Source organism: Colwellia sp. BRX10-1 (assembly GCF_014077545.1).
Classification (GTDB): domain Bacteria; phylum Pseudomonadota; class Gammaproteobacteria; order Enterobacterales; family Alteromonadaceae; genus Colwellia_A.
Genome location: NZ_JACGWC010000014.1, coordinates 1 through 57,671, shown reverse-complemented (window position 1 = coordinate 57,671; position 57,671 = coordinate 1). Strand labels below are relative to the sequence as shown.

The following is a 57,671-nucleotide window of genomic DNA, read 5'->3' as shown; positions in this document are numbered from 1 at the left end:
TAAAGGCCACTTAAGGGCTATTTTTAAATATTCAAAGGTTATCTGTGCTTTCTATTCACTATCATAGCTATGTCTAAACCTAAACCTAATAACCAAATAGTGGCAGGCTCAGGTACGTCAACTGCTCCGCAACCTTGATGTCCAATGATACTGATTGTTGCAGCAAATGTGACGGTACTGCTTACTGAAAAAACACCACCAAAACGGTCATTTATCTGTGCTTTCTATTCACTATCATAGCTATGTCTAAACCTAAACCTAATAACCAAATAGTGGCAGGCTCAGGTATGTCAACTGCTCCGCAACCTTGGTGTCCAATGATACTGATTTTTGCAGCAAATGTGACGGTACTGGTTGCTGAAAAAACACCACCAAAACTCTCATTTATCTGTGCTTTCTATTCACTATCATAAATATACCTAAACCTAATAACCAAATAGTGGCAGGCTCAGGTACGTCAACTGCTCCGCAACCTTGATGTCCAATGATACTATCTGCGGCAAATGTGACGGTACTGGTTGCTGAAAAAACACCACCACAACTGTCACCTATACCTGTTACTAAAGAAATAGCCCCGCCATCAATGGCTCCCTTAGAAAGAATATGACCTCTAACTTCTGCACCTGCCCCAAGTGATGTTAAGCCTGCTGTGCTTTCTCCCAGTACATTCCAAAGAATACTGCTGTTATCGGTGACGTTTAACAATACGACCTTGGAGTCAATGCCAAAGCTTAGATTATTGGCAATATTGAAAACCCAAGAGCCATCCATACCATTACCATCTAAGGTCAGTGTTTTTCCTGCGGCAATAGTGAGATAATTAACAGAATTATAAACGCCAGCGACGAGTGACTCATCGTTGTCGCCAAAATCATCCCAATCTAGTTCTTGATCGGTTACCAATGCTTTTAGCTCGGCTTGCACCGTGGTAATTTGATTTTCTTTACTGGTAACAACAGGAGCAGGAGGTGGGGCTTTTGATGAGTCGCTGGTAGCTGGTCCACCATCAATAATAACATTAGCAGCAATGGTTGCCGTAGTTCCGGCATCAACATTTTGATGAATATGTGACCCCGCAGCTATGGTCACTGTGGTTCCTGCTACAACATTCCCCATAACCTCTGCATTTTGCTCTAATGTTACTGTGCTTCCTGCTTCAATATTTCCCTCAACATACACACCGGCGCCGAAGGTTGCTGTGGTACCCGTTTGAACCTTACCGATAACGTTTACATTGGCGCCTAGCGTTGCGGTAGTGCTCGCTTCTATATAGCCATTGACAATAACATTATCGCTTAGGGTTGCTGTAGAGCCAGCCTCAATATTGCCACCAACTTGGCCATTGGCCGCTAATGTTATTGTGGTGAGGGCCTGCATATTACCATGAGTAATCACACCATCAGCCATTGTTATCGTACCGTTAGCATAGACTGATAGATCATTGAGGTCTGAATCTAACAGAGGGTGAAAACTTGCGTTTGCACTAGAAACTAAGATTATCGTTAAGATAAATAAGAGGTGTGTGAGGCGCTGCATAGTAGACTCCATGTCATATATCTCAAAATTACAGACGAAAAAACTTAATCCATAAGTTGTATACTTTACACAATATATAATAGGAGGGAGCAGGGTATTTGTACAATAAATGCACGCTTAATTGTAAATATAGTTACCTTTAGTTGTTAGGTTACTGTAAATTTTGTTTATTTTTTTTCTAATTTATCAAATAATTGTTGAGCCAATTGATGTTCTTCAAAATCATCGGGTAAAGCTATTAATTTAATTAATACTTTTTTTGCCTCATGGATACGTTGCAACTTTGCTAGGGCATAAGCAATATGGTATTGAATATCTGGGCTAGTGGAAGATAAGCTGAATGCCTGCCTTAAGTAAGATAGACCCAAATCTAACTCTTCAGATAAAACCAATGCCCAGCCAATAGTATCTATAATGGAAGGCATTCTAGGGTCAAGGTTCAAAGCTTGTTTAGCGGTTTCTATTGCCATAGTAAAGTTCTTATCTCTAATATAAATAGTCGCTAAATTATTCAGTGCTAACGCTCTTTTTGTTGGTGGTATATTATTTTTAAGCAGTATTTGATATTGTTTTTTTGCTTTTTCAAAGTGTTTATTTTCTAGCAAATGATCCGCCAACAAATGACGATGCAATAACAATTGAGGATATTCAGTGATAAGGTTATTTAATTCGGCAATAAATTTTTCTGACAAAGAGGCTGTTTTACTGATTTGATATAACTTACTTAAAGCCGTTAAATTAGTATGATCTTGACTAACCGCCTTTAAGTATGAATTAAAAGCTTGAGGCTTATTATTGCCAGCATTATAAATATCGCCTTGTAAAATAGTAAGCTCGACATTGTCTTTAGGTATTCTTTGTTGAGTTTGTGCAAGTAACTCAATGGCTTCGTTAATTTTATTTAATTGAATTTTAATCTTAATAAGTTCAATAACAATGGGTAATGAATTAGGCGCAAATTTAAAGGCTTTTTCCCGACTATACTCTGCGCCAGCAAAGTCTTCTACTTTTAGTTGTAGTCGACTTAGTTTCATTAATAGTGGCACATTTTCATCAACCAATCCCGCCAATATATCTAATTTACGTTGAGACTTTTTCGGTTGATCTAATGATAATAATACTTCAGCTTTTTTAAATAAAGCCTGAATGTTTAGTCTGTTATCCCGCAACATTTGGTCAATAACTAACAGTGCATCTTGCCATTGTTGTTCAGCAATATAAATATTCGTTAACTCAGTCAGTGCAACTGTCTTTACTGATGGTATTTTAGCTTGCTGCTCAAGCCCAGCAATAGCCGCCTCTTTATTACCAAGACGATATTCAACTTTGGCAAGTAATAATGCACTTTGATTATTATTTTTATTTTTATTTAGCACATCGCTCAATATCTTTCTTGCTAAGTCTAGTTTGCCAAGATTAAGTTGTAATAATGCATAACTGGTACTGATTTCACTATTTTGTGGCTGCTTTAAATACAATCTTTCTATAATTTTTTGGGCTTGGCTAAATTGTTGTAATTCAATCAATATTTGTGCAGTTATCAAATGATAGCTGACATTCTCTGGATAAGTATCGATTAATGGTGTTATATAATTTAAGCTTTTTTGGAAAGCTCCTACCCTTAATGACAACAGTGACAACGCGTATTGATAACTTTCACCCCCTTTGATATTTGCATCTTCTAATAAAGCAAGCGCTTGCTCAATACGGCCAGAGCCTTCTAGTACATTGGCTGAGAGAATCAACACCGCTTCATCTGTAGGGTAATCAACGCGCAGTTTTGATAAAACAAAATCAGCTTTATAATTTTGGTCAAATTTAAGATATAAACCAGCTAATATCAAGGCGTACTGTTTATTGAAGATCAGATCTTTCTCATTCTTTTCGAGTAATAATAAGGCATGTTTTGGTTCTTGCTGTTGCTGGTAAACATCAGCAAGCAGCATAATCTCACTCATTTCAGTTTGAGTAGAGCTTTGACTTAGATATCTTTTGAATTTACTTTCAGCTTGTATCCAATTTTCTTGAGCATAACTGCTCATGGCATCAAGCAATAATAATTGCGGCTGAGAAAGGAGATATGACTCATCAAGCTTAGATAATTGATTACTGAGTTCAACAAGCACTTTTTTTGATAATTCTACTTGGTTAAGCTCTTTTAAAATGAGAGCTTTCATAAATGTTGTTTGAGGGTCATTTTCTGCGGTCTCAAGTACTTTATCTGCAACCTGATTAGCCATGTTAAAGTTTTGAATATCGACATAACAGCCGATTAAAATTCGCAACGTTTCAATATTCTTCGGATTCAGTTCATTCGCTTTAGTTAGGTAGTTAATAGCATCATTAAATTGACCATCACTACGAGCAAGATGACCTTTTAATTGCCAGAGTATTTCGTTATTAGGCGCAATTTTGTTCGCTTTAGTAAGCAGTACCTTAGCGTTGATATTATTTTTTTGATAAATATAAACTGTTGCTAACCCTAATAATGCGTCAATATTATTGGCATACAGAGTAAGGATACTTTGGTAGGTTATTTTGGCGTTTTTTAGGTCATCTAAGCTAATATAAGCTCGTGCTTTTATTTGGTTATACGCTAACTCTCCTTCTTTTTTAAGCGTCATCTTACTGGCAAATGTTAAGGCTTGATCAAACTTACCTTGATTTAAAATGCTCTCACCAAGTGGAAAAACAATCAAATTATTATCAACACCTTGAGCAAGTAGATCATTGAGTTCTTGCTCAGCAGCAGGGTAAGAATTTTTATCTATTAAAACCTTAGCGAGTAATAATTTGGCCGGTAAATTACGTTCACTTTGCTGCAAAGCATTTTTTAAATGAATATAAGCTGTTTCAATCTTTCCTTGGTTATAAGCTTGAAGTGCGGCTTCATAATGGTTTTTTTCGCTGTTTGCTGCCATTGCCGCATTTACCATTAACACAGCAGCTATTTGAATAAAGGAGATAATTAATTTCCGTATTTTTTTCATCATGACTTATGGCCTTTATTTTCTTCTAACAACATCTCAAACAACAATGTATTAAAAATAGAAATTTGAATTTTATGACTATTTAAGTCATCAGAAAAACATTAAGTGTTGGCTTTGAAAAATGAACCCGTATTAATTTGCTACGTGCTAATCTAACAATTAGCACGTCAACAGCTAAATTATAACCTTGCTGATTAAAGCTCTGTGGTGAAATAAACGATTACGGAGATTATGAACAATATCCTGTCGTTCATCTTTGTAAAAAGCTGGGCCTGATCACTAGGCCTAAAATTTGATAAACTATGTCTAAGTAATAAACTGCCATTCATTGAGGCTTGATTTCAAGGACCTCATGGTTACTAGAGCAGAAATGGATTGGTTGAATAGCATTTATGCTACTTATAAACCCCATTTATCCATAATATTTTTATAGGTGCCATCGGCTTTTATTTGTTGTAATGCAGCAGATAAAATAGTCACTGTTTTATCTGCTGTTTTAAGTCCAGTCGCGATGAAAAGATCGCCAGGAAAATCATGTAGTTCAATAAAAGGTTTAATGTCATCTTTGTTAAACCCAATACTCTTCATTTCTCTATCTACTGCAATAAAGTTTGTTAAAATAAAGTCTATTCGTTGTTCAAAGAGCATGCGCCACATATGTTTATAACTAACGGATAAATGTAAATTTTTTTGCTCTAGAAAGCCTGTGTTTTTTAAATATTGCTCCGAGTGATAGCCACGGATTGTACCCACGACAAACGACTTTGCCTCTTCAATATTACTAATATTGATATCTTCGCGGTTGCGAAGACCCACCAAAAAAGCTTTGCTCTTAAATATTTGACCAACCCACTGGAAAAGATCTTTGCGGTCAGAACTCTTCATTAAAGAGAGCATAAAAATATTTTTATTATTTATGGCTAAATCATAACTACGTGCAAAAGGTATAAACTCGATTTGAGCAGAAAACTGAGTTTTAATCATTAAAGCTTCAATAACTTCAACTAAAGCTCCAGCAGGTTTGTTATCTGCGCCCATAAAATGAAAGGGGGGTAAATCTTCTGTAACAAATCTCAGTTGCTGAGCATAACTTGCCCATGAGAATACAAACAATAATAGAGCAACAATCGCTTGCTTAACTATATTATTCATATCGGCTTTCTAGCCAATTTTGATTGAGGGAAAATTAAGATATTGATACTTACTCTATTGCACAGTGTTTACCTATTAGTATTGTATTAATAATAAAACGAGTGTTATTGCAAGGGAAGATTACGATTTTTTAGTAAATAAGGCAGCAGGTATCTGTCCAAACTTGGTGTTTTTGTATCATTAGGGGGCACTACCCTGTTGACCTGCTATTGAGCTTTGTATTGCTTAGCAGGGTGAATGTGTTGACACATTTACATTTATTATCAGGTAATTGTTGGCTAAATAAATAAGCGACTGTCTATTTTCTATAGCCGATATTATCGAAAGGCTAACTGGTTGCTAGATGTTTATATAGTTGTACATAATTGACTTCTAAACTTGAGGTTGTACGCCAAGTTTTGGTTAGGAGACTGTAGGACATGCCTATTTCTGTCACCAAGTGCATATGTGCTAGCGTCGCCATAGTGTTTAATTCAAGTGGTGTTACAAAGGCACGCCAGCTGTGTGTACCTATAGGTAAATAACGCATAATATATTCAGCGCCAAGAATGCCTACTAGGTAGGATTTAATCGTGCGATTTAGCGTTGCCATTACCACACAGCCACCCACTTTGCATAATTGGCTACACTGTTTTACCAAGTCTTTTTGGTTGGGAACATGCTCGATGACTTCCGCATTAATCACCACATCGTAGCGATTTCTATCGCTTATACTGGTATGTTGCGCATGTTCGTGGCGATACTCAATATCAAGTTGAGATTTCACCGCATGGCGTTTTGCTACTTCAATACTTATCTCACTCACGTCTATACCGACCACTGTGGCTCCGGCTTTTGCTAAAGGTTCGCAAACCAGACCTGCGCCGCAGCCAACATCTAAAATTTTTAATCCTTGCAGCGGTGCTATATGATTAGGGTCGCGACCATAGAAGGCGCAAATTTCTGCAATAAAATACGCTACGCGTACTCGATTGAATTCGAGTGCCGTTTTGTATTGACCGTTTGGATCCCACCAACTTTCAGCGAACTTATTAAATTTAGCGATTTCTGCTGGACTAAAATTACCAGCTGGCGTGTGTTTAATGGTATTATTTTTCACTGGACTAAGCTTACTTTTGTCTAACATGGTAGGTATATCCATTTTATTTTTGTTAATTAACACAAGGCACCTTTATGGACAATCAACTGAATGTATTAGGTACAGATTTAGAGTTATGTTGTAGTAATACGGGCTATACCCGAAAAGGGTTTTGTTTTGTGCCCGAAGTTGACTTTGGTAACCACAGTGTCTGCGCAATTATGACCGACGATTTTCTACAGTTCTCAAAATTACAAGGCAATGATCTGATCAGCCCTAATTCTCAATATAATTTTCCTGGCTTAAAAGCGGGTGATAAATGGTGTTTATGCGCTGTTCGTTGGTATCACGCTATTGCAGCCAATGTTGCTCCACCTATTGTGCTTGAGGCAACCAACCAAAAAGCACTAACAGTGGTCTCATTAGATGTTTTAAAGGCCCATGAATATCAGCGTTAAGGCGTTACTCTTGTTGATAAAATAACGAACAACACCGATACCACTGTTTAGGTCGAGTTAGCGACTTAATAATCAAGGTCGTATAGCAGAGATATTAATAACATCATTATAATTTTTTTATCTCTTGGCGAAGTGTGGTGTTGCTATCGGTGACGATTTTCTCCAGTACGATCACTCTTTCAACCAGTATAGCTAATTTCTCTTGTGTTGCTCTGGCGGTATGACTATTAGTTTCTTTTTGTAACGCTAATAATTGTTGATTGGCTGCTGATTTGTAACGAAAGTAATGGCGAACCAAGATAATAATTAATACCGGTGATGTCAGTGTTATCATGACTAAAAATAATTCAAACATAGCTAATTCCCTTTAAATACTTTGAGTGGTTAATGTCGCTTTTGTACTTGTGGTCGACTGATTTTTCCACAAGTTTAAAAAGGTTATTTCACGCTTTTTACCACGGCAAACAAGCAGATGAATGTAAAGCAAAGTTAAAATAATTGAGCTTGCTTTAAATATATTGCCCGCTAAGTCTCCCGCTGCACCACCTGACATGCCAAATATTCCGTAAGCTGCATTCATGAAAATATGCATCCACAAAGGGAACCAAATTCGATAACCAGATTCACAAAATAACCATGCAAACCAAGTACCGGCTACCGAAGTTATTGCGAAAGCTGCAAAGGCTGACATTAGGTCATGCCCTTGATATATATGCCCAAAACCAAAGATAACAGAACTAAATAAGGCGGCAGGTATAAATCCTAAGTGGCAATATCGAAATAAAACGCCAAACAATACCGCTCTAAAAAGAATTTCTTCGAACACCCCCGCGTATACCGAGCCAACCATTATCCCTGATAGGGCAAGGTTCAACTCGCTACTTAAATAGGCGTAACCGATTGTCATCGGCAAGCAACAGGCAACCGCCGCTAAAAAATAATGTTGAAATCCTGCTATTTTTAGACCTAAAATCTCAGTTAAATCAACGTCCTTAAATAGTAAGCTTGCCACTAACACTAAGGGACTATATATAAAGAGGTAGCTCGCGGGTGTTAATAAAAGGTGGGATTGATTATCTAGTGCCAGTAAAGCTTCACTCCAAGTATCTCCCCAAAAGTATTTCATTATATAGCGACAGAATATAAAGGTAGTGATCATTATTAGTGTTTTAATTTTGTTATTCATATTTACCTGCTTAACTAAAGTTTAAATTTCAAATTAAGCATGACTAACACTCAATTGAATATCCATAAATTAGGGGTAAGCTAATAAAAAAGGTATTACTAACAATATATTGGGATGATTAACAAGCTTTTGGGACTAATGACAAGGCTTGTTTTATTGTCTCTACATAAGAACGAGATACGGGGATAGTAACATCAAGGGGTTTCATCATTAATTTCAAACCGCCAGCATTGCCGGTGCTAAGTTCTACTAAGGCTAGGTTTACAGCATAAGATCGATGGCAGCGCATCACCGTTGAGTCAACAGGAAGTTGTTTTAAGATACTGATCAGTGAACTGCGTAATAATTGATAGCTAACGTTGTTATCTTTAATAATGACTAACTCACAGTAATTGTCAGCGGATTTTATAAATAACAGCTGTGATAAAGCTACTTGTAATTTGTCGCCTTTATTATCACCGGTTAAGGTTAATGGCTGAGTTGATATTCGCTCGCTATTAACAACATTTTCATTTTGTTGATTCGTTGCATTGTCAGTTTCGATAACTTGTCTTGGTAAAGCCGTTTTCTGCGCATGGCGATTGACAAGATACATAAAAATGATTGGAAACAGTCCAATAGCAAAAGTATATAAAATAAACAGTAATTGGTTTTGCCAATGCCAGGAGCCAAGAATAGCCACGACAAAGTAGCTGTGATTAAAGGCCGAAACTATAGCAATGTATAAACAAGGTATGATGATCAAACGTAATATGTTGTTAATCTTCAGGCGAGTTGAAGCTATTTCTAATGCTCCAGAGAGTAATAGCGCGCAAAAGGTTACCAAGCCATACCCGGAAAGTCGTAAGAATTTGAAGGGAATAGTATGGTTGTTGGTGCCAAAAGGCTGGAATACAAATAAAACGAATAAGGTAACTGTGGAGAAAAGTACCGCACGCTGTAAAACTACTTTTCTGGATGCAAAATCATCCTTCAACCACAGGCTCATTATTTAAAATCTTTTGAATATACAATGGATAAGAAAAGTAACATATATTAACCGTTAGTTGCTGATATTTTTAAAATTAATAGCACTAAAATTATCAATGAAGCCTTTGTAGTTAATTAACTCTTATAACGGGATATTGCCACTCACTGATTATTTTATCAATCTTTCCCGTTATCTTCAGTTGATTAATTGCATAGCGTAACTGTTCAATTATATAGGGTGATGTTTTTATATTACAGGCAAAATAATAGTCTAAGGGCTTTGTATTTAGTTGGTAAACATTTTCAAATAAATTAGGGTTTAAATTATTAAATTGAGCGCGATACCTAATGGTATATCCATCGGCTAAAATCAAATCGATACTTTTACGCTTAACTAACAGCATTAATAATGAATGAGTATTATTAACGACAGTTAAATTGAGACCTTCTGTAAAGCCTTCTTTCACTAAACGTTGGTGGGTAACATCATCACGGATCACGGCAATCATATGTTTCTTTGCATCTTCTAATGAAGTAATACTTAGCTTTCGTGCAGTTAAACCGATAAAAGAAATATTACGCTCGGCGATGGTATTTACCCAAATAAATTGCTCTTCACGTGCTGGGGTTCGGGCAATAGAATAAATACAGGTGTTTTCTTTATTCAAAGCCATATTAAGTGATCTCGCCCACGGATAGACATTGATATTGAATGTGTACGGTGTACTCGACAGCGCCGAAGAGACTATTTCTGTGGCGAATCCCATTACTTTATTGGGTGTATCTATTTGAAAAGGGGGCAGGTGCTCGGTTACGATTTCAATATGAGGCTGAAAAGTAATCTCTTGTGAGCTTGTTGATAGCGTAAAAAAGCAAAGAAACAAGGTTAAGTATTTGATTTTATTGTAGGTGGTCACTATAGGGTTAATCTTCCTTGATTTATAGATAAAAAAGATTAACACTAAAATTGCTGAAAAACCACTCAACAAAGTCGCAGCGAGAACTTACTGAGTGTTTTACATGATGGTCTTTCTCTATACATTACTGCAAGTTTGGTGTGGCTGATTTTAATGCTCAAATGAATGAATTAGAAGATCTGATAAAACTTGCTGATGTGGTTTTATATAAAGCTAAAAACAGTGGGCGAACTATCGCTTGTTAGATGCAAGAAACACCTAAAGAAGATGACAACGAAGCAGTAAATATTATCCATACAGTAAACTAGAATCACCATAACCCCGCTATTTTATTATCTCAGTTAGCCTGACAAACATTATTTATATTAAAACCGACCTTTTAAAGATTTAACGTTAACTTTTTGTTAATATTGTTGTTTAGCGTTATATTACTTTTTTTGTAAAGGGTGATAAAATTTCAATATAACAAATCAATGAACAAAGAAAAGTTACACTTTATTTTTCGTTCATCCCCTTTTTGCTCATTATATATCGCCACTTAAAACGGTTAAACCAGATAGTCGTTTTCGTTAAGGTATTTTAATGACCAAAAAATATATTTATAAAGGAATATATGTGAAAAAGTTAATAACGATTGTTTTATTTATTTTATCTGTTCAAGGATGTGGAGGAGGTTCTAGTAGTGACAGCACTAAAACTAATGGTACGAGCACCAATGTGGCCGTTGTTCCTCTTGATTATAAAAGTATTAAATATAAAAATGAAATATCAAACAAATATAACGCTGTTTTTAGAGGTGGGATCACTTTAAAAATTCCTCTTAGTTGGTATCAAGAACAAAGCCTTGATCCAGAGCCTCTTGTACTTAGTACTTTTTATTCCGAAGGTACTTCTCCTAAAGTTATTACTATCGTAAAAACTGACAGTTTTATTCAAAGTAGGCAAGGACTATCAAACATAAGTGAAGTATCTTCTAAGCCCATTAACTTTTCGAGCTTTGAGGGAACAGAGGTTATATTTACGGCGAATATTGACGATGTTGCGTTAAAATTTATGCAAAGTTATGTGGAAGTGAATTCCGTTTACTATTCTATTTTCTTTTTTTCGGAAGCCCAAGAGTTTGATCGGTATATAGAAGTTTCTCGATATATTGCCCGTACGTCGCACTTGAGTATATTAACGCATGAGACTACCGAGATAAGTGTAACAAAGGCAGATGATGATTTTTTATTGTTGATTTGTGAACCATCAGCACAGAATTCTAATGAATATCAGCTCTATGGCAAAATTATGTCGCAGGAGCTCACTTTTAGTGAACAATTTTTAATTGATGATAAATCTTTAGGTTGTTTAAATGTCAATGCTAAATACAGTCAGGGTTCATATCTCGTTGTATATGGCGCTGATTATAATGATCGACACCTTGTTGCTAAAAGAGTCTCAAAAACGGGAGTGGTTTTAGATGATGTTCGTATTCCAGTATCATTTTATAGTAAATACATAGATTTATATTTAGAACGAGAGTTTTCACTTAGTAATAACAACAAAGAAATAAACATTCTTTTTGATGGTGATAAATATTTAGTTACTTGGCGCTGGAAAACAGGAAATAGCAGTGAACATATCATGGGGCGTTACATTGATACTTCAGGTGTCACTTCAGAGATATTTTCTATTCATGAATATGTAGACGGTCTTATTGATAATACGATTAAAGCGGCTATTAGTAACAATCAAATTTTAGTTTCTTGGTCAATTAAAGAGTCGAATAATGATGATTTCCCTATAGTTACCTATGGAAAATTTATTAATGATATTGATATTGATGTTGTCAGGAAAATTGAACCTTCAATCATAGATGAAAATAATGTAACTACTGCACGATTCCAAGATTTAACACCCATCGATAATGGCTTTGTTTTCTCATGGGTACAAGGGGGATATTGTAGTACATGTGAAGGTTTGAGTGACGAGGCAATTAAAGCCAGAATAATTAACCGTGATGGTTTGCTAACAGATGTAAAGGTATCTTCTAACGTCATAACTGTCGCAGAGCAAACTACTTCTGGAGGTGCTAGCATTGGTGAAGCAGGAGATAGAAGTTATTTTAATATTCAAAACTTAGATAATAAGTTACTTTTCTCTTGGATCACCGGGGGAGCATTTGAAGAAACTATTTATTACATGGTTAGTGATCAAAGCCTAACTGAAATGTCAGATATTACGATCAGAAATAAAAAAATAGGTTACATGCCTAGCTTAGCTGAAATAAAGGTCACTTATTCTGAAGATAGGTTGTTTATCTTTCAGACTGCCTATAAAGGTACGGCTGTTTGGGCTGAAAATAAACCAAGTCAGTAGATTAAATAAAAATAGACAGTTGAATCGTTTCGGTTGCAATATCGGTTGTTTATTGTCAAATAGTTCACTGACAATAGCCTTGAAAACCTGTGGTTATAGTACTTAATCGATACGATATAGCTAGGTTATTTTAAGACGTTGTTGGGGATTGTTGAATTTAAAACTGCCCGATACGGGCAGTTTTATTTAGTTAGTAAAGGTTAAAAACTGATAGTTAATGACTGGGCTATCAGGTAAATATCTATAATTAATGGCTTCAAAGAGTCGGTTTGCTTGCCGACATCTAAGCCATTAGGTTAATACTATTTTTGTTTTATTTTTACTTAACGCCGTAACACCAGAACCAATAACTAAGATCACTGCACCGACAATACTGGTAGTATTGAGTGGTTCGTTTGTAATCGCTCCTGGAGAAATATAATTAATGATCTGCATAAAAATTAAGGTCAATAACGGCGTTATGGCTAATGTTGCGCTAACACGAGACGCTTCCCAATGTTCAAGAGCTTCTGCAAAAGCGCCATAAGCCAAAAGCGTATTTGCCCCACAAAAAATCAACAGTAACCAGCCTATAGTATCTAGTTCAAACACTAAAGACGGGGCCGACAACGGTAAAAACACCAAGGTTCCCGCTACATAAATCAGTATCATAATTTCTTCAGAGGCAAAGTTTTTCAACAGTTGCTTTTGTGCTAAGGCATAAATAGCCCAAAGAATTGCCGCAAGAATAATAAAGAAAAGGCCAAGAGCATAGTTACCCTGAAAACTAAATAATTGTTCAAATCGCTGATTAAAAAATAATACCAGTCCTAAGATAAAGGTTAACAAGCCCACTTTTTGTTTGGTATTAAACGACTCTTTAAAAACACAAACACCACCAATAAGTAATAACATCGGTGCTATTTGAATCATGACCTGTGTGCTTTCTGGTGATGTTAAGGCCAAGCCCATCATATAGAGAATGTAGTTTGCTAATAAACCAAAGACGGTAAGTATCATTAACACCAGGACTCTATTGTTCTTAAGTGATGATAATGAAGGTAAGCGTTTGGTGATAACTAAGTATCCGCCCAAAAATACGGCCGCAATAAGAAAACGAAACCAAGTAATGGTATTTACGTCCATATATTGCAATAGCTCTTTGAGCGCAATCGGTAAAACGCCCCATAATATTGCCGTAGTAAGGGATAAAAATAACCCCAGTTGCCATCGACCACTAATTTCATGCATAGGAAAAGCTCAGCTTAAAATGCCACATTGAGCATTTCTTTAAAAGTGAGATATTATCCATAAACTGCTTGAAAAATACTATCGTTATTAACGCTAGTATTGTGTTTTATCAGAGATAAAAGCGAAAGTTATCTTATAAGCAGCAATTAAAGCCATCAGCTTTAACAAAGAGGGCGTTTGAGTGGAATTACCCATAAATATCATAGATGAATTGAAAATGGTTAAACTGAGCTTAAAAGAATACTGGTCTCACTGTTAAGCACTCCTTCTATCGTTCTAACATCTCGCAGTACGTGGTCGAACTCGAGTAAATTTGATGTTTTAACCTCAGCCACTAAATCCCAAGTACCGTTAGTTGTGTGAATCTTATCAAGTTGGGCAATACCACGCAGTTTATTAATCACTTGTGTGGTCGACCTACCGACAACTTCTATCATCATTATAGCTTTAACGACTTCAGTCTCTAACTCATCATGAGCTCGAATCGTGAATCCCAAAATAGCGCCAGAATTAATCAGTCGATCCATTCTATTTTGTACTGTGCCACGCGAGACGTGGAGTGATTTTGCCAACTTAGAAATAGAGGCCCTAGCATCAAGGCGTAAAATAGCAATGAGCTCTTTATCAATAGCATCGTAAAGAAATACCCGCTTCTTCAGGTTCTTGTTCTCGGTCATACTCGGCTCCAAATTATCATTTTGACAATAAAACTAAACAATATGATAAATATTTACTCAATAATTGCAACATATTGCCATTTTGATTAGCACCTTCAGCAGATAGTATAGGGTTCAGTTAAATAACAGCTTTGTATAGCGCTCTGCTTTATCTGCCAAGAGACTAATTATGATAAAGCATAAAATACAAGGTAATAGAGAGAAATTATGCCAGTATTTCCACAAGCACCAAATGCGGTCGTGATGATCCGCCCACATCACTTTTTTCCTAACGAAGAAACAAAGCAAGACAATAGCTTTCAGTCAACAGAGCTTGTAAACCAAGAGCAAATTAAAGCCCTTGCTTTTGATCAGGTAACTAGCGCAGCAAGCATACTTGCAGCAGAAGGGATTGTTGTTCACCTCTTTGAAGATGAAGGACTTGAAACACCCGATTCAGTATTTCCTAATAATTGGTTTTCAACACATAGTGGTGGTCAAATCGCAATTTACCCTATGTATGCAAAAAATCGCCGCAAGGAACGCCGCACAGATATTATCGCCATGCTTAAACAACAGTATCGTGTGCAAGTCGTTTTTGATTATTCTGGATTAGAGTATGATGATATTTACTTAGAGGGTACTGGTGCTATGGTGCTAGACCATATTGAACGCATTGCTTATGCGGTTAGTTCAAAAAGAACCGATTCACATGTCCTTGAACGCTTTTGCGCTCACTTTAATTTTGAACCTATGGTTTTCGATGCTCAAGACAAAAAGGGCACTCGTGTTTACCATACCAATGTATTAATGTGTATTGGCAGTGATTTTGTCATGGCCGGCTTTGAAATGATGACCAATCCTAAACGCCGAGATGAAATTATTAAGCGCTTTGAAAATGCAGGTAAAAAAATTATTTATTTAACCGAGCAGCAAATCAATCAATTTTGCGGTAATGCACTCGAATTGCAAGGGACTTCAGGGCGCATACTTGCGCTTTCGTTAACTGCCTATAACGCATTAACACCACAGCAAATAACCTTGCTAGAAGAAACAGTGAAATTGGTTCCTCTGAATGTCTCTGCCATTGAAATGGCTGGTGGCTCAGTACGTTGCATGTTGGCAGGGGTTCACTTGTCAAAAAGATAATTTATTGATTAACGCTTGAGTCAAAAAAATTAAGCATATAATTTAAAAAAGTATCGTACTATACTGAAAATTAAAGAGTAAATAAGGCAAGTAAATGGTTAATGAGATTGTAAGCGCTATCAACAATATCCTTTGGGGCCAAGGCCAAATATTAATTTACTTGTTACTTTTTGCCGGATTTTGGTTTTCGTTCAAACTTCGCTGGATACAGATACTGCAATTCAAATATATGTTTACGGTGATGAAAGGCAGTACGCAATCTGACAAGTCAGGCATTAGTTCTTTTCAAGCTCTATGTACGGGGCTTTCGGCGCGAGTTGGTACGGGGAATTTAGCGGGTGTTGCCATGGCTATTTCGCTGGGTGGCAGTGGTGCGGTATTTTGGATGTGGGTCATTGCATTATTGGGTATGGCGACCGGCTTTGCTGAAAGTGTTCTTGGCCAGTTATATAAAGTGCGAGATGAACATAAAGAATTCAGGGGCGGCCCAGCTTATTATATTCGGGCAGGACTCAACAAACCTTGGCTGGCTATTCTTTTTTCGCTTTGTCTCTTTTTAGGCTACGGTCTTACTTTTAGTGCAATGCAAGCCAACACCATCGCAGATGCATTAAATAATACTTTTACCATCCCTCGTGAATATTCAGGCGTAGTTATTGCGGTACTCGCCGGCAGTATCGTTGTAGGTGGCATGCGCAGTATTGCCCGATTTGCCGAACTTATTGTCCCTTTTATGGGGTTAGCCTTTGTCGGGACAGCGGTCGTTATTACCTTGATGAACATTCAACTTTTACCATCAATGTTTGTCGATATATTTTATTCAGCTTTTGGTTTAAATGAAGCGGGTGCCGGCGCTTTAGGTGCAGCTATTAAGAATGGCATTCAACGAGGCTTATATTCAAATGAGGCTGGAGCAGGTAGTGTGCCTCATGCAGCCGCAGGCGCTTCACCTGTTCCTAATCATCCTGTTGCTCAGGGTTATGTACAAATGCTAGGGGTTTTCTTAGATACCATGGTGCTTTGTAGTTGCACAGCAGTAGTTATTTTGTTGTCAGATATTAATATCAGTGGCGAAATGGAAGGTATTCGAATGACACAAGATGCGATGACGAGCCATTTTGGTAGTGGTGGAAACTATTTTGTTGCCGCCGCGATTACCTTATTCGCTTTCACCTCTGTGGTTGCTAATTATGCTTATGCAGAGAGTAATTTACATTTATTTAAACTAGACAATAAAGTAGGGCGACTCTTTTATACCAGCATTTATTTATTTATGGTGTTTTGGGGAGCAACGGCTTCGTTGAAAGAAGTGTGGGGATTAGCAGATATGGCACTAGGATTAATGACGTTGGTGAATATCTACGCCATTATTTTACTGACCCCAACCGTATTGAATTTAACTAAAGACTTTCGCGAGAAACTCAAAGAAAATGGTAAGCCTACTTTTTTACTTGATGATGTCGAAATACAAGGCAAAACAGAGCCCGGTGTCTGGACAGCGAATAAAGCCAAAGAAACGTTATAAGTGCTTTGATATATAAAAAGCCGCTAAAAGATTTTAGGCGCTTGTTTCATGGTGCTATAGGTTATAGGCAATAGGGATTCATTGACGGCTTATTATGAACACCATGAATTTAAACGACGACAAAATATAACATACTGCGAAAAACTATTAGCATAGTTATTTTTTAGCATAGTTATTTTGTGAAATAATATGTAATAAACTATGGGCTCAAAACGTCTATCGTTAAGTGTGCTTTAAATCCCCATAAACAGTAATTCCCGTCATATGTAGACTTTTTCAATAATATTAGTAGTTTTATTCAAGTACTCGATAGGTTTGCGTATAACTTCTGGAAGCATTTATATGTTTGTATCCAATAATTTTCTTAAATTTTTATAATGGATGTCCGAGTTATTCTGTTAACACTCAACATGAACTAGGCAGTAAAATAAACCAAAATTTTGCCTTTACAGTGCTTATATGTAAATGACGGTGTTGACTCGCGCTCATTGTCAATTACAAATATATGAATGTGTGGAGGAGAGTGATTCTCTTTTTATTGGGCGCGTTAAGCGCCACCTTAGGTGCTATATTCCCGAGAGTTCTTTTAGAAATCATAAAACACATATCATACTGCTCCAACTCTGATCTTATTTGCTAACTTATGCATTTATTCTGATAGTACTTAATGTTCTCTTAAGTATTCTTTTACCAAAAATGTACGCAGGAATAAGAGGGAGTGGAACAAGTATTATAGTTGGTGCTAAAAGTGCGCACCAATAAACAGAAACTGTAAAAAATACTAATTCAAAGAACCCAACAAAAAAACAGGATTTAGATACACCTGTGTTTAGATTTTTTACAGCATATGCTTTTAACAAACCTTTTGATAAGTTACCGATGGCTTTGATTTCATCTCCATTTTCTATATGCAAACTGCCTTTAGATCTGTATTCAACGGGTGTGCCATCTATTCTAAATGTATAATCCTTTAGTTGCATATCTGACAGACCAAAAGTTGAGTTAGAGACCCTAATACTACTAACTCTTCCATTTAAAGTGTTAATGAATCCATCTACCTTTTTGTTTTTTTTGTTGGTTACATTTTGGGGTTTGGCTTTGCGTTTATAAGGTAATAATTTTATTGTTATCAATTCAAGATAATAAAAAAATGAATCCATGACTATAATTCCTAGAAGTTATTTATAAATAAAATAAAATAAATATACATTTATATACCTATTTAAGGGCTTTACTGATGTGGGGAATTATTATTTTCCCTTAACAATTTAATCGTAAGTTTTCACTGCCATAGTTTGTTTTTCTCCCATATTGACTGTGATATTCTAGTGACAATTTTTCTCTATCTCCTTGAACAGCTGCTTTTTTGAAATAAGTGTAAGCTTCATCATAGTTGTATTTATTATATGCAGACACGCTTAAATCGTAGCCATGTTTAGCAACTGCTGAAAAATAAAAATTATATAATTGGTGAGAGTAAGCGCAATAACATTTAATCTATCCGTGTTTTATTTAAATGATTTTATTATTGTATCTATTTATCAATAGGATAACTAATATTTTCTTGTTTGTTTTTCTTAGGGATATCTACTTTTTTAGGGGGAATTAATCGTTTTTTCATGATTTTTTATGTAATGATACTTTATCTCACGCTAAAAACTTGGGGCATGACTTAAGTATTTAAGATGAATTTCACACATTAGAGGCATTTATTATATAATGAAAAATTTTTGAAATATTATTATATCAGCACTATAACACTAAAAAAGATAACAGATGATTGTGTTTATAATACTTTAAAAAAGGATGACGTTTCAGTTGAAAATCAAAAAACCACTAAATGCGGTTTTTTGATAAATCACTTTACTTATTCAGTACTTACTGTTTGCATTTCTTCTATATCAACAGTGTTTTTTAGAATATATTGCTCAACATCTTCAATTTTATCCTTACTGAAACCAAGTTGTGCTTCTATCGATACTTTACCGTCAACATGCTCGATTAATAAAAAATCATTAATCCCTAATGTTCGAGAGAATAAAGTATGAACTTTACTGTTTTTAATATCTACAACTTTTAATGTTGTTGATGTTTTATAAAAGGCTAGAGGACCTGATTTAGTGTCAATCCAATCTATAGCCCAAAAATAATGACTACTATTTTTTAATCCTTGTTTGTTATAAAGGGCATCTTTATATGAAACATTCTTACAATCATTGTATAACCCTTTAGATGTACAGTTACTATGTACTGCAACTGTTTTCCCAGATAAGCTCACATCTAATGGAACAATAGTCCCATTATTAATATTAACAAGAATATAGTGGTCCGCTTTATTTAAACCTAACGAATTCCCAATACTACTAATTGAATCGAACATGCTGCCAAAAGAATCTTTTTTAGAGGTAGGGTTTTTTTCTAGAAGAATGTAATTTGTTGAAGCAACATCACCATTTTGATGATCGGCAATGTGATAGTTATCTAAAATTGTTATTGATTTAACTTGGTTTTTACCTATTGTATATTTAAATGCTGAGCCAGCTCTACCAACAATAAAACCATCTGATGTTGGAGTAAGCGAGCTTCCAGGTAAAGACTTTCCCGTTACTGTCGTTACATTAAAGGACTTACCTTTTTTTTCGACGGTAGCAATTTTTATAGGGCCATTTTCAGAGTTTGCTTTGTTATATTTCAATGTAAAAGTGCCATCAAAATTTTTCACAGCATAAGTGAATTGTCCAGTTATACGGTTTCCACCGAAGCTTGCGACACTACCCTCAAAATCATTGAACATTTCGTTGTTAATTAAAATACCATCTTTATGCCTAGCAAATAGTGCGGGCCCACCAGTAGTGTCTACCTCAAGCTTTTGAGCTAATAATTCTTTTTCAGATATGGTAACTATAGGAGTCATCTCTTTTACAGTTTGTTTTTGTTGAGCAGAGCTTGTTGCACCACCAAACATTTTCCCAATCATGGCTTTTTGCATTTCCACAATTTGAGCTCGCTCTTCAGCTGACATTTGTTGCTGTGGAGTTGTAGACATGCAACCAGTATTCAGACCTATTAATAATGCTAATGACGATGCTTTTATTTTTATATTCATTTAATTTAAAATATCCCTTTATTTATACTCCTTGAAACACTATGTAACAAAGGCGTCTAATATTTACAGGAAACCACAAATAAATCAATGTATTAATTAACTTCCCTAGATGCTTATACTAAAAATCGATTAACCAGGACACTCATAGCTAATTTGAAAGATATTAACGATTAAACAGTGAAATTAAACAGATTAAACAGGACACCCATAGTTAATTTGAAAGGTAGCATTCCCTCTACTAGGCTTATTATAAGAGTCAAAGTAAAAGGATTTTCTTTATGACTACTGCTAGAAAAAAACTGATTAGTTTGGTTGATACCCCATATTACCACTGCATTTCTCGCTGTGTTCGCCGAGCTTTTCTTTGCGGTGAAGATAAACTCACAGGTAAGAGTTTTGAGCACCGCAGAGGCTGGATTGAAGATAAGTTACTTAGTTTAAGTCAAGTTTTCGCTATTGATGTATGTGCTTATGCGGTTATGAGTAATCATAGTCACTTAGTGCTGTTTATTGATGAGCTAAGCGCTGAATCATGGTCGACAGAAGAAGTCTTACAGCGTTGGCATAAAATATTTAAAGGCACTTTTTTAACACAACAATATTGCCGTGGTGAATTGATTGCCGAATACTTACTTCCAACATTAAAAAATACGGTAGCCTGCTATCGCAGTCGATTAATGGATATAAGTTGGTTTATGCGTGTTCTTAATGAGCGTATTGCGAGAAAAGCCAATCAAGAAGATAATTGCACCGGCCGGTTTTGGGAAGGGCGCTTTAAGTCACAAGCTTTACTCGATGAATCGGCGATTTTAGCCTGCATGGCCTATGTTGATTTAAACCCAGTTAGAGCAGGTATGGCAGATACGCCAGAGAGTTCACCATACACAAGTGTAAAAAAGCGTGCCATCGAAGCTATAAAGGGTAAGCAACCCAAAAACCTGATGCCTTTTGTTGGTGATCCCAAAGCTAATATGCCTAAAGGCCTACCTTTTGAATTAACGGATTACCTGCAATTAGTCAAGCTAACAGGGCGTTGTATAAAAGAAAGTAAAAAAGATTATATTGTTCAAAGCAAGCCAAAATTATTACGACGTTTACATATCAACACCGACAACTGGTTAACACTCACAAAAGATTTTAGACGCTTGTTTCATGGCGCTATAGGCAATAGGGATTCGTTAACGGCTTATTATGAACACCATGAATTTAAACGACGACAAAATCTGACATGCTGCGAAAAACTATTAGCATAGTTATTTTTTAGCATAGTTATTTTGTGAAATAATATGTAATAAACTATGGGCTCAAAACGTCTATCGTTAAGTGTGCTTTAAATCCCCATAAACAGTAATTCCCGTCATATGTAGACTTTTTCAATAATATTATAAGTTTTATTCAACTACTCGATAGGTTTGCGTATAACTTCTGGCAGCATTTATATGTTTGTATCCAATAATTTTCTTAAATTTTTATAATGGATGTCCAAGTTATGAAAGCTGTATCAAATGATTCTTCTTGAGTTTTTATAATGGGAAGTTATGAAAGCTAAAATCTAGGGGGAGGAGATTTTAGACATAAAAAAACCGCAATTAAGCGGTTTCTTATCATAAACGGTGGTTTGTTTATCGCCAAATCTAAAAGTTACTAGGTATAACTAATGGATTAAAAAGGTCTTTATTTGGTGGAGCGGGGGACGCTTGAACTGGTTCTTTAGTTTCTTGTTATTTAAGTGTTTATTTGTTTTGTTTTTTTATTAGTGTAGTTTTTGGTGTAGCTAAATTTATAGGTGTACGATATGTAATTTAGATATACTTTTTGGGTTTTTAATTGTTATTTAGTATGAATAATAATTAAAAATATTTCTATATCTTGATTTTAGTCTCTGTAGGAAGTTGAATCACTGCCTAAGTCTTGATTCAACAAAAGCTTAATATAATGCAAAGTTAAATAGTAGAATTATAATTGATTACTACTTTGGTAAAGATATTATATATTTTAAATACTGATATATTGTCATTTAACTGACAAGAATAAATGAAATTTAAAATGATTAAAATATTCCTCATGTTATCGTTATTTTCTTTTAGCATCGAAGCACTCACATTCAGTCAAGCAAAAAAGAAATTAAAAAATCATTTACAAAGATCAACCAGAGTCATTCTATTGTTGTTGTAATATTAAATGGCAATCCAATAGTAAACTTGTCCCTTTAATTGAACATTGTGGGTATAAACCTCGCAATGAGTTAATTAAAAAAGGCAATCTTAATAAAAGAGCAAAGAGAATTGAGTGGGATCATTTTGTTCCTGCTTGGGAGTTTGGGCATCAATTACAATGTTGGCAAAAAGGTGGACGAAAATACTGCGCTAAGAAGTCAAAACCATTTAAAAATATGGAAGGGGATTTACATAACCTCGTCCCTGATATTGGTGAAGTGAATGCTGATCGATCAAATTTTAAATTTGGTTTAATTGATAAAGAAGTTAGAGTTTATGGTCAATGTGATGCAGAAGTTAACTTTAAAAGTAGAATATTTGAACCCGCGGCTAATTTAAGAGGGAACATTACCCGTACTTACTTTTACTTTGAACAACGATATGGTTTAAGAATAAGTAAAAAACAGAAACAACTTTACACTGCATGGGATAAGTTAGATCCAGTTGATAAAGCTGAATGTTATATTCATGAAAAAAAGTCTAAAGTTCAAGGTAATAAAAATACATTTGTTGATAGTGAGTGTGGTGATGTAAGATAAAATTCATCAAATATAATTAATATTATATCAATACAAGGAAAGTAAATGTCACTAATTAATTGTCCTCAATGCAATCATCAAGTAAGTTCAAATGCGAAAAAATGTCCTGAATGTGCAGAACCATTAAAAAAGAGCTATTTTATGAAACTATTAACTTTAATTTTAATAGTAATTGTTTTACTTCTTCTCTTTGGATCTTACTATGCCTCATCAGAAAAGGTTTCATTAACAAACGCTTACGGTGACATTAACTTTGATGGAACCTATGACATCTACTATGCTTCAGAGCCATGTCAAAGTTTAGGTTTTTCTTTTAAAAAGAAACATTCAATAGATGGACATAGTGACATTAATAAAATGTATAAAAGTTACTGTAAAGTTAATCAAGAAGGTAATTTTGAGGGATATATCTACCCTAAAGAAAAAAGTTTTCGCCATTTGCGAGTCTTTTGGGTCTCTAATGGTAATAATGTTTATTATAAAAATTAACTAACACTAGAAACAAAAAAGGTACTTCCTAGCCCTATCTTTTATGTCAAGGGTGAGGCGAATGTATTATTCATGTTGAGAGTGGTCAGATATGGATTGAAGAATGTGATACTTGGGAAGCCTTGACTCCATTACGTGCAAATGGTCACCATTCAGCTGCGAGAATACTTGAAGAATGTCATTGGAAAGATTTTGATCTCGATGAATTGAACTCCATAGAGTTGACCATCAATGACTTGGATGAATTGCTAGCAACAGATAAACAAGAGGAGAGTTGCTAATAAGTCTACTGATTAGTAAATGGTCAAATAATTAATGGAAGATTATAGCCATTAATTTATCTGGCTTCATGTTAATGGACATTAACGTTAACTGCATTAGTCTATGTAGCTATAGTGATGGTTAAGCCTATCTCGCAAAGGGGGACTTAGCGAGATAGATTAGTAACTAAAGGCAAAAGAGTACATTAACGTAAGCTAAATCTGCTTACGTTAATTATCAATCTTAGCTAATTCGCTGATCGATATAAATATTAACCTTTTCGCTATTATCCTTACTAGACTGATAGAATTTTTACGATATGAGCCGTTTTAAGTCTTTTAATAGTATCAATTAACACTATAGCCAAGCGTAAATAAATTCAGAAAATAAGATGATGCCAGCCTGGTCTAATGCAGGTAAACCAGTATGTAAAACCAATTGTGTTATTGGTTACTCAGATGCCAACAGGCTTGATGATTTTTTAGTGAAAAACTTCCCAGAATAAGTGATACTTTAGTAAGTAGAATCAATGACAGTTTTCAGGTATTAAAGCATGACTTTTGAAGTGTAATGGTTATAGGGGGGGATTACTCTTAAGAAGTTGATTCCTTCAATTATCCTTGTTCAATTGTTATTCAAATTCTATAATCCCAAAATACTAAATAAAACATTGAGTATGCGGAAAAAGCCACTGTTGTTAGATGGATTTTACATATAATAAAAAGGAATATCCCCATCGATACCGTAAATACAAAAAACGGAATATTTGAATTAATAAGTAAAGTCTTTAGTAAGTCGAATATATGGAGTGTTTTTTCGGTTATAGTATGCTTAGTAATTGCCTACTTCTTCAGCGCTATTAATGATGACCCTTATGCTTCTCCTACAATAATTGTTGCCGACACTCTATTAGTAACTCTGATTTTTACTATTCTTTCAACAGAGTTCTCTAATGGCTTCCACCTTTCTTTCGGAATTGGTAGAAGGCAGGTTAGCATAGCAGTAACCAGCCTGATAATATTCTCAAGTCTTGATAGTTGGTTACTATCCTCCCACTCAGGAATAACGGTCACTCTTTTATCTCTTCTATTATTTGCCTTTATTATCTACCTTGTATCCATAGTGATTAATAAGGAAAGCAATATTCGATTTTTTAAATTTTATAACTTTTTTATATTCGTTGGGTTATACATGATTTTTGCTGTATTTATCTATTTTGCATACACAGATTTTGGTAACGAAGAGTTAAGAATGAAAACTTTTCACGTAGTTAAAGACTTTCATTCAGTAGTAGAGGAACTTTTTTAATGATAAAACATAAGCACTTGATTATTGCTGTATCACTTGCGTTACCTGTCTGCCTGTACGTGAACGCCGGAGCTATAAATAAGGCTGTAGATGTTGGTCTTGAGCTTCTTAAGTATGGGTTTAAAGCTTTTAGCAGTAAAAATGCATTTGATACTGATATCGATAATGGTTTTATCAAAAGTAAAGAAAAATGGACTCCTGGTATACAGGAATTAAAGAAGCAATCTATCGAAACTACTGTTAATGCAGTTAATAATGAAGTTTCATCTGAGGGTAAAGAGAAAACAAAAGCGGTGCTGCAATACTTTTTTGAAAAAGAAGAAGCTAATAATATTGCTTCTATTGTTGCAGATAACAATATTGCTTCTATTGTTACAGATAACAATACTACCTCTACTGTTGCAGATGAAAAGATAACCATCCCGAAGAGAAAGCATAGATTAAAAGCTACTTTCCCTGTGACCATCAAGGCTAATCCGTCTAGTGCTAGAGTGCGAATAATGAATATCACACCTGTTTATCAAGATGAGATTGAATTAAAAAAAGGCCGATATGATGTGGAAGTGACTCTGCGTGGCTATCGGACCCAAAGATTCTGGGTGGATCTCGATCCTAGATTTAATCAGTTAGAGGTAAACTTAAATAAAAAGGGTTCTCTTCCGTGTGAAGGTGTGGAAATAACTAATGGTGGTAGCATGTGGCAAGAATATGGTTCACAGATTAAAATCGTGGATTATTTTGATAATGTTACCGTTGCTGAAATTTATTTTTCCCAGCTCGATATTCTGGCATCAAGAAATTATATCGAATTTTATCATTCAGATATATCCGGAAATTTTGCTTACTTCAATTTTATATACGGCTTTTTAAATAAAGATGAGTTGTATAAAAATAAAAAAGTTAAGACTAAATCGGAAAGACATAACAAGGTAAATATAGGTATAGAGAATGTACCAGGTGAAAATAGAGTAAAAATGATAACCTTTCAGGAAAGCCCCCAATATGTAGCCGCCTATAGCGTTAAAGAAGCTTACTGCAAAAGTTTGGAGGCATTATAATGAACTTTAGATGTTTCTCTATATTACTGATTATTTTTATGGGTGGCTGTGCTTCAAATAAGATAAGCAAAGATAACCTAATGCCGCGTTATGTCAGTCCTCTTCTCTATCTAAACTACAAGTGTGAACAGATGAGATCCGTAAACAGTGAGTTTCAGCAAGCGGAAATTTTCTATAGTGCTCTTCATAATCCCAGATCTGATTTTATATATAATTATGTTCATAAAAACGCTATTCAGTATAATGAAACCACGCTTGATCAGCTTGGTCAATCGGTTCTATTAGGTCATAGAATTGCCTTAGATAGGGCAGCAAACTTGGCTGATTGCCAGTTATAGGTTCACTTTCTAAGTTACAATTATTTGAGAGCTATATCCCCATTATTATCACTGTATTTTCTGCTGTGTTAGATGTGAATTTCTGTATAGCGAAAGTAAACTTACCGGACAAAGCTTCAAACATATTAGGCTAAAGGGTAGCTCTCTCAACAAAAACTGTATATAGGACCGTAAAAATCATATTGTAAAATACGTGAAGTCTATATACTTTTTGAGGGCGAAAGCGAGGTAGAAATAATGTACTTATGTCAATTCACGATGAAAAGTAGACCGCTAGTTAACGTTAACTCGCGTTGCGATGGACAAACTGGTATCACAGACATCTGAGCAGAACGTCAGAGAAATGCTGAGCGATAACAATTGACCTTAATAGAGCTTAACGTCGACTACTTGTATTAATTTAAGTATTACCCCCTAAAAATTTAGTCTTAGTTAAAATGACAACTGAGCAGCAATAATTATGGTTAACACTATCTCGCTATAGGGCCTTTCTAGTGCTGAGGGTAAGTTGATGCTGCAAATGTTTTCAGCCTTAGCTGAGTTCGAGTGAAACCGAATTATAGAGCGAACAAAAGAAGGACTTGAACGAGTTAAGGATCAAGGAAAAAAGCTTGCCCGACCAGAAATCCACGCTACAACAAATTTAGTTCAAACAAAGAAAGCTGAGGGATTATCGCATTCTAAAGCAGCAGAAGTATTAGGTTTGGGGATTGCTACAGTGAAAAGACATTGGAATAAGTAAACCTTCCTTATAATTCGAAGATGGGTTAGTTTATTGTATACTTTTGATCTAATTGTACTTTCTATGGGATAGATACGTGTATAATCGATAGGGTAATATTCTACAACCCTGCTAGGAACACTAATGGCCGTCAATCAGGCAAAGATATTTGAGCAACTCGAACAACTAACCAGTGAGCTTAATCGTGAAGAGTTCATCTATGGCTTTATGACAGCTTTTAATTTCCCTAAAGCAACGATTACTCAAGTTCGACAGGGTGGTGCCCGTAACGTCGCTAAAGAGGATGGTCACGTTGCCTTGAAGAACAAGCTTTACTATCAAAGTGTCCCTAGTAAAGAACTTGATGCCGTATTTGATATGAGAGTTGCAGATTCGGCTACCGCCAAAAATAAAATCCGCTTTGTGATAGTCACAGATTTTATACGTTTTCTGTCATGGGACACCCTGAGTAAAGAACGACTCGACATTGAGCTAGAAGAATTGCATAGCAATTATGGTTTCTTTCTACCCTTGGTCGGTTTAGAAAAGGCTATCATCGGTAGTGAGAATCCTGCTGATGTGAAGGCTGCTGAGAAAATGGGTAAGCTGTTCGATATTATCCGCATTCACAACGACCTCAACCAGCCAGAAGATATCCATACACTAAATGTGTTTCTGACTCGCTTACTGTTTTGTCTGTTTGCAGAAGATACTGGTATCTTTGAAGAAAGTGCCCAATTTACTTCGGCTATTAAGAGCTATACCGAGGAAGATGGTAGTGATCTCGATGCTTTTCTCTATCAGATTTTTTCTGTACTAAACACAGACAGCAGCGATGCTAAACGGCAGCAACTACCCACACACCTTTCAGCTTTCCCTTATGTTAATGGTGGATTATTTGCCTCAGATGAACCGATCCCCGAGCTTGGTAAAAAGGGACGTAGAATCTTGCTTGAGTGTGGCAGTATGGATTGGAGTGAGATCAATCCAGATATATTCGGCAGTATGTTTCAGGCTGTTATCGATGTAGAGCAACGAAGTCGTTTAGGTCAGCATTACACTTCATATAGCAATATCATGAAGGTGATTAAGCCGCTGTTCCTTGATCCATTGCAGGCAGAGTTAGATAAGCTGGTGGGGTTACCAGTTAAGAATAGGGCTAAAGGTTTAAAAGCTTTACTGGTTCGTCTTGGTCGGATAAAAGTATTCGATCCTGCTTGTGGATCAGGTAACTTTCTTATTATTGCGTACAAAGAGCTGCGTAAGCTGGAGATGGACGTTATCAAATCGCTATCTGAGGTTGAACCGCAAGGTTTTGCCATGAGCGGTCTGCATCTTTCACAGTTTTACGGTATAGAGATTGATGATTTTGCCTGTGAAATCGCTCGCTTGTCTCTCTGGCTAGCTGAGCATCAACTGAATAGCCAATGGCAGCAAGAGTTTGGTTTCGCACCACCAGCATTGCCATTGCGTGAGAGCGGTAACGTGTATAGCGGTAATAGCTTGCAGCTTGACTGGCATCAGATTTGTCCCAAAGGCAAAGAGGATGAAGTATATGTTATCGGCAACCCGCCATTCTTAGGGACTTTAGGGCGAACAGCAGAGCAAAGATCAGATATGGAGGCCGTTTTTAGTGGTTTTAAAGCTCTTGGCTACCTTGATTACGTAGCATGTTGGTTTTGGAAAGGCGCACAGTATATTCAAGACTCTCGTGCTGAACTTGCATTGGTATCTACTAACTCCCTTTGTCAAGGAGAGCAGGTTGCTACCCTTTGGCCATCGATTTTTAAACTAGGGCTGAATATTCTTTTCGCATACCCAACCTTTGCATGGAGCAATAATGCTCGCGATAAAGCCGCTGTACATGTAGTCATTGTTGGGCTGTCATCGCAAGTGAAACCAAGAAATTTATACCAAAATATTGAAGGTGAATGGCATTGTAAAGCGGTTCGTAACATTAGCCCCTACCTATTAGAGGGAAGCAATGTTGCTGTAGCAAAGATAAGCAAGCCTTTTGTAAAAGGGATACCAGCGTTACTTTTCGGGAATAAGCCAACGGATGGAGGGAACTTCTTTCTCACAACAAATGAGCGAGATGAGCTTATAAAGTGTGAGCCTTTAGCTGAACGGTGGATTAAGAGAGTGCTAGGGGCAAGTGAATTTTTGAATGGAAAAGATAGATGGTGCTTGTGGTTGGTAACCGCGACTGATACAGAGTTGCAGGCTATGCCAGAAGTAAAAAAAAGAACTGATGCAATTCGAGAATTAAGGTTAAAAGCTGGTCACTCTGCTGCGTTAAAGATGGCGGAAAAGCCGCATATTTTTATACAGGTCAGCCAGCCAAAATCAGGGAGTTATATTCTCGTCCCTAGTGTGTCTTCTGAACGTAGAACTTATGTGCCGATCGGTTTCTTTGACGCTGATGTGATTTCAACCAACCTGAATTACATCATTCCCGATGGGACAATGTATGAGTTCGGTATCCTTACTTCGCTATTGCATAACGACTGGATGCGATTGGTTGCTGGTCGCTTAAAGAGCGATTATCGTTACTCATCATCTGTAGTCTATAACCCGTTCCCTTGGCCTGAAGTTACGGCTATACAACGTGAAGAGATAAAACAGCTGGCTGAAGAGCTGCTCCTCACTCGAGCTGAATTTCCTGGTCGTACTCTGGCTGAGCTCTATGACCCAGATAAGATGCCAGCTGAGTTGTTAGCTGCGCATCAGGTGCTAGATACTGCGGTAGATAAGCTCTACCGTAAGCGTCCCTTTAAAGATTCAGCTGAACGATTAAGTTGCTTGCTGGATCGTTACGAAAAGCTAGTTAGCTAGTAGCGAGCTAGTTGAGTCTAGCAATGAAGTTATAGGTGTTAGAACAGGTACAAACTTACTGAAAGGAATTACAATGAATAACTTGTTACATGTCGAATATGGTCAAACAGGGAAGAGTTCAAATCACAATGATATGGGAATGCGTGAAATGCAGGCTCGTGCGTTCGACGAGCGAGTTAGCCAGTACTTGCTGATTAAAGCGCCTCCTGCTTGTGGTAAGTCCCGCGCCCTTATGTTCCTTGGTTTGGATAAATTAGAGCACCAAGGATTGCGTAAGGTCATTGTGGCTGTGCCTGAAAAGTCTATTGGGGGCTCTTTCCAAGACACGAACCTAACCGAATTTGGATTCTTTGCCGATTGGGTTGTGACCCCTGAAAATAACCTATGCGTGGATGGAAGTGATAAAGGAAAGGTTAATGGATTTCAGCGCTTTATGGCGAGTGATGACAGTATATTAGTTTGTACTCATGCAACCCTACGTTTTGCTTTCGAAAAGATAGACGTTACTGCTTTTGATGATTGCTTAGTTGCGATTGATGAGTTTCACCATGTATCGGCAGATGGTGATAATCGTTTGGGTGGTCTTATCGACACTTTAATGAAGAACTCGACAGCTCATATTGTAGCCATGACTGGCTCCTACTTTCGTGGCGATACTGTACCAATTTTGCTGGCTGAAGATGAAGCCAAGTTTACCAAGGTTACCTACACCTATTATGAGCAGTTGAATGGCTATGAGTACCTTAAGTCATTAGGTATCGGTTATCACTTCTATCAGGGGCGTTATATTGATGCCTTAACAACAGTGCTTGATGCCAGTAAGAAAACTATCATTCATATCCCTAACGTTAATTCAGGTGAATCAACTAAGGATAAACATGGTGAAGTAGATGCCATTCTGGATGAGCTTGGAGAAGTGTCAAAGCGAGATCCTGAAACAGGTATTTTATATATTCAGAGTAAGGATGGGCATGAGCTGAAAGTTGCCAATTTGGTAGATGATAATGCTGCTGAACGACCAAAAGTACAAGCGTATTTGAGAGATATAAAAGCCGCAGATGATATAGACATCATCATTGCATTAGGGATGGCTAAAGAAGGGTTTGATTGGCCTTTCTGTGAGCATGTATTGACCATAGGTTATCGTAGTTCGCTAACTGAGATTGTACAGATTATTGGTCGCGCGACTCGTGATTGTGCTGGTAAGAAACACGCTCAGTTTACCAACTTAATAGCCCAGCCTGACGCACAAGATGTTGATGTTAGAGCATCGGTCAATAACATGCTTAAGGCGATAACCACTTCACTTCTGATGGAACAGATTCTCGCACCTACAATTCAATTCAAGCCCCGTTCACAATGGGACGGTAAGCCGCTTCCTCCTAGTACCGTTATTATCGATGATATTTCTGGTACATCTGTATCTGAAAAAGTATTGGAGATACTAAACGGAGATAAAAACGAGATCTTGGCCACCCTGATGGCTAATGAGCAAGTGGTTAAAGAAGCTATTACAGAGACTTCGCCTCCAGAGAGCATCACTCAAGTTGCACTACCTGCGGTTATTCAAAACCTTTACCCTGACTTGACTGAAGAGGAGATGGAGCAGGTACGCCAAGGCCTTCTTCAAAGTATGTTGATTGGCCAACAAGGGGGCTTGGTCGATGGGAAAGACCTGCCATCGGATGCAGACGTTGATACGGGAGGTGGGGATGAAGGCTCTGATAGCAATGTTGTGGGTAAACAATTCTTAAAAATGGGTGAGAAATTCATCTGCATCGACAATCTGGACATAGATTTGATTTATGCTGTTAACCCGTTTCATGGTGCTTATGAGATCCTGTCTAAACAGGTTAATGCGGCCATGTTGAAAACGATTCAGGAAGCTGTTAGCGCAAGTAAGTCTCAAGTTTCTGAAGAAGAAGCCGTTATTCTCTGGCCGAAGATTAAGCAGTTTAAACGTGAACATCAACGTGATCCATCTTTGAATGCGAGTGACCCTATTGAAGTTAGATATGCTGAAGCACTAGCCTTTATTCGTAAGATGAAGCAACAACAAATGGCGACGCAGGGAGCGTAAGATGATCCGTTTTTCAACAAAACGCTTGGAAAACAAGCCAACACTAGGTGATATTTTTGGTGAAGATGATGAGTTAGAGTTGCTAGATGTTGAGCCTCTAAAGGCCAAGGCAGTTGCTGTTGATCTTACTGGAAAACAGTTTGCTGAAATAGTTACCTTCTACAAGCTGCATGGTAGGTTACCTCAGGAGAGCCTTACTACACCATTTGAGGAGAAACTCCTTGCAAGACGGCTTCGTAGTATTAAAGGTAACCCAGCTCAATGTGAGCATTTACAGGCACAGGATAAGTATGGCCTCTTAACATACAGCGACTTGGAAAGTAGCGAGCCTAGCTTAGTCTCGGAGGCTGCACCAGCTGCTTATATTAGTAAATCTGAGATGGTGACCTCTCTTTCAGATATCTTTGACGATGACGATGATGGTCTATTGGAATTTGAAGAGCCTGATATTTTTACTCTACAGCATGTTTCTGCTGAGAAAAAAGAGCAGCCAGATGAGATAGCCCAGCGTCAACCCTGTGCTGACTATCCGCGCTTTGATCCATTGTTTAATGTCGTACATGATAGGTTAAAGGATGGTACTTTTAGTTTGGAGCGTTTTACCCACAAGCTGAAGATCGCTGAGGCTGACTTCTTCATACTTAATGGCTTGGTTGGGTATGTGGTTAGTGTAGGTGAAGCTCTTGAGCACTATAACGGTTACAACGCCCGACTACATCTGGTGTTTGAGAATGGAACTGAGATGAACATGCTATATCAGTCACTCACTCATGGCTTGGTGAGGGACAAGGAGGGGCGAAAGGTACAGCTTAATGGGCAACTGTTGAGGCCATCAAATGAGGCAATTCCTACGGGAGTGGTTTATGTATTAGCGACCTTAAGCACAAACCCTGCACTGACACCTTACAAAAAGAACCTCTATAAGGTTGGCTTCACCGACACAACGGTTGAGCAGCGAGTTAAGAATGCAGAAAAGGATAGTACCTTTCTTGAAGCTCCTGTGAGGATCGTTTCAACCAGTCAGTGCTTCAACATGAATGCCCAAAAGCTGGAAGCCTTAGCGCATGGCTTTCTCGCATCCCGACGCCTCAACGTCACCCTAAAGAGCCAAAGCGGCAAAGTTTACAACCCTAGAGAGTGGTTCAATGTACCACTGGTAACGGTTCTGGCAGTGATTCAATATATCGTTGATGGCAGCATTTCACATTATCGGCTGGATAACACTACTGGGAAGGTTGTTCCAAAAGCTGGTGGGCACACAGCCCAGTAGCTGAGTTGTCTGCTACCAGCCCATTTCATGGTGTGCCATTTGTATTGTGGCTAAATTATATTGGCCATAAATTTATAGTTTTTAACTCGCTTGGGGGCGAAAGCTAGTTAGAGCTAATGTACTAATGCGTGTTAACAATTAAAGAAAAATGGTCACTTAATGTTAATCATTATTAACGTTAAGTCTGAGCATTTAACACTAATGCTGTGGTATATATTAACTTCACAGTATTAGTCTAAATCGCCATATCAACCACTGTAGCTAGCTGAAAGTCAGCTTTCAACTTGTTATGAGCAGCAATCAGTTTTCCATAGTGCTCTTTAGTACAGATAATACACATCGAAATGTTATTTTTGATAAGGGAGCCATCAGTAAATAATGTTTTATCAACTTCACCTTTTCTCAAGGCATAAAGCCCTCGAAAAAACTCTACCAGTAAGTTTGTTTGTCCAAGTATAGGTTCAATATTTTTGAACAGATACACGCCATCGCTTTGCAACCAGGGCTGCTTTTGATCCGAGTATGTGTTGGTTGCTTCATCTATGCTAACTGTGCCTTTAATAAAACGGCTTCCAAATTGTACTAAACCTTTAGCAAAGTCCACTTTATGTAATGGTAAATCGCGTTGCCTAACACCTTCTTCTAACAATGTTTCAATAGCTTCAAGATCGCTGCCAACAATCAGTTTAATGGTATGCATACCTGATTGTGGATTAACCTCTGGCCAAGCAGATGTTGTCCTGTCATCACCGAAATCTTTGCGGTTATCTTGGTACTTTTGTTTGCGCTCTGCCGTTGATTTTTTACTAAATTTTGAAGGTTTGCTTTTTCGTTTTTCTTCCCAAGCACTGCGAAACTCATCATTATCCATTATTTATTTATCTCACTGCTTTTATGATTTTGTTCTTGAGCAGTAGCGGAGGTCACTGCCTGAGCAGTTTGTTTATCGTGTTGTAACCTATTCTTATCTAGGGTTTCTTGAGTTTTTTTCGATGGTACTTTCATTGCTAGGTTTGCTAACGAATCTTCACCAAATTGTTCTTTAATTTGATTTAAAGCATTTGTTAGTTTTTCTTCTTGTTTGTTTTCCATTGTGCTACAACTCCGTTCTTAAAATAGGTACTGCGGCATATTCAACTTATTCAGAAGAGCCGCACATTTATATCAATATTATTTTTATTCTTTTTTTAGCTCTAAAGATGCAACTAAGGCTTTGTCAGAATCACTCATTCGAATAACCCAAAGAAAGCGTTCAACACCACCGCTTCTTATAAGCATGTCAAAAGTCGCTAGACTTTGTTCTATATCATTAGGCTCTTGCACAAGAAGATCAGATAAACTAATTAAAAAATCATCAATATATAATTCATCTTCTGACTCAAAAACGTCTAAATAAGCGGTACTAATTTCGTCACTGTCTTGCGCCCATTGTCTAAGTAAAGCGGGGTGTTCATGGGCAGGCAAATCATCTTGCCAAAATAGCTGTATATTATTGCCTGATACCGATACTTGATAACCATTTTCTATTTCAAGTAAGTCTTTATCTAGTGCTGCTAACTTATTGACAATAGTAGCTGCATTGATAGGGGTTGGTAACTCAGCTTGATACTTTTCAATAAGTTGTGTGGCTAAAGCGCTTGAAAGTTGCCTTACGTTTTTTATCAAAAATGGGGAGGTTTTTGGTAAAAGATCAGAATATTGATCGTCAGCTAATGCAGTATGTAAATTAATTTTTAAAGCGGATGCGTCAACTGGAGCCATTTTATCGTGTTTTGTATGGCCTTTATATTGAATAGCAGCAACTTTTCCTGAGCCATCAGTAAGTGGTACAAGTTCGTCAACATAAAACCAACGAGGCAATGTTTGTTTATGGGGAAGACCATTAGGTTTTGCTCGCCAAGCTAACAGCAGTTCGCCACATTTAATATTATCATTAGCTTCAAAAACAAGTTGGTAATGAATATCACTTTCGCTGACACTAATGGGTAAAGGTTGCTTTTGGTCGGGAATTAATGGGTAATCGTTGTAGCTTACTATCTGAAAGTTTCCTTGCATGTCTAATCCTTTGAGTTATTAAGATAAACTTATTGTTATAATGTGTAATATTAGATCAGTCTACAGGCAATTTTTAAATATAACATTGATTTTAATTAACTTTTATCTGCTGATAAATAAGGTGTTTGTTGTTTCATACCTCCTTATTATTCAAAGATCTTCTACAGGGAATAGTAGCTTTGTTCAAATTCATAGGGCTGAACGCAATAGATGCAGGTTGTATGCCTGAAGCCTCTATATAGTAATAGGGAGAAATGTACCATTTAAATATAATGGTAATAAGTTATTAATAAGTTGTATTAAAGTGTAGGTTAATTAACAGATAGAAATAAATGATTTTATCTCTTTATATTTTAATGTTTTTTAAGTAAAGTTGTTGTTTACTCGGAAGTAATGATTCATGTCAAAAGGATATTTTCATCATATGTTAACCTTCAGCCTTACTTCTTCATTTTTTAATTAAATATTTTTTTTAAAGTAGAGGCGCTTTCTCGCAGTGGAATTTTTATTAATAATAGGTGGAATTTGGTTTTTATTTATAATTTTTGGTTCATCAAAAAATAAAGATACAAGTGATTACAGACCTTCTTCGCCAAGCCCAAGAAGAAGTACGCCTCCACCTCAGCCTAAAGTTAATACTCAAACATTTAGACCAAAAACAGGCTCTAAGTCGACAGCTAAGATTAACTTTCAAAATACATCTAATGCGGGGACTTCGATACGCCTCCCAAGTGAAAATGATTTAAAAGGTCTTCATGATGCATTTACGGGGGCATCATTAGACAAAGCATTAGGTTTATATCAATGTCAATCTTGTAAGGTTTACTATCACAAAGAGAGTCTTCAGGTTTTAAGAGAGGCTAACAGCTCTCAATGTGTATCTTGTCAGTCGACAAACATTATTGAAATTACTGACTCCGCAAGCACCTCTAGAGGTAAGGATTATTCTCCAAACGTAATAACGTTAAACAACTATAAAGATCATGTTGGTTCAGTAGTTACATTTGAAGGGTTAGTTCAGAGTGTTAAAGAAAGTAGAAGAGGAAGTGATTTTGCAGTTATGTTTGAGAATAAATCATGGGTAAAAGGCTTTAAATTAGTGTTTTTCCAAGGGGCTGTGAGAAAAGTTGGTGGAAAACCATATATTAATAGCTTAAATAGAAAAACTGTCCGTGTAAGGGGATTATTGATTAAGCATGAAAAATTTGGTTATGAGATTATTGTTTCAGAAAAATCTATGATTATGAGTACCAAATAATGAAGTGGACAAATATTGAATTAGGATATGAAAACAAGCTAGACCTACTCAAAAAAAAAAGCTCTTATGAGTTGCTTGGTATTACTCAAGAGGCTAGTTTAAAAGAAATAAAAAAAGCCTACAAAAAAAAAGTTTTACTTTATCATCCTGATAGAACAGATGATTTTATGACAAGTTACAGTGAAGAAGTTATTAAATTATTAAATAAAGCCGTGGATAAAATAAAAGAGAATATTAAAAATGAAAGCTGAACGTTATCAAAGACATTCGCTAATAGACTGGTTCCCAGAAGATAAGATCAAAGCCGCAAAAATAGGTATAGTTGGTTGTGGAGCTGTGGGAAATGAAGTTGCAAAAAACCTTGCTCTTTTAGGTGTGGGAAATTTAGATTTATATGACTTTGACACTATTGAGGTTCACAATTTAACTCGAAGTGTATTATTTCGAGAGTCTGATGTAGGTAAGTCTAAAGCAGAGGTGGCGGCTAGTAAAATCATTGAACTTGATAGCAATGTTAATGTTAATGCGTTTGATGGCGATTTTTGGGATTTAATGACGTTACCTATGGTTGAGTCGTATGATTGTATTATCTGCTGTGTAGATAATTTTGAAGCTAGGATTAGGTTGAATCAATTATGTTTAATCGCTAAGACAAATCTTATAAATACAGGGATTGACAGTAAATTTTGCCAAATTGAATTATTCCCTTTTCAATCAGGAAATCATGTGGCCTGTTTTGAGTGCAATTTGCCTAATAGTGCATACGAAAGAATGCAACAGCGTTATTCGTGTGGATGGCTTAAAAAGATATCTTTTATTGAAAAAAAAATACCTACTACAATTATCACTTCAAGTTTGACTGGGTCTATCGCGGCCTCTAAAGCTTTAAACTTATTGAAAGGTGAATTGCCATCTGATTCTGTTAGAGTTTTGGTTGATTCATTTACTGGAAATTCAACAATTAGCACAATACAGCAAAGTTGTGAATGTCCAGCATGTGCATCATTTAATGATTTTATTCATATAGTTAAAGCATCTCCTGAAGTGAACGGGAGTTTGAATTATAAGTTAGACGTGCTTGATGACCAAGTTACAACAAGCGAACCAATACTGGTTTCTTTAAGGTGCCATAATTGCGATCCGGAATTAAAAGAAGAGGTTATTATATTTAAAAAATCTTCTGACTTTGATTCAACAATAAGTGTTTGCGATAAATGTGGAGAAGATGGTGTTGAAGTTAATATTAATGATACGTTTACACTATCCGAGTTAAAAAACAAATTTAGCGACTATTTTTTTCCTTGTAAATTTGTCCACTATAAATTTGAAAATCAATCAATCATCATCGAAATGGAGCAATAAAAACATGTCAGAAGTAAATGTAATAATTAGAACCGCAGACCAAACTAGAAAGGCAGAAGTTACTCTTGATATAAGTAATACTGGTGCTGATGTCATTCAAGCATCTGTGGATAACTGGGCCTTGCCAACAGATACTGATTATGGACTTGTAAGTACCTCATCAGGTAAAACAATTTTACCTAATGCATCATTATCCGATAGTGATATAAAGGACGGAGATATATTAGAAGTTCAGCCTGTTTTAGTGGCGGGTTGATTCATGACTGCTTTTTCTGAAAGAATTAATCAAGATTTACGTAAAATCAAAGAACTTTCCGACTCTATTGGCGGTCGGATTAATATAAGAAAACAAAGTGGTAATCCTGTAAATAATATTATTCTAGAAATAGATTATCCTACAGCTCCTTCTAAAAGTTATCCTTCACAAGTTCAAAAAACCACTGAAGTTCATATTAAATTACTTAGTCGCTATCCTTTTCAGGAGCCTGAAGCAACAATCACCACACCGATATTTCATCCTAATGTTTATCGCAGTGGCAAAATATGCCTTGGGACTAAATGGTTACCTACACAAGGTCTAGATCTGTTAATAAAACGGATAATTCAAATTATCACTTTTGATGAGACTATTTTAAATGAAGCCTCACCTGCAAATGGGGATGCATTGACATGGTATAGAGGTGCTGTTCTAAAACATCGAAACTCTTTCCCTACAGATAAGTTAGTTACAAAAGAAAAAGTAATTAGCAAGATGTCATGGAATAATGTTGATAATTCAAAAGTTGTCGTTAAATGCACTGATTGTGGTGGCGGTTTAAGTGTTCCGGCAGGTAAAAAAGGGAATTTAACCTGTCCTAAGTGCTCAACTAAATTTTATGTGGAAACGTAATTATGAAGTGGAATAATGTCAAAGCAGATATTAGACCGTTAAGTATAATAGAAGCTTATGGGAGTCAACCTGTTGGAGATCTTCTTAGTTTGATATCCACTACTAAGAAGATCCCTTTTATTTATATTAAATACGAAATTAAAAAACAAATTTTAGAGCATCTAAATACAGGAAGAACTGAGTTGGGAGGGCTTTTGATTGGTAGTGTAGTTGCAATTGGAGGGCTGAATGACAACATAATAGCAATTAACGTAACAGACTCAATAGCTAGTGTTAATTTTGAGTCGACAGCTGTTTCATTAAGTATGAGCTCTGATGTTTGGGAAAGTGCCAGTAAGCTAAGTACTTCTACTTCTTTTGTTGTAGGTTGGTACCATAGTCACCCCAATTTAGGTGCTTTTTTTAGCGGAACAGATAGAAAAACCCAACAAGACTTTTTTAATAGTAAGTATAGTATTGGCTTAGTTATAGACCCTGTCAGGAAAGAAGAATGCTGTTTTTTAGGTGAGTACTCTGATGATATACCTACGGAATTTATTAGGGTGAGAGATGAGTTGGCGCTGGTTTAAAAGTATGCGTTTATTTGGTGGGGCTAGGCTCAATGCGTCATCAAATGGTGTTGGTTGGTCTTGGGGGGTAGGCATTTTCCGCTACGGGGTATCACCTAGCGGTAAACGATGGTTGTCGGTTGGTATTCCTGGTACAGGTTTTAGGTACTTTAAATATTTAAAACAAGCAGAGGGTCAAGATAGAGGCTCTTCTGAACCTTCGGGGAGTGGAAGCTGTGAAAGTAATGCTCAAAATAATTCAAAAATCAAAAAATGGGATAACTTACGTTGATTCATCATTCATTTAAATTCATCTTATTTTCTTTCTTAATATCAACTGCATCGACTTCTTTCGCAGATACAATTAAAAAATCAAATTCAGGTATCTGTCATGATAAATACAGTTCTTATTATGACAGGACAAAAGACTTCCAGTCATTTAGCACTATTAAAGGCTGTCTGGATTCAGGTGGAAGATTACCTAAAAATTACAAAGGTAATGCATCTACAACTAGTAGTTCAAATAAACATTCCACCACAAGTAAAAACTACGTTACATCAACAGAGTATTCTCGAAGTCAGTTTGGTAGTGGGTGGGCTGACTTAAATAGAGACTGTCAAAATTCTAGAATGGAAGCTCTCATCTCTCAATCTGTAGGGCAGCTTCAATATAAAACATCTAAGCAATGCAAAGTTAAGTCAGGTAAGTGGATATCACTGTTTTCAGGCAAAACAATTTATAATGCATCAGACATTGATATTGATCATGTGATACCACTTAAATGGGCTTGGATACATGGCGCTGATAAATGGTCAAAAGATAAAAGAGTTAAGTTTGCCAATGACCCAGCTAATTTACTTAGTGTTGAAGTAAGCTTGAATCGACAAAAAGGTGCTAAAGGGTTAGATGAATGGTTACCGCCTAGTAATAAGTGTCAGTACATATCTCGCTTCTTAAGAGTTTTTAAGACCTACAACTTGCAATTAAATCGTTTGGAATCATCACAATACGCAACTATTAAAAATCGCCACTGCTCAAGTTAACGACAGCTTAGTGAGCTTAAAGCAGTCGTTAGCTTGAATTGGAGCATGGTAATCTTTTAGTCATTTTTACTAGGTGTCAGCAGGATATATATGTTTAAAGTATTTTTATTAGGAATGATATTTTTTAGTTTACCAGCGGCTTCAAAAACACTTACTTTTGAAGGTTTGAAATCTTTCAGTAATAAAATGAATAAGCAATTTATGGGGGCGAAAATTGATGAAATAACGACCATAAAAAATGTTAATTACATTTTGGAAAACTCTATAGTTGGAGCTATTATAACTTTTAACATATCTTTACCAAAAACTTTATTTGATATCAATGAAATGAAAGAATTTGACACTAAAATGGGGGAAGCTTTCTGTAACGATATTCAAGTCTTTCTTGAAAATGGTAATGTTGACAAAATAGAAATCAATACATCTTATATTTTTTCTGACTATGAAACATTTACCAATAAGGTGAAATGTAACTACTAAAATAAATAAATAATAACACAGGGGGCTTAAAGACTTATCGACAGAAGTCACCATCAAAATACCCATGTTTTGATCTATGGAGGAACATCCACTTTCGTATCTTAGTTACTATTAATTGAGGTGATTATTACTTGTGGTTTCAGATTGCTTTGAGCTTGCAGGATACACTGACCTAATCTTTAAATCAGCACCCCTATCGACTGGTGATAAAGCCACTATTTCTGACAGACAAATTTTAATTGTTAACGATCATTTTCTGCGCTTAGTTGACGTAACAGATTGAAAATAATAATATATCCTTAGAGGAGTAATGTCACATAAATAGCATAGTAAAAAGATAAATCTTAGGATTACTTAAAAAAGGGATATAAATGAGAAAGTTGAGTATTGTAATAGTATTAGCAACAATTTTAACTGGTTGTGGTGTACCTGAAGGCGCTGTGTCGTTGGATTTTATGGGTAATAATTATTATTTAAATCTAGATAAATCGAGGGGGTATTCTGGTGACGTAGTGTTCGGTCAAAAGCACTCGGATTGGAGTGAGATTTATTACCATTACGAGTATGTATATGGCAACCCAAAGTTCGATATTATGCCTGCATTAAGAACAAGTTTTTCTATAGCGGGATATGATTGCGAATCAGCAAAACAAGATCCTGTAACAAAGATATTTGAAGCGCCAAAAAGTGTGAATCATCTAGGGGAAGATATCAACTTTGCCACTGCTAACTGCTATAACGGAATTTTATTAATAGATGTATTTTGGAATAAAGGGGTTTCTAAAGAAGAGTATTCAGGTGTTGTTTACGGTATAGATATTGTAGGTGTCGAAGGAAAAGAATTCGAACTAAACTTTCAACCTCATCCAGATGCACTACCTTTAGTCCGAAAAAACGAGAGAGCTAAAGAATAGTAATATCTTCTTTTCGATATAAGTTTTCATAAGGATCAACTAATACCCTATGACCCCAATGGTGGCAAAGTTTCCAGTCAGTCTTAACAGGTTATTGGCAAAAGTTTATCAGAGAATAACTCGTATTTTCATCTACGGGGAACGTCGGCTATCAGGAAGCTGTTAGCGTAATGTGTTTGTTCAGTTATGCCCGATCTAGATCAAAATATACAAAAAATATTAGTCTGAATTTTAAAATGCTTATGTCTTGAAAGTAGCATTAGCCGCCTTAAAAAAGGTACTTCCTAACCATTAACTGTTTCAAGGGTGGGGCGCTGCTCGACATACCGCTATTTTAGAAAAATAAATTACTATTAGAGTTTTGCGTTTATATTGTCAATTAAGTCACAATTATTAAATAGTCTCATCTGATTGCACAATATATTAAAATATTATATTTATTCAATGGGTAGCGAAAATTTTTTGTGTTAAATTATTATTGCCCACTACCCAAATATATTAATGGAATTAAAAGGATATAAAATGGAATACAAATTATCTAGTGGCTCGTTAATCTTGTTGTTTATCTTTTCTTACTTTTTTTCTAGTTTTTCTTATGCTGGAGTTATTACATATGATGAAATTACTGACGGAGATCTATCCGATGGAGACACTTTTTTATTTGAAGAGGGTGTAAACTCCATATCAGGGAGAACTAGTATGTCTCTTGTATCTGTTGATTGGGATGAATTCATGATCTCGGTTGCAGACGGTTTTGCAATTTCATCAATAACATATAGCATCTACGAAGTACCGGTAATTGATAGCACATTGTATTATGTTAATTGGGAAATAATGGATGATATTACATGGCTAAGGTCAAAGACCTTTGATATGAATTCAGAAAACAATAAATTATTTAGTAGTATACTCCCCATTACTGCAGGGGATTATCACTTTGGAATGACTGCGATATCAGCAGGAATAGGCTTGAATGGTCAACCTCCAATAGGAGACTGGAACTTGCAATTTGAAGTGGTTCAATACACAGGCGAAAAACGAAGACTTTCTAGTTCTGTTTCCGTCCCTGAACCATCAACACTAGCCATTTTCGCATTGGGAATGATTGGTTTAGCATCACACCGATTTAAAAAACTATATGAATAATTTGAAAGTGTTTTCTTCAAAAAAACATCAATTGTAATGATTGGTGTAATTTAGCTTATAGGTGGAACGTGTGATGTTCACTAAACATGAGGTAAGAATAAATTATTTAGATCATTATGTAGTACTCATTGGAAAACTAAGAAACTAGAAAACTGATAATCAACACGTATTATTAACCAATGCTTTGTAAGAGTAGTATTCCTGTTTTCTATTAGTTTATTGGTTGATTATTATATATAACCCTTATATATATTGAGTTTCCCAGTTTCTTAGTTTTTTATACACCCATCTATAATATTAATTGGAACAGGTGGTTTAGGTTGTAATGAATGGTAGGTGTTAGTGTTTTTTTCACCAACAGTTACATTCCATTCTTTGCTTTCATTTGATTCCATTATTTCAGTGATTTTAGATTTACTAAATTGTGGTTTAAATTTCGAATGTATCTGATTAATCAGTTCAGTTTTTTTATTAATACCTTCGTGAATATAGTTATGAACTGATGCTATTAATTTAGTATATTTATTCAGTACGGATTTTTTATTGGGGTTCTCAATTTTAGTTACGGAATTTAGTAACTGCTCATAACCAATACCTTCTTCTGTGGAATAAGAAAAGCACACTTCCTTTCTTACATTGCCTCTTGCTTTATTGTTCTCAAAAATTACGCTCTTCGTATCGCCAGAGTTACTTAACTCTTCTATTATAAAAGAGCAATCAAAGTCATCTAAAATATCTGTTGTACCACCATGAACTCTTTTACCATTAGCGTCACTTGCTTTATTCACGTGAGCTAAAGCAATAACTGAACCACCACTAGCAGAGAACCGCCTTAATATTTTACCGAATTCACTCGATCCTTTTTTATCCATTATGTCTGTGAATTTTTTTAAAGTATCAAGAATAATACACATTCCTTTTGCATTATGGTTCTCAATCATATCTTCTATATGAAGGGTAAGTTCTGATGTTTTGAAGCGCTTAATATTTTGATCAACCTTTTGTGCATCATCATAATCAGATTTAACCATATCTGGCACTAACATCTTAATATTATGCTTTTCAAGAATTGATAATTTAGTTACCAGACCATTATAATTATCATCAGCATTTATATAGAAAATATTGTCACGATTGATCTTTGGTGACTCTACCGCCTCCATAAGTAACTTAAGTGTGATAAGAGTTTTACCCGTATTCGGAGCAGCATAAAAAACCGTTAACTGACCTAATATGGCTAAACCATCTAAAAGGTATGTATCCTCTAGCATCTGTTTTTTCATCTTTTGACTAGATCCATTTAAAACAAATTGATCTAATCCACCAATCCCATTTTTAGTAGGTTCTTTTTTTATTTTACGAAGTAGTGCGTTTTCTTCCCAACCTCCCGTAGGTTCAGGGAGTGGGTTTTCAGCACGATACGCACTAAATACACCAACAGCAGTCCGACATCCTACCGCGTTTTTAGCATACTTATAGGCACGTTCTATACAGTCATTGAACCCACGTTGTTCACCTGTTTCACGCCAAGTAGGTATGCAACGGTGATCATAATGTTCCCACATGATTTCTTTACATTCTTCTAGCGGAATGCCTAAGTCTAAGCCCATGCTGGCAACTTTAACTAACGTATAAGTACCGCTACCTTCAACTGCTGGTTCAGCACGACCAAGCCATGAAATCATTTTTTCACGGTTAATAGGATCGTCATTAAAACCTTCGCCAGTTTCAAGGGCATGACTGTTATCAACCCACTGAGTAAGTTTTGCTAATTTATCACCTGTTAATGGGAATGCTTCATCTATTTGAATTGTAGTAAAAGGTTCACGGTCTGACACACTGACAATATTATACATTGCAGGGTTAGCAGGATTTTTCATATTGCATGAACCAGCAAGACGTACAACACGTGTTGTATCGAATACTTGTTCATCACTACCAAGGTACATTGCTAGTTGTTTTTGGTACTTTTTAAACTGGTCATCAGTGACCAACCCATTAACGCGCCAATAGCAATGTGAATGAGTTGCATCACGTTGAGTAATGAAATGTGGCTGTAATGGGAAATCAGGTAAAGCAGTATTATCAAAGTCAGCAAACAAAATACTATAACCGATAATATTTTGTTCTTCACGACCACGACCATCTGTTTTATTTAATGTGACATAAATACCATAATTGTGATCTTGCATAGCATTGAAGTAATCAACACAATCTTCAAGTGGTGCATGGAACGTTTTAGGCTTATTTAAAGTATCAATAGCACCTTTAGTTTTATCATCCCAGAAAACTTGGAAACACACTGGTTTATTAGCATCATCATGTAGGAATTCTATAAAAGTTCGTGCTTGTTTGAGGTCAATCACTTTATAACCTCCTCAATATTAAAAGTTACGTCAAGTCGTAATCCAAAAGATGAAGCGAAAAACGCCTTTAATTCTAAGTTTTGTTTCTGATGGACAGCTTCACAAGTCTTAAATATGGCATCATTTTCATTAACTCCTATCCTTTTTAGTTCTATGTAAAACTTCTTTGTAGTTGGGGTAAATGATTTAATAATAATACTTTGATCAAGTGTTCTTCCTTCCAACTGGTTGAACTTATGTAATTGAATATTGCTCTTAATGCGTAATATTTTTTTTAGAGCTACCATCACAGGAGAGTTGTCAGGGTAGCAATTTATATCATATGTAGATTTCATTTTTATATATCCTACTTATTATTAAGTTTAATTGATAAAGGTGTGATTTATTTAATATTGATAAATAAGAGGGCTTTTCAAAGCCTCTTAATTTGATAAATCATTTTTATAGAGAAACTCTTGAGCGGATAACAATCTTTTTTTTTCAAGTTCAGTAACTAAAGCTTTAATCTGAATGTCACTATACCCTGCGACTCTTGCGATTTTAATGGTTTCGACTTCTGACTTTATATAGCGAACAGTATTCACTGAAATGTTTATGCCACTTGGCTGTAGTTTTGCTTTTACAAATTTGAACCAAGTTGATTCAGCAAAAACTCCAGCGATGTTTTGCGCTTCTATCCGTGTTATTAAATTTATAGACATTGGGGTATCCTCAATATATTAGTAGTTATATCAAGAGCTATTACCTACTCTTGGTAGGTCTCTGCCACTTGATTTTCAAAGAATAAACGAGAATGTTATATTAGGACACACAAATGATACCCTCAGAAAAATGATTCTGAGGATTTTTTAAGTTGTTGTTTTTTATGGGGTTTGTTATTCTGTCTTTTTATCTATAATTAGCTCTATACAGAAGTTATTTTCAGCAGTAATGTCAGTTTTTCTATATTCACTGAGTCGCTTTGTTAAATTGGATAACCTATTATCAGGAGACCCTTTCCAATACACAGGCCACTTCTCACCAATGTTATTTTCTTTTTTGTTATCACCAAAACCTTCTAATATTTTATGGGCAGCCAATTGAGATAGTTGGCGCTCTGGAGTACCATTTTCACTTAGTTCTTTACAATAATACTCCATCCAACAGTAAAGTTGATATTTATCATTTTCAATATATGTTTGACCAACAGCATCTTTTTCAAATTTACCCCCAAAATGCATGATTAATTTTTGTATTCGAGGTTCCCTAATTAGAGTTGGGTCTATTGAAACTACATCTTCTAAGTCAATCAAACTCTTATTACCATCATAAGGCTGTGTATTAAACGCTGGATCGTCTAGATCTACATTATCTAAGTTCATTAATTTTTCAACAGCGCTATAAGGGAGTAGATACTGAATTACTGTTGAAACAATTTCGTTGGTTGCTTGTTTCTGTAGGAATAACCAATTACTAAATAGTTGTTCTTTGCTGTCTCGTTCAATATTTATACTTTGTAATGTGGACTGATCAATACCTACGGGGGAGAACGAAATTTTTGCATTATTTTCAATTAATTGTATTTTGTATTGATTAGTAGAAAAGTCAAAACCAAGAAATTCAAACTCTATTGCTAAATTTGGATCTGGTATTTTACCAAACAATCTAATTAGTTCGCAATTCGGCATTCTAATGAAACAATCCCACTTTTCTTCATTCATTGAACAAGTAGCATGTCTGAATGAATAGTCAGATGATATTCGCATGATTTTAGGTAGTGAGTTGCGGTCAAGTGGTTGGAATTTTCGACCATGTAAAGAAATGTGATTTTCTGAGATACAAATTATTCGGTGTAACGATTTTTTGATTTTTGTTTTAAATTTAGGTGCCAAAATAGAAGGCTTGGCATCAGAAACTCTAATATTCGTACTCATAAACCTAACCCTTTATCAACTGCTTTGGCAATGCTGGTAACACCTTTACTGGCATCATCGATATGGTTACTCCACCACTGCATTAGTTCTTTACGAGAATCTAAATAATTAGCTCTGTTGTAAGCAGCTCTAACTTCATTTTTATCTGAGTGGGCAAGTGCAGATTCAATTACATCATAATCAAACCTATTTTCATTTAGTATTGTTGATGCTAATGACCTCATACCATGTGCGACCATTACATCTTTATAACCCATTCTTTTAATCGCCATATTAGCAGTCTGTGAGTTCATATGATTTTTAGGATCTCTATCGGCAGGAAATACGTGTTCACGATTTCTACTAATAACCTTAACTACTTGGAGTAAAGCCAATGCTTGATCAGACAAAGGAACTATATGTACCTTTTTCTTTTTCATTCTTTCAGCTGGAATTGTCCAAATACGATTATCTTCATTTATCTCTGACCATTTAGCTCCTGCCGCTTCACTTGGACGAACCATGGTATGAAGTTGAAATTCGATTAAGCACCTTGTCACACGCTTTATACTGGCAACATTTAGTGTTTGTAAGAACTGTGGTAACTGTGAAGGGAGAATCGTGGGTAAGTGCTGCTTGGTGGGTTTTAGGAATGCTGATTTGATACCAGATAGAGTGTTATGGTGAATCACTCCTGTATTAACAGCGTATACCATAATTTCGTTCATTCGTTGGCATACTCGCTTAACTGTTTCGAGACTGCCCTTAGCCGCAAGTGGGTTTAGTTGTTCAATAACTAGAGGTGCTGTTATATCAGTAATAGCTACATTACCTAGACCAGTGAAAATATGAGTACATAAACTATTCCAAATATTTTCAGCATAACCTTCCGTGACTTGTGGTTTTTTAATTTCAAACCATTTTAGTGATATTTTTTCTAGAGTGTTATTGGAAACTGCATTTTGTTCTTCAATTTTTTTATCTCTATATTCTTTAGGATCAAACTTATTGGCTAACAACTCGCGAGTTTCAGTACGCTTACCTCTGGCATTTGCTAAAGATAAATCAGGGTATTTGCCAAAACTTAAACTTTGATTCTTTTTTGATATAGGGTGCTTATATAAATATATCCAAAGCTTTGAACCGTTTGGTTTTACTCTAAGATATAAACCATCACCATCAGCATTGGAATATTCTTTATCTTTAGGCTTATAAGCTTTAATTGCTTTATCTGTAAGGGGAGTGACTATTTTTGCCATTTTGACTACACTCTTTTAACTACACTAGGGTTGATGTAGTTAGTAGTGTAGCTATTAGTGTGAGTTATGTCGAGAGTCGGTGAGAGCGCCACAAAGCAAAAAAGCCCGTTTTAAGGGGCTTGAATGGAATTATCAGAGTCTAGGAAAGCCCCTGAGTTTGTTATTTGGTGGAGCGGGGGGGAATCGAACCCCCGTCCAAAAAGCCTACATCCTTGGTACTACATGCTTAGTCGATTATTTGTTTAACCAATTAGACGCCAATCGACAGGCTTCGTCATGGTGAGCTTAATACTATTTCGCGGTTCAGCCTTAAGCGTGCTTCCCTCGCTATCCTATTTGGGGTGACCATCGATCCTCTAAACAATAGGAGAATTTTTGAGGCGATGGCTAGCCTAAGCGGCTAGTGCGAACGTATCGTCGTTTGCAATTATAGTTTTGCGGCTTTTTACCAGGCAAACCGCCCCTGGGCATGCACCTCGGGTTTCATGAATCTTGTCGAATCCTAGATCCGCCCCAAAGTTTTTTCATCTTAATTATAAACTTATTCAGTCTATAAAGCGCATTGTACAGCGCTTCTTTTAAATAAACAACGTGTTAATTGTTAACTTGTTATCGATCTAAATTCTTATTTTTCATTAATCGGCCTTTATCAACAGCCCATTCTCTGTCTTTGATATCAGAACGCTTATCATGGTCTTTCTTACCTTTACCCAAATAAAATTCGAGTTTGACCCAATTTGCTTTCCAATACATCGCCGTGGCAATTAATGAATAACCATCACGCTCTACAGCAGCGGTTATTTTCTCTAATTCACGTCGATTCAACAGTAACTTGCGGTCACGATTAGGTTCGCATACTACGTGACTAGAAGCAGCATTGAGCGGCATTATTTCAGCACCCAATAAATAAGCTTCACCGTTTTTTACGTGTACATAACAATCAGAAATATTAACTTTTCCGCTACGGATACTTTTAATTTCCCAACCCTGCAGGCTCATCCCACCTTCAAACTTATCAGTTAAAGAATAGTTATGACGAGCTTTTTTGTTTAACGCAATAGTATTGCTGTTTGATTTTTTTTTCTGTGCCATTATATTTCCATTTTGTTTGCCATCAAAAATAGCAATCGCAAACATTATACGGAGAATTATTGATATTTGAATGATTAATTTCAATTTTTCTGTTTAATGCCTTTTGCTCACGGCTTTGTTATCATTACCCTTTAAAGTTGAGGAAAATAAATGCCCGTAATTAGTCGCAGCGCTTTAGTGATGTATAGCGTTGACCAAATGTATCAATTAATTAATGATATTGTTGCTTATCCTCAATTTATCCCAAATTGTGGTGACAGTAAGATAATTTCTCAGCAAGGTAATGAAGTTACTGCTGCTTTGATGGTTTCGAAGGGGGTTCTAAAAAAATGGTTTACCACCAAGAATACCTTGATTGGTAATAATAAAGTGCAACTCGATTTAGTTAACGGTCCTTTTAAAAAGTTGACGGGTTACTGGCAACTAACTGAATTATCTGAAGAAGCTTGTAAGATTAGTTTGCATTTAGAGTATGAGTTTTCGAGTAAAGTATTCGATTTGGCATTTGGCCGTGTTTTTACAAGTTTGACCAATAATATGGTACAAGCTTTTACACAAAGAGCTAAAGAGGTTTATCATTCTAATGGTTGATAACATAGAGATAGAGCAAGAACTTGCTCAACGTAAAATACAAATAGAAGTTGTTTATGGACTACCTGATAGACAAGAGTTATTAACGCTTTTAGTCGATGAAGGCACATTGTTAGAGCAAGGTATTATCGCTTCAGGTATTTTATCTGTTTTTGAAGAAATAGACTTAACCGTAAATAATGTTGGTATTTGGAATCGAGCCGCTAAGTTAACAGATACTTTACGAGATTTAGATCGTATTGAAATATATCGACCTTTAATTGCTGACCCAAAAGAGGTTAGAAAGCGCCGAGCTGAAAAAGCAAAAGATGAAGGGCGTGCCGATAAAGTTACCGGTGGTCGTGTTGACCCGCGTCGAAATAAAGCAAGCTAAAAAATCGCAAAATTTAAAGTAAAAAAACGGCTATTAAGGCCGTTTTTTTATGGGACTAAAATATTTATTAGTTAACCATAGGAACGTAAAAGTTGTCACCTAAGACAAAGTCACCTTCTGCGCTGGCTAATAATTCATTATCAAAATAGAGGATAAATTTCTTCTTAACGTTAAACTCTTCACTTCGACCTGATTTTAATAAGTAAACATAGTGCAATGTATCATTGCCAAATGCATCGTTAACAACAGGGCTACCAAGTACAAATTTTACTTGTTCTTTAGTCATGCCAATTTGAAGCTTGTCGATATCTTTTTGTTCTAAAAAGTTTCCCTGAGGAATGTCAAAACGATAGACCCAGCTTGAGCAGGCAGAAAGAGATAGGGCAATAGTAATGGCTAAAATGCGAAATAACATGTTTTTTCATTTATCCTAATAAGTTCGAATGGGGATGATAACTAAGCCCGCGAAGAGATACAAAACTATTTTCAATTTATTTTGCACCTTTGTGCCTCAACTCAGGTTATTTACTTAACGCTAAAATTAATTTATTAACCGGCAAGTAACTCTTGAGCATTAGCCAAGCTGTTATCTGTTATTTTATTTCCCGCTAATAAGCGAGCAATTTCTTGGACTCTGCCATTAGCACTTAGTTCCGTTACTTTTGTTTCTGTAAACTCGCCATCGGTTAATTTACTGACAAATAACTGTTGATGCCCTTTGCAAGCGACCTGTGGTAGATGTGTTACACAGATAACTTGGGTGTTTTGTGCTAATTCTTGTAGCTTGCTACCGACCATTGCCGCTGTTGGGCCACTAATACCGACATCAACTTCATCAAATATTAAGGTCGGTGTGATCACCTTGTCAGCCAAAATAACCTGCATGGCTAAACTAATACGTGACAATTCGCCACCAGAAGCAACTTTGTTCATCGCTTCTAATTTTTGCCCTGGGTTAAGGCTAATAAGAAAGTTTATTTCATCAAGGCCAAACGGCGATAAAGCTTCAACATTAACTTGCTGTACTGATACGTCAAATATGCCATTGTTCATATTGAGCTCTTTCATGCTCAGCGTGATTTTTTTACTGAGTTTTTTTGCCGACTTTATTCTTGATGTTGATAATGCCTGAGCAGATTGTAGGTAATGTACTTTAGCTTTTTCAATGTCTACGTATGCTGTATCTAGTCTTGAACCGTCAGAATTTATGACATGTAAGGCTTGTTTTATCTCTAAGTGTAACGTTGGCAAATGCTCGGGTGCCACTTGATGTTTTTTAGCAAGTTGAATGGCGAGCGAGTAGCGGTCTTCAATCATTTGATAAGCTTCTGGATCGAGTTCAAGCTTATCGTAGTAGTGCTTTAGTTCATCATTAGCATCTTCTACAAGAATAAGTGCTTCGCTCAAGGTGTTAGCAATATTTGCTAACTTAGGATCCATATGAACTAAGTCATTCAACTGTTCGCAGTTGTTTCTTAGGCTGTCTGAAATATTGTGATTTTCGTTTTCAGATAAAGTTTGCAATGCTTTCAAAGTGCCGGTCAATAATGACTGACCGTTACTATGACGTTTGTAATCACTTTCTAGAATTTGAAACTCACCCGTTTGTAGTGAAAACTCGTCTAGCTCGGTCACTTGGTATTGTAATAACTGCAGTTTTGCTTCGCGTTGCTCTTTACTTTCTTGTAACTGTTTTAGTTCTGTATTGAGATTTCGCCATTGCTGATAGTAATATTGAACGTCGTCTAATAAGTGCTGATGATCGGCATACTCATCAAGTATTTTACGCTGTTGAGCCGGCTTAACAATGAGTTGGTGATCGTGTTGGCCATGAATACTTATTAAAAATTGTGCGATATCTTTAAGTTGGGCAAGCGGAACTTGGCTACCGTTAATGTAAGCCTTTGAGCGTCCTTCAGCTGATATTACTCGGCGTAAAATACATTCACAATCTAACTCAGCATCGTGTTCGTCTGTTAGGGATAGGCCATTTTTTTTAAGCCATTTTTGTGCGGAAATGTTTTTGTTGATATCAAAGGTTGCGGCTAACTCTGCTTTTTTAGTATTGGGTCTTACAACATTAGTGAGCGCTCTATCGCCTAAACATAAACCTAAGGCATCAATAGCTATCGATTTACCCGCACCTGTTTCTCCGGTGATGGTTGTCATACCTTTGCGCCAATCTATATCTAGGGTGCGCACAATGGCGAAGTTTTGAATATTAAGATGTAAAAGCATGAGAAACCAATTCACTGTGTAAATATGTATAACTGTTAATTTATACAGTAAAGTGGTTTTGTGCAAGTGTTAATCGAATAAAAATTCAACAGATTGAATTTGTTAAAAATTAATAAAGCTTATTGCCCCAACTTAATTTACTTCGCAGTACATTAAAGTAGTCATGGTCTAGTGGATGAACTAATCGCAGCGTATATTCACTTTTTCTGATAATAACTTCATCACCTGGTAATACCGCTAAAATAACATGGCCATCACAACTTACTTGTAAGCTTTCATAGTTCTCATTGGCGAGTAATAGTTTTATTTCACTATTGCCGTCGACGACTATCGGTCTACTGGTTAGGGTGTGTGGAAACATCGGCACTAAAGATAAGGCATTTAAATTGGGTGTTAAAATTGGACCACCTGCCGACATTGAATAGGCGGTTGAGCCAGTAGGTGTTGACACGATTAAGCCATCAGAGCGTTGGCTGAACATAAAGCTACCATCAATGTAAACTTCAAATTCAATCATGCTGGCTACTTTTCCTGCGTGTAGCACTGCTTCATTGACCGCACTGTTAGAGCTTTTTAATTTTCCGTGGCGATAAACTTCTGCTTCAATAATAAAACGTTGCTCAGCGCGTGACTCGCCACGTAAAATTTTCTCAAGTGGTTCAATTAATTCATCGGGCGATAAATCGGTAAGAAAGCCTAAGTTCCCTCTGTTTACACCAATAACACCGATATCAAAACATGATAAGACCCTCGCGGCACCTAACATATAACCATCACCGCCCACGACTATAGCCAGGTCAGCTTGTTCACCAATTTCTACTAGGGTACTAATCGTTAGATTATCGATATCGATTGATGGGGCAACTGAGCTTTCAATTAATACCTGATAACCTTGTCCGGTAAGAAATTGATAGAGCGCTGTTATTGTTGCGCCGGCTCCTTCGTGATTTGGTTTGCCTATTAAACCTATGGTGTTATAAATTTTGCTCATGTCTACGCAGTAAGTTGTTTGTATCTTAGGATTAATAATAGTTTCGCTGTATTTTCATGGCTTGTAAAGTTGACTTTTTTATAAATCATTTACTGACTACCATTTTGATTAAATTTTTCGCTTTTATCGAGATTTAAAAGATTTAGGGCTAAGGCATTAATTGAAGAGAATGCTTATTCATTCAAAACTAATAACGTAGGCTGTAAGCCTTTTAAAATAGAACTTTAAGCGTTTTTAAGTGATGGGATAACTGCAGGTAATTGCTTTTAAATAGAATGACTATATATAAAAAAATGATATTTGTTCTCAAAACGCTGACAAGCGCTCAGTAACAACAAACTTAATTAAATTGTATTTAAGCTTGAATCGTAGCAAGAAGTCCCCATAATTACCGTTATCAGATTTATATAACCTTTATATTGTTAAATATATTATTAGTTTATTTTGGAGCTTTCATGACTAATGAGTCAACAGAAAACAAAAATACAGCTGAAGCATCAACAGAAGCTTTAACGCCCGAAGAAATTATGGCGCAAGAAATTATCGACCAAGCTGAAGAGCAAGTCGAAGTTCAACATATTCATGCCCATGAAGTGATTAGTGCCGAGCAAGAAAAGATTAACGAACTTGAGTTAAGCCTTTCTTCAGCGCAAACCACTATCGCAGATCAAAAAGATTCTGTGGTTCGTGCTAAAGCAGAAGTTGATAATATTCGCCGCCGTAGCGCACAAGACGTCGATAAAGCACGTAAATTTGCTTTAGAAAAATTTGCTGCTGAAATGTTAGTGTCAGTAGACAATTTAGAACGTGCTTTGCAGAATATAGATAAAGAAGATGAAAACAATACCGGCATTATTGAAGGTCTTGAATTAACCCTACAAGGTTTAATTGCTTCGTTAGAAAAATTTGGCGTTAAAGGTGTTGATCCACAAGACCAACCTTTTAATCCTGAATTGCATCAAGCGATGTCTATGCAAGAAGTTCCGGGCGTTGCGCCAAATACCGTTATTGCTGTGATGCAAAAAGGTTATGAACTTAATGGCCGTTTAATTCGTCCAGCGATGGTAATGGTTTCTAAATCTGCTCCGGTAGTTGATACCACAGCATAAAAAATATCATTAAAAAAAGCGGTAAGAAGTTTCTATAAAACTTCTTACCGCTTTTTTGTTTTTAGCAGGCAAATAAGTTTTATTAGGGTGTTTTATCGCTATCGGTGAGAAACAACAAAAAAATCTTCACAAATAGCTAAATAATGAAATAAATTTACTTTTTTTCTTGGAAATTAGTTGAAAAGGATTTTACTGCCCCCACTATTTGTTTCATCAACAGGTTTATTAAAAAATCTTATTTTAATAAGCTTTATTTTAATTAGTATTCGGAGATCCTCAAGATGGGCAAAATAATCGGTATTGACCTAGGGACAACAAACTCTTGTGTTGCTGTACTAGATGGCGGCAAAGCACGTGTAATTGAAAATGCAGAAGGCGATCGTACAACTCCTTCAATTATTGCATACACAGAAGATGGCGAAACGTTAGTAGGTCAACCTGCTAAACGCCAATCTGTTACAAACCCAAAAAATACATTATACGCGATTAAGCGTTTAATTGGTCGTCGCTTTGAAGACGAAGAAGTTCAGCGTGATATTAAAATTATGCCTTTTGGTATTGTTAAAGCTGACAACGGTGATGCTTGGGTTACAACACGTGATAAGAACGTTGCACCACCACAAGTTTCAGCTGAAGTTTTAAAGAAAATGAAAAAAACTGCTGAAGACTTTTTAGGCGAAGCAGTAACAGAAGCAGTAATCACAGTTCCTGCTTACTTCAATGATTCACAACGCCAAGCAACTAAAGATGCGGGTCGTATTGCTGGTCTTGAAGTTAAACGTATTATCAATGAGCCAACTGCTGCTGCTCTTGCTTACGGCATGGACAAGCAAGAAGGCGATAAAGTTATTGCTGTTTACGACTTAGGTGGTGGTACTTTCGATATTTCAATTATTGAAATTGATGAAGTTGAAGGCGAGCACACGTTTGAAGTATTAGCGACTAACGGTGATACTCACTTAGGTGGTGAAGATTTTGATAACCGTTTAATCAACTATCTTGTTGCTGAGTTTAAGAAAGACCAAGGTATGGATTTAACGACTGATCCTCTTGCAATGCAGCGTTTGAAAGAAGCAGCAGAAAAAGCTAAATGTGAGCTTTCATCAGCACAACAAACAGATGTTAACTTACCTTACATCACAGCTGACGGCAGCGGCCCTAAGCACATGAACATTAAAGTAACGCGTGCTAAATTAGAGTCTTTAGTTGAAGACATGGTTAAAGCAACGTTAATACCATTAGCACAAGCGCTTAAAGACGCAGACTTATCAGTAAGTGATATCAATGATGTTATCTTAGTTGGTGGTCAGTCACGTATGCCAATGGTACAAAAAGCAGTAACAGAATTTTTCGGTAAAGAACCTCGTAAAGATGTTAACCCTGATGAAGCCGTTGCCGCTGGTGCAGCAATACAAGCAGGTGTTCTTTCTGGTGATGTAACTGACGTACTTTTATTAGACGTTACGCCATTATCATTAGGTATCGAAACAATGGGCGGCGTGATGACGAAAGTTATCGATAAAAACACCACTATCCCAACTAAACAGTCACAAACCTTTTCTACAGCTGACGATAATCAAGCTGCGGTAACGGTTCATGTTGTTCAAGGTGAGCGTAAGCAAGCGTCTGCAAACAAATCTTTAGGTCAATTTAACCTTGAAGGTATCGATGCAGCACCACGTGGAACACCACAGATTGAAGTAACTTTCGATATTGATGCTGATGGTATTTTACACGTAACAGCTAAAGATAAGAACACAGGTAAAGAACAGAAGATTACCATTAAAGCTTCTTCTGGTTTATCTGATGAAGAAGTAGAACAAATGGTACGTGACGCAGAAGCTAACGCTGATGAAGATGCTAAGTTTGAAGAATTAGTTAAAGCACGTAACCAAGCTGACGGTCTAGTTCATACCACTCGCAAGCAAATTGTAGAAGCGGGCGATGACTTACCAAGCGAAGACAAAGAAAAAATTGAAACAGCATTAACTGAACTTGAAACTGAGATCAAAGGCGACGATAAAGAAGCGATTGAAGCTAAATCTCAAGCCGTTATCGAAGCATCAGCTAAGTTAATGGAAATTGCTCAAGCGAAAGCCGGTGCTCAAGAAGGCGCTCCTGAATCAGACGGCGCTGCGCCAGCTGACGACGATGTTGTTGACGCTGAATTTGAAGAAGTTAAAGAAGACAAATAGTCTTCAATAACGGAAAATATATAAGCGCTGGTTTAAACACCAGCGCTTCTTACGTTAAAAATCGTTATAAAATGCCATTGAAAATAGCTAACTATTTATAATGTCATTTTACTTAATTAATATCTAAAATTTCAACACCAGTTAAAAGAAGTCACTATGTCAAAACGCGATTATTATGAAGTGCTAGAAGTATCAAAAGATGCGTCTGAGCGTGATATCAAAAAAGCCTACAAACGTTTAGCGATGAAGCTTCATCCTGACCGTAATGCCGGTGATAAAGACAAAGAAGAGCTATTTAAAGAAGTTAAAGAAGCTTATGAAATTCTAAATGACGACCAAAAGCGTGCTGCGTTTGACCAATATGGTCATGCTGCATTTGAACAAGGTGGTCATGGCGGTGGCGGTGGTCATGGTGGCGGAGGCTTCGGTCAAGATTTTGGT

The 57,671-nt window shown here is 36.3% G+C and carries 53 protein-coding genes and 1 other RNA gene; 27 read left to right on the top strand and 27 right to left on the bottom strand.

Annotation, left to right across the window (positions count from 1 at the left end):
- Positions 1-38: 38 nt before the first annotated feature.
- From H4J75_RS20500 to ubiG, 6 genes are all read right to left on the bottom strand, one after another.
- On the bottom strand, positions 39-146 hold the full coding sequence (locus tag H4J75_RS20500) for a PEP-CTERM sorting domain-containing protein (protein WP_404842525.1): 108 nt from the start codon (positions 144-146) through the stop codon (positions 39-41).
- Positions 147-211: 65 nt separating this feature from the next.
- On the bottom strand, positions 212-289 hold the full coding sequence (locus tag H4J75_RS20495; protein WP_404842524.1) for a PEP-CTERM sorting domain-containing protein: 78 nt from the start codon (positions 287-289) through the stop codon (positions 212-214).
- Positions 290-384: 95 nt separating this feature from the next.
- Complete coding sequence (locus H4J75_RS12565) at positions 385-1,536, bottom strand: ice-binding family protein (protein ID WP_182214084.1); 1,152 nt, start codon at positions 1,534-1,536, stop codon at positions 385-387.
- A gap of 167 nt (positions 1,537-1,703) precedes the next feature.
- Positions 1,704-4,529 carry an XrtA/PEP-CTERM system TPR-repeat protein PrsT gene (gene prsT, locus H4J75_RS12560; RefSeq protein ID WP_182214082.1) on the bottom strand — a complete coding sequence of 942 codons (2,826 nt, stop codon included), beginning with the start codon at positions 4,527-4,529 and terminating at the stop codon, positions 1,704-1,706.
- A gap of 396 nt (positions 4,530-4,925) precedes the next feature.
- Positions 4,926-5,678, bottom strand: a complete 753-nt coding sequence (locus tag H4J75_RS12555) for an ABC transporter substrate-binding protein (protein WP_182214080.1) — start codon at positions 5,676-5,678, stop codon at positions 4,926-4,928.
- Between the two features lie 328 nt (positions 5,679-6,006).
- Positions 6,007-6,840, bottom strand: coding sequence for a bifunctional 2-polyprenyl-6-hydroxyphenol methylase/3-demethylubiquinol 3-O-methyltransferase UbiG (gene ubiG / locus H4J75_RS12550; RefSeq protein WP_310733539.1), 834 nt, complete (start codon positions 6,838-6,840; stop codon positions 6,007-6,009).
- A gap of 11 nt (positions 6,841-6,851) precedes the next feature.
- Here ubiG and H4J75_RS12545 point away from each other — a divergent pair, with 11 nt between their 5' ends.
- Positions 6,852-7,214 carry a DUF2237 family protein gene (locus H4J75_RS12545; RefSeq protein ID WP_182169595.1) on the top strand — a complete coding sequence of 121 codons (363 nt, stop codon included), beginning with the start codon at positions 6,852-6,854 and terminating at the stop codon, positions 7,212-7,214.
- Between the two features lie 106 nt (positions 7,215-7,320).
- Here the strand turns inward: H4J75_RS12545 and H4J75_RS12540 are convergent, their stop codons facing one another.
- From H4J75_RS12540 to H4J75_RS12525, 4 genes are all read right to left on the bottom strand, one after another.
- Positions 7,321-7,569 (bottom strand): hypothetical protein, encoded by a 249-nt coding sequence (locus H4J75_RS12540; RefSeq protein ID WP_182222325.1) that lies wholly within the window; start codon positions 7,567-7,569, stop codon positions 7,321-7,323.
- Between the two features lie 12 nt (positions 7,570-7,581).
- Positions 7,582-8,400, bottom strand: coding sequence for a CPBP family intramembrane glutamic endopeptidase (locus tag H4J75_RS12535; RefSeq protein ID WP_182222324.1), 819 nt, complete (start codon positions 8,398-8,400; stop codon positions 7,582-7,584).
- 118 nt (positions 8,401-8,518) lie between these two features.
- A complete protein-coding gene (locus tag H4J75_RS12530) occupies positions 8,519-9,388 on the bottom strand; it encodes a LytTR family DNA-binding domain-containing protein (protein ID WP_182214075.1) in 870 nt (289 codons plus the stop codon).
- A 112-nt stretch (positions 9,389-9,500) separates the two neighbouring features.
- Positions 9,501-10,286 carry an ABC transporter substrate-binding protein gene (locus H4J75_RS12525; protein WP_182222323.1) on the bottom strand — a complete coding sequence of 262 codons (786 nt, stop codon included), beginning with the start codon at positions 10,284-10,286 and terminating at the stop codon, positions 9,501-9,503.
- A 582-nt stretch (positions 10,287-10,868) separates the two neighbouring features.
- On the opposite strand from H4J75_RS12525, the gene H4J75_RS12520 reads away from it, so the two are divergent.
- Positions 10,869-12,647, top strand: coding sequence for a hypothetical protein (locus tag H4J75_RS12520; RefSeq protein WP_182222322.1), 1,779 nt, complete (start codon positions 10,869-10,871; stop codon positions 12,645-12,647).
- A 291-nt stretch (positions 12,648-12,938) separates the two neighbouring features.
- On the opposite strand, the gene H4J75_RS12515 is transcribed toward H4J75_RS12520, so the two are convergent.
- Positions 12,939-13,877 (bottom strand): DMT family transporter, encoded by a 939-nt coding sequence (locus H4J75_RS12515; RefSeq protein WP_182222321.1) that lies wholly within the window; start codon positions 13,875-13,877, stop codon positions 12,939-12,941.
- 221 nt (positions 13,878-14,098) lie between these two features.
- Positions 14,099-14,554, bottom strand: a complete 456-nt coding sequence (locus H4J75_RS12510; protein WP_182222320.1) for an Lrp/AsnC family transcriptional regulator — start codon at positions 14,552-14,554, stop codon at positions 14,099-14,101.
- A gap of 207 nt (positions 14,555-14,761) precedes the next feature.
- Here H4J75_RS12510 and ctlX point away from each other — a divergent pair, with 207 nt between their 5' ends.
- Both ctlX and H4J75_RS12500 read left to right on the top strand, forming a co-directional pair.
- The gene (gene ctlX / locus H4J75_RS12505) at positions 14,762-15,682 is read left to right on the top strand and encodes a citrulline utilization hydrolase CtlX (RefSeq protein ID WP_182222319.1); all 921 of its coding nucleotides are present in this window, start codon (positions 14,762-14,764) and stop codon (positions 15,680-15,682) included.
- Positions 15,683-15,776: 94 nt separating this feature from the next.
- Positions 15,777-17,207, top strand: a complete 1,431-nt coding sequence (locus H4J75_RS12500) for a sodium:alanine symporter family protein (protein ID WP_182214064.1) — start codon at positions 15,777-15,779, stop codon at positions 17,205-17,207.
- Positions 17,208-17,848: 641 nt separating this feature from the next.
- On the opposite strand, the gene H4J75_RS12495 is transcribed toward H4J75_RS12500, so the two are convergent.
- Together H4J75_RS12495 and H4J75_RS12490 are read right to left on the bottom strand one after the other, a co-directional pair.
- Complete coding sequence (locus tag H4J75_RS12495) at positions 17,849-18,367, bottom strand: hypothetical protein (RefSeq protein WP_182222318.1); 519 nt, start codon at positions 18,365-18,367, stop codon at positions 17,849-17,851.
- Between the two features lie 707 nt (positions 18,368-19,074).
- Positions 19,075-20,313, bottom strand: coding sequence for a hypothetical protein (locus H4J75_RS12490; protein WP_182222317.1), 1,239 nt, complete (start codon positions 20,311-20,313; stop codon positions 19,075-19,077).
- Positions 20,314-20,591: 278 nt separating this feature from the next.
- On the opposite strand from H4J75_RS12490, the gene H4J75_RS12485 reads away from it, so the two are divergent.
- From H4J75_RS12485 to H4J75_RS12455, 7 genes are all read left to right on the top strand, one after another.
- Entirely contained in the window at positions 20,592-21,566 is a 975-nt protein-coding gene (locus H4J75_RS12485) for a transposase (RefSeq protein ID WP_182222316.1), read from the top strand.
- An 878-nt stretch (positions 21,567-22,444) separates the two neighbouring features.
- The gene (locus tag H4J75_RS12480; RefSeq protein ID WP_310733789.1) at positions 22,445-23,068 is read left to right on the top strand and encodes an endonuclease; all 624 of its coding nucleotides are present in this window, start codon (positions 22,445-22,447) and stop codon (positions 23,066-23,068) included.
- Positions 23,069-23,113: 45 nt separating this feature from the next.
- Positions 23,114-23,557: a zinc ribbon domain-containing protein gene (locus tag H4J75_RS12475; RefSeq protein WP_182222315.1), complete on the top strand. Its 444-nt coding sequence runs from the start codon at positions 23,114-23,116 to the stop codon at positions 23,555-23,557.
- Between the two features lie 1,568 nt (positions 23,558-25,125).
- Positions 25,126-26,184 (top strand): hypothetical protein, encoded by a 1,059-nt coding sequence (locus tag H4J75_RS12470; protein ID WP_182222314.1) that lies wholly within the window; start codon positions 25,126-25,128, stop codon positions 26,182-26,184.
- 1,203 nt (positions 26,185-27,387) lie between these two features.
- Complete coding sequence (locus H4J75_RS12465; protein ID WP_182222313.1) at positions 27,388-30,078, top strand: DNA methyltransferase; 2,691 nt, start codon at positions 27,388-27,390, stop codon at positions 30,076-30,078.
- A gap of 73 nt (positions 30,079-30,151) precedes the next feature.
- Positions 30,152-32,158 (top strand): DEAD/DEAH box helicase, encoded by a 2,007-nt coding sequence (locus tag H4J75_RS12460; RefSeq protein ID WP_182222312.1) that lies wholly within the window; start codon positions 30,152-30,154, stop codon positions 32,156-32,158.
- A 1-nt stretch (position 32,159) separates the two neighbouring features.
- Positions 32,160-33,428: a GIY-YIG nuclease family protein gene (locus tag H4J75_RS12455; protein ID WP_182222311.1), complete on the top strand. Its 1,269-nt coding sequence runs from the start codon at positions 32,160-32,162 to the stop codon at positions 33,426-33,428.
- Positions 33,429-33,663: 235 nt separating this feature from the next.
- On the opposite strand, the gene H4J75_RS12450 is transcribed toward H4J75_RS12455, so the two are convergent.
- The 3 genes from H4J75_RS12450 to H4J75_RS12440 all read right to left on the bottom strand — a co-directional run bounded on the left by H4J75_RS12450 (position 33,664) and on the right by H4J75_RS12440 (position 35,483).
- Entirely contained in the window at positions 33,664-34,299 is a 636-nt protein-coding gene (locus H4J75_RS12450; protein ID WP_182222310.1) for a hypothetical protein, read from the bottom strand.
- Complete coding sequence (locus H4J75_RS12445; protein WP_182222309.1) at positions 34,299-34,520, bottom strand: hypothetical protein; 222 nt, start codon at positions 34,518-34,520, stop codon at positions 34,299-34,301. The genes H4J75_RS12450 and H4J75_RS12445 overlap by 1 nt, the downstream gene beginning before the upstream one ends.
- 84 nt (positions 34,521-34,604) lie before the next feature.
- Positions 34,605-35,483, bottom strand: a complete 879-nt coding sequence (locus H4J75_RS12440) for a hypothetical protein (protein WP_182222308.1) — start codon at positions 35,481-35,483, stop codon at positions 34,605-34,607.
- A 496-nt stretch (positions 35,484-35,979) separates the two neighbouring features.
- Between H4J75_RS12440 and H4J75_RS12435 the strand changes: the two genes are divergently transcribed.
- From H4J75_RS12435 to H4J75_RS20220, 11 genes are all read left to right on the top strand, one after another.
- Entirely contained in the window at positions 35,980-36,741 is a 762-nt protein-coding gene (locus H4J75_RS12435) for a hypothetical protein (protein WP_182222307.1), read from the top strand.
- Positions 36,741-36,992, top strand: coding sequence for a DnaJ domain-containing protein (locus tag H4J75_RS12430; protein ID WP_182222306.1), 252 nt, complete (start codon positions 36,741-36,743; stop codon positions 36,990-36,992). The genes H4J75_RS12435 and H4J75_RS12430 overlap by 1 nt, the downstream gene beginning before the upstream one ends.
- Positions 36,982-38,103: a ThiF family adenylyltransferase gene (locus H4J75_RS12425; RefSeq protein WP_182222305.1), complete on the top strand. Its 1,122-nt coding sequence runs from the start codon at positions 36,982-36,984 to the stop codon at positions 38,101-38,103. Before H4J75_RS12430 ends, H4J75_RS12425 begins: the two co-directional genes overlap by 11 nt.
- 4 nt (positions 38,104-38,107) lie before the next feature.
- A complete protein-coding gene (locus tag H4J75_RS12420; RefSeq protein WP_182222304.1) occupies positions 38,108-38,359 on the top strand; it encodes a hypothetical protein in 252 nt (83 codons plus the stop codon).
- Between the two features lie 3 nt (positions 38,360-38,362).
- Positions 38,363-38,992, top strand: coding sequence for a ubiquitin-conjugating enzyme E2 (locus tag H4J75_RS12415; RefSeq protein ID WP_182222303.1), 630 nt, complete (start codon positions 38,363-38,365; stop codon positions 38,990-38,992).
- Between the two features lie 2 nt (positions 38,993-38,994).
- Positions 38,995-39,561 carry a Mov34/MPN/PAD-1 family protein gene (locus H4J75_RS12410; protein WP_182222302.1) on the top strand — a complete coding sequence of 189 codons (567 nt, stop codon included), beginning with the start codon at positions 38,995-38,997 and terminating at the stop codon, positions 39,559-39,561.
- On the top strand, positions 39,542-39,832 hold the full coding sequence (locus H4J75_RS12405) for a DUF4236 domain-containing protein (RefSeq protein WP_182222301.1): 291 nt from the start codon (positions 39,542-39,544) through the stop codon (positions 39,830-39,832). Before H4J75_RS12410 ends, H4J75_RS12405 begins: the two co-directional genes overlap by 20 nt.
- Positions 39,829-40,584: an HNH endonuclease family protein gene (locus tag H4J75_RS12400; RefSeq protein WP_220465309.1), complete on the top strand. Its 756-nt coding sequence runs from the start codon at positions 39,829-39,831 to the stop codon at positions 40,582-40,584. The genes H4J75_RS12405 and H4J75_RS12400 overlap by 4 nt, the downstream gene beginning before the upstream one ends.
- 90 nt (positions 40,585-40,674) lie before the next feature.
- Positions 40,675-41,064 (top strand): hypothetical protein, encoded by a 390-nt coding sequence (locus H4J75_RS12395; protein WP_182222300.1) that lies wholly within the window; start codon positions 40,675-40,677, stop codon positions 41,062-41,064.
- A gap of 371 nt (positions 41,065-41,435) precedes the next feature.
- Positions 41,436-41,978, top strand: a complete 543-nt coding sequence (locus tag H4J75_RS12390) for a hypothetical protein (RefSeq protein ID WP_182222299.1) — start codon at positions 41,436-41,438, stop codon at positions 41,976-41,978.
- A gap of 522 nt (positions 41,979-42,500) precedes the next feature.
- On the top strand, positions 42,501-43,124 hold the full coding sequence (locus tag H4J75_RS20220; RefSeq protein WP_259366433.1) for a PEP-CTERM sorting domain-containing protein: 624 nt from the start codon (positions 42,501-42,503) through the stop codon (positions 43,122-43,124).
- 269 nt (positions 43,125-43,393) lie between these two features.
- Here H4J75_RS20220 and H4J75_RS20425 read toward each other — a convergent pair whose 3' ends face one another.
- The 7 genes from H4J75_RS20425 to smpB form a co-directional block, all read right to left on the bottom strand.
- Positions 43,394-45,490, bottom strand: coding sequence for an AAA family ATPase (locus H4J75_RS20425; RefSeq protein WP_220465308.1), 2,097 nt, complete (start codon positions 45,488-45,490; stop codon positions 43,394-43,396).
- The gene (locus tag H4J75_RS12375; RefSeq protein ID WP_182222297.1) at positions 45,487-45,825 is read right to left on the bottom strand and encodes a hypothetical protein; all 339 of its coding nucleotides are present in this window, start codon (positions 45,823-45,825) and stop codon (positions 45,487-45,489) included. The genes H4J75_RS20425 and H4J75_RS12375 overlap by 4 nt, the downstream gene beginning before the upstream one ends.
- An 87-nt stretch (positions 45,826-45,912) precedes the next feature.
- Positions 45,913-46,191: a hypothetical protein gene (locus H4J75_RS12370; RefSeq protein WP_182222296.1), complete on the bottom strand. Its 279-nt coding sequence runs from the start codon at positions 46,189-46,191 to the stop codon at positions 45,913-45,915.
- A 174-nt stretch (positions 46,192-46,365) separates the two neighbouring features.
- Entirely contained in the window at positions 46,366-47,403 is a 1,038-nt protein-coding gene (locus H4J75_RS12365) for a hypothetical protein (RefSeq protein ID WP_182222295.1), read from the bottom strand.
- Positions 47,400-48,641: an integrase domain-containing protein gene (locus H4J75_RS12360; protein ID WP_182222294.1), complete on the bottom strand. Its 1,242-nt coding sequence runs from the start codon at positions 48,639-48,641 to the stop codon at positions 47,400-47,402. The genes H4J75_RS12365 and H4J75_RS12360 overlap by 4 nt, the downstream gene beginning before the upstream one ends.
- A gap of 165 nt (positions 48,642-48,806) precedes the next feature.
- Positions 48,807-49,156: a transfer-messenger RNA gene (ssrA, locus tag H4J75_RS12355) on the bottom strand.
- Positions 49,157-49,250: 94 nt separating this feature from the next.
- Positions 49,251-49,733, bottom strand: a complete 483-nt coding sequence (smpB, locus tag H4J75_RS12350) for an SsrA-binding protein SmpB (RefSeq protein ID WP_070377008.1) — start codon at positions 49,731-49,733, stop codon at positions 49,251-49,253.
- A 150-nt stretch (positions 49,734-49,883) separates the two neighbouring features.
- Here smpB and H4J75_RS12345 point away from each other — a divergent pair, with 150 nt between their 5' ends.
- Together H4J75_RS12345 and H4J75_RS12340 are read left to right on the top strand one after the other, a co-directional pair.
- The gene (locus H4J75_RS12345; RefSeq protein ID WP_182222293.1) at positions 49,884-50,324 is read left to right on the top strand and encodes an SRPBCC family protein; all 441 of its coding nucleotides are present in this window, start codon (positions 49,884-49,886) and stop codon (positions 50,322-50,324) included.
- A complete protein-coding gene (locus tag H4J75_RS12340; RefSeq protein ID WP_182222292.1) occupies positions 50,317-50,697 on the top strand; it encodes an RnfH family protein in 381 nt (126 codons plus the stop codon). The genes H4J75_RS12345 and H4J75_RS12340 overlap by 8 nt, the downstream gene beginning before the upstream one ends.
- A gap of 67 nt (positions 50,698-50,764) precedes the next feature.
- On the opposite strand, the gene H4J75_RS12335 is transcribed toward H4J75_RS12340, so the two are convergent.
- From H4J75_RS12335 to nadK, 3 genes are all read right to left on the bottom strand, one after another.
- Complete coding sequence (locus H4J75_RS12335; RefSeq protein ID WP_070374311.1) at positions 50,765-51,112, bottom strand: outer membrane protein assembly factor BamE; 348 nt, start codon at positions 51,110-51,112, stop codon at positions 50,765-50,767.
- A 134-nt stretch (positions 51,113-51,246) separates the two neighbouring features.
- Positions 51,247-52,935, bottom strand: coding sequence for a DNA repair protein RecN (gene recN, locus H4J75_RS12330; protein WP_182222291.1), 1,689 nt, complete (start codon positions 52,933-52,935; stop codon positions 51,247-51,249).
- Positions 52,936-53,044: 109 nt separating this feature from the next.
- Positions 53,045-53,926 carry an NAD(+) kinase gene (nadK, locus tag H4J75_RS12325; RefSeq protein WP_070374309.1) on the bottom strand — a complete coding sequence of 294 codons (882 nt, stop codon included), beginning with the start codon at positions 53,924-53,926 and terminating at the stop codon, positions 53,045-53,047.
- Between the two features lie 455 nt (positions 53,927-54,381).
- Here nadK and grpE point away from each other — a divergent pair, with 455 nt between their 5' ends.
- From grpE to H4J75_RS12310, 3 genes are all read left to right on the top strand, one after another.
- The gene (gene grpE, locus H4J75_RS12320; RefSeq protein ID WP_182175999.1) at positions 54,382-55,035 is read left to right on the top strand and encodes a nucleotide exchange factor GrpE; all 654 of its coding nucleotides are present in this window, start codon (positions 54,382-54,384) and stop codon (positions 55,033-55,035) included.
- Between the two features lie 281 nt (positions 55,036-55,316).
- Positions 55,317-57,230: a molecular chaperone DnaK gene (gene dnaK / locus H4J75_RS12315; protein WP_070374307.1), complete on the top strand. Its 1,914-nt coding sequence runs from the start codon at positions 55,317-55,319 to the stop codon at positions 57,228-57,230.
- Between the two features lie 156 nt (positions 57,231-57,386).
- Positions 57,387-57,671 (top strand): DnaJ domain-containing protein (locus H4J75_RS12310; protein WP_182222290.1); only part of this gene is annotated, 285 nt, incomplete at its 3' end.

What these genes read in the sequence shown, in the direction of transcription:
- H4J75_RS12565 (WP_182214084.1), bottom strand. Translation starts at nt 1,536, where the DNA reads ATGCAGCGCCTCACACACCTCTTATTTATCTTAACGATAATCTTAGTT.
- prsT (WP_182214082.1), bottom strand. Translation starts at nt 4,529, where the DNA reads ATGATGAAAAAAATACGGAAATTAATTATCTCCTTTATTCAAATAGCT.
- H4J75_RS12555 (WP_182214080.1), bottom strand. Translation starts at nt 5,678, where the DNA reads ATGAATAATATAGTTAAGCAAGCGATTGTTGCTCTATTATTGTTTGTA.
- H4J75_RS12545 (WP_182169595.1), top strand. Translation starts at nt 6,852, where the DNA reads ATGGACAATCAACTGAATGTATTAGGTACAGATTTAGAGTTATGTTGT.
- H4J75_RS12540 (WP_182222325.1), bottom strand. Translation starts at nt 7,569, where the DNA reads ATGTTTGAATTATTTTTAGTCATGATAACACTGACATCACCGGTATTA.
- H4J75_RS12535 (WP_182222324.1), bottom strand. Translation starts at nt 8,400, where the DNA reads ATGAATAACAAAATTAAAACACTAATAATGATCACTACCTTTATATTC.
- H4J75_RS12530 (WP_182214075.1), bottom strand. Translation starts at nt 9,388, where the DNA reads ATGAGCCTGTGGTTGAAGGATGATTTTGCATCCAGAAAAGTAGTTTTA.
- H4J75_RS12520 (WP_182222322.1), top strand. Translation starts at nt 10,869, where the DNA reads ATGACCAAAAAATATATTTATAAAGGAATATATGTGAAAAAGTTAATA.
- H4J75_RS12515 (WP_182222321.1), bottom strand. Translation starts at nt 13,877, where the DNA reads ATGCATGAAATTAGTGGTCGATGGCAACTGGGGTTATTTTTATCCCTT.
- H4J75_RS12510 (WP_182222320.1), bottom strand. Translation starts at nt 14,554, where the DNA reads ATGACCGAGAACAAGAACCTGAAGAAGCGGGTATTTCTTTACGATGCT.
- ctlX (WP_182222319.1), top strand. Translation starts at nt 14,762, where the DNA reads ATGCCAGTATTTCCACAAGCACCAAATGCGGTCGTGATGATCCGCCCA.
- H4J75_RS12500 (WP_182214064.1), top strand. Translation starts at nt 15,777, where the DNA reads ATGGTTAATGAGATTGTAAGCGCTATCAACAATATCCTTTGGGGCCAA.
- H4J75_RS12495 (WP_182222318.1), bottom strand. Translation starts at nt 18,367, where the DNA reads ATGGATTCATTTTTTTATTATCTTGAATTGATAACAATAAAATTATTA.
- H4J75_RS12490 (WP_182222317.1), bottom strand. Translation starts at nt 20,313, where the DNA reads ATGAATATAAAAATAAAAGCATCGTCATTAGCATTATTAATAGGTCTG.
- H4J75_RS12485 (WP_182222316.1), top strand. Translation starts at nt 20,592, where the DNA reads ATGACTACTGCTAGAAAAAAACTGATTAGTTTGGTTGATACCCCATAT.
- H4J75_RS12475 (WP_182222315.1), top strand. Translation starts at nt 23,114, where the DNA reads ATGTCACTAATTAATTGTCCTCAATGCAATCATCAAGTAAGTTCAAAT.
- H4J75_RS12470 (WP_182222314.1), top strand. Translation starts at nt 25,126, where the DNA reads ATGATAAAACATAAGCACTTGATTATTGCTGTATCACTTGCGTTACCT.
- H4J75_RS12465 (WP_182222313.1), top strand. Translation starts at nt 27,388, where the DNA reads ATGGCCGTCAATCAGGCAAAGATATTTGAGCAACTCGAACAACTAACC.
- H4J75_RS12460 (WP_182222312.1), top strand. Translation starts at nt 30,152, where the DNA reads ATGAATAACTTGTTACATGTCGAATATGGTCAAACAGGGAAGAGTTCA.
- H4J75_RS12455 (WP_182222311.1), top strand. Translation starts at nt 32,160, where the DNA reads ATGATCCGTTTTTCAACAAAACGCTTGGAAAACAAGCCAACACTAGGT.
- H4J75_RS12450 (WP_182222310.1), bottom strand. Translation starts at nt 34,299, where the DNA reads ATGGATAATGATGAGTTTCGCAGTGCTTGGGAAGAAAAACGAAAAAGC.
- H4J75_RS12445 (WP_182222309.1), bottom strand. Translation starts at nt 34,520, where the DNA reads ATGGAAAACAAACAAGAAGAAAAACTAACAAATGCTTTAAATCAAATT.
- H4J75_RS12440 (WP_182222308.1), bottom strand. Translation starts at nt 35,483, where the DNA reads ATGCAAGGAAACTTTCAGATAGTAAGCTACAACGATTACCCATTAATT.
- H4J75_RS12430 (WP_182222306.1), top strand. Translation starts at nt 36,741, where the DNA reads ATGAAGTGGACAAATATTGAATTAGGATATGAAAACAAGCTAGACCTA.
- H4J75_RS12425 (WP_182222305.1), top strand. Translation starts at nt 36,982, where the DNA reads ATGAAAGCTGAACGTTATCAAAGACATTCGCTAATAGACTGGTTCCCA.
- H4J75_RS12420 (WP_182222304.1), top strand. Translation starts at nt 38,108, where the DNA reads ATGTCAGAAGTAAATGTAATAATTAGAACCGCAGACCAAACTAGAAAG.
- H4J75_RS12415 (WP_182222303.1), top strand. Translation starts at nt 38,363, where the DNA reads ATGACTGCTTTTTCTGAAAGAATTAATCAAGATTTACGTAAAATCAAA.
- H4J75_RS12410 (WP_182222302.1), top strand. Translation starts at nt 38,995, where the DNA reads ATGAAGTGGAATAATGTCAAAGCAGATATTAGACCGTTAAGTATAATA.
- H4J75_RS12405 (WP_182222301.1), top strand. Translation starts at nt 39,542, where the DNA reads ATGAGTTGGCGCTGGTTTAAAAGTATGCGTTTATTTGGTGGGGCTAGG.
- H4J75_RS12395 (WP_182222300.1), top strand. Translation starts at nt 40,675, where the DNA reads ATGTTTAAAGTATTTTTATTAGGAATGATATTTTTTAGTTTACCAGCG.
- H4J75_RS12390 (WP_182222299.1), top strand. Translation starts at nt 41,436, where the DNA reads ATGAGAAAGTTGAGTATTGTAATAGTATTAGCAACAATTTTAACTGGT.
- H4J75_RS20220 (WP_259366433.1), top strand. Translation starts at nt 42,501, where the DNA reads ATGGAATACAAATTATCTAGTGGCTCGTTAATCTTGTTGTTTATCTTT.
- H4J75_RS12375 (WP_182222297.1), bottom strand. Translation starts at nt 45,825, where the DNA reads ATGAAATCTACATATGATATAAATTGCTACCCTGACAACTCTCCTGTG.
- H4J75_RS12370 (WP_182222296.1), bottom strand. Translation starts at nt 46,191, where the DNA reads ATGTCTATAAATTTAATAACACGGATAGAAGCGCAAAACATCGCTGGA.
- H4J75_RS12365 (WP_182222295.1), bottom strand. Translation starts at nt 47,403, where the DNA reads ATGAGTACGAATATTAGAGTTTCTGATGCCAAGCCTTCTATTTTGGCA.
- H4J75_RS12360 (WP_182222294.1), bottom strand. Translation starts at nt 48,641, where the DNA reads ATGGCAAAAATAGTCACTCCCCTTACAGATAAAGCAATTAAAGCTTAT.
- smpB (WP_070377008.1), bottom strand. Translation starts at nt 49,733, where the DNA reads ATGGCACAGAAAAAAAAATCAAACAGCAATACTATTGCGTTAAACAAA.
- H4J75_RS12345 (WP_182222293.1), top strand. Translation starts at nt 49,884, where the DNA reads ATGCCCGTAATTAGTCGCAGCGCTTTAGTGATGTATAGCGTTGACCAA.
- H4J75_RS12340 (WP_182222292.1), top strand. Translation starts at nt 50,317, where the DNA reads ATGGTTGATAACATAGAGATAGAGCAAGAACTTGCTCAACGTAAAATA.
- H4J75_RS12335 (WP_070374311.1), bottom strand. Translation starts at nt 51,112, where the DNA reads ATGTTATTTCGCATTTTAGCCATTACTATTGCCCTATCTCTTTCTGCC.
- recN (WP_182222291.1), bottom strand. Translation starts at nt 52,935, where the DNA reads ATGCTTTTACATCTTAATATTCAAAACTTCGCCATTGTGCGCACCCTA.
- nadK (WP_070374309.1), bottom strand. Translation starts at nt 53,926, where the DNA reads ATGAGCAAAATTTATAACACCATAGGTTTAATAGGCAAACCAAATCAC.
- grpE (WP_182175999.1), top strand. Translation starts at nt 54,382, where the DNA reads ATGACTAATGAGTCAACAGAAAACAAAAATACAGCTGAAGCATCAACA.
- dnaK (WP_070374307.1), top strand. Translation starts at nt 55,317, where the DNA reads ATGGGCAAAATAATCGGTATTGACCTAGGGACAACAAACTCTTGTGTT.